General features: G+C 39.4%; 47 protein-coding genes (1 of these 47 running past the window's edge). 39 read left to right on the top strand and 8 right to left on the bottom strand.

Annotated elements, in window-relative coordinates; translation table 11 throughout:
* Positions 1-408, bottom strand: partial view of a DUF4124 domain-containing protein gene (locus ACJJVX_RS15255; protein ID WP_054203549.1) — the 5' portion only. It extends 240 nt beyond the left edge of the window; 408 of the gene's 648 nt are visible here — the first part of the coding sequence; the start codon lies at positions 406-408; the stop codon falls past the left edge of the window.
* 15 nt (positions 409-423) lie between these two features.
* Complete coding sequence (locus tag ACJJVX_RS15250) at positions 424-1,023, bottom strand: DUF4124 domain-containing protein (protein WP_054203550.1); 600 nt, start codon at positions 1,021-1,023, stop codon at positions 424-426.
* Positions 1,024-1,117: 94 nt separating this feature from the next.
* On the opposite strand from ACJJVX_RS15250, the gene ACJJVX_RS15245 reads away from it, so the two are divergent.
* Positions 1,118-1,483 carry a hypothetical protein gene (locus tag ACJJVX_RS15245; protein ID WP_054453408.1) on the top strand — a complete coding sequence of 122 codons (366 nt, stop codon included), beginning with the start codon at positions 1,118-1,120 and terminating at the stop codon, positions 1,481-1,483.
* Between the two features lie 468 nt (positions 1,484-1,951).
* Here the strand turns inward: ACJJVX_RS15245 and ACJJVX_RS15240 are convergent, their stop codons facing one another.
* Positions 1,952-4,018, bottom strand: a complete 2,067-nt coding sequence (locus ACJJVX_RS15240; RefSeq protein ID WP_054453410.1) for a hypothetical protein — start codon at positions 4,016-4,018, stop codon at positions 1,952-1,954.
* Between the two features lie 745 nt (positions 4,019-4,763).
* Positions 4,764-8,036 carry a ribonuclease E gene (rne, locus tag ACJJVX_RS15235; protein WP_405632223.1) on the bottom strand — a complete coding sequence of 1,091 codons (3,273 nt, stop codon included), beginning with the start codon at positions 8,034-8,036 and terminating at the stop codon, positions 4,764-4,766.
* 618 nt (positions 8,037-8,654) lie between these two features.
* On the opposite strand from rne, the gene rluC reads away from it, so the two are divergent.
* Both rluC and ACJJVX_RS15225 read left to right on the top strand, forming a co-directional pair.
* The gene (gene rluC / locus ACJJVX_RS15230; protein ID WP_054203554.1) at positions 8,655-9,614 is read left to right on the top strand and encodes a 23S rRNA pseudouridine(955/2504/2580) synthase RluC; all 960 of its coding nucleotides are present in this window, start codon (positions 8,655-8,657) and stop codon (positions 9,612-9,614) included.
* Entirely contained in the window at positions 9,611-10,261 is a 651-nt protein-coding gene (locus ACJJVX_RS15225; RefSeq protein WP_054453414.1) for an HAD-IA family hydrolase, read from the top strand. The genes rluC and ACJJVX_RS15225 overlap by 4 nt, the downstream gene beginning before the upstream one ends.
* On the opposite strand, the gene ACJJVX_RS15220 is transcribed toward ACJJVX_RS15225, so the two are convergent.
* The gene (locus ACJJVX_RS15220) at positions 10,258-10,851 is read right to left on the bottom strand and encodes a Maf family protein (protein ID WP_405632219.1); all 594 of its coding nucleotides are present in this window, start codon (positions 10,849-10,851) and stop codon (positions 10,258-10,260) included. The genes ACJJVX_RS15225 and ACJJVX_RS15220 overlap by 4 nt on opposite strands.
* A gap of 142 nt (positions 10,852-10,993) precedes the next feature.
* On the opposite strand from ACJJVX_RS15220, the gene yceD reads away from it, so the two are divergent.
* The 14 genes from yceD (at position 10,994) to ACJJVX_RS15150 (ending at position 22,752) form a co-directional block, all read left to right on the top strand.
* The gene (yceD, locus tag ACJJVX_RS15215; protein WP_054203557.1) at positions 10,994-11,518 is read left to right on the top strand and encodes a 23S rRNA accumulation protein YceD; all 525 of its coding nucleotides are present in this window, start codon (positions 10,994-10,996) and stop codon (positions 11,516-11,518) included.
* 9 nt (positions 11,519-11,527) lie between these two features.
* Positions 11,528-11,698 carry a 50S ribosomal protein L32 gene (gene rpmF, locus ACJJVX_RS15210; protein WP_002962381.1) on the top strand — a complete coding sequence of 57 codons (171 nt, stop codon included), beginning with the start codon at positions 11,528-11,530 and terminating at the stop codon, positions 11,696-11,698.
* Between the two features lie 12 nt (positions 11,699-11,710).
* Positions 11,711-12,739, top strand: a complete 1,029-nt coding sequence (plsX, locus tag ACJJVX_RS15205; protein WP_054203558.1) for a phosphate acyltransferase PlsX — start codon at positions 11,711-11,713, stop codon at positions 12,737-12,739.
* A 74-nt stretch (positions 12,740-12,813) separates the two neighbouring features.
* Positions 12,814-13,740 (top strand): ACP S-malonyltransferase, encoded by a 927-nt coding sequence (gene fabD, locus ACJJVX_RS15200; RefSeq protein WP_054203559.1) that lies wholly within the window; start codon positions 12,814-12,816, stop codon positions 13,738-13,740.
* Between the two features lie 13 nt (positions 13,741-13,753).
* Positions 13,754-14,500 carry a 3-oxoacyl-ACP reductase FabG gene (gene fabG, locus ACJJVX_RS15195; RefSeq protein WP_054453416.1) on the top strand — a complete coding sequence of 249 codons (747 nt, stop codon included), beginning with the start codon at positions 13,754-13,756 and terminating at the stop codon, positions 14,498-14,500.
* A 240-nt stretch (positions 14,501-14,740) separates the two neighbouring features.
* The gene (gene acpP / locus ACJJVX_RS15190; RefSeq protein WP_054203561.1) at positions 14,741-14,977 is read left to right on the top strand and encodes an acyl carrier protein; all 237 of its coding nucleotides are present in this window, start codon (positions 14,741-14,743) and stop codon (positions 14,975-14,977) included.
* Positions 14,978-15,063: 86 nt separating this feature from the next.
* Positions 15,064-16,302, top strand: a complete 1,239-nt coding sequence (gene fabF, locus ACJJVX_RS15185; RefSeq protein ID WP_054203562.1) for a beta-ketoacyl-ACP synthase II — start codon at positions 15,064-15,066, stop codon at positions 16,300-16,302.
* 63 nt (positions 16,303-16,365) lie between these two features.
* On the top strand, positions 16,366-17,190 hold the full coding sequence (gene pabC, locus ACJJVX_RS15180) for an aminodeoxychorismate lyase (protein ID WP_405632214.1): 825 nt from the start codon (positions 16,366-16,368) through the stop codon (positions 17,188-17,190).
* A complete protein-coding gene (gene mltG, locus ACJJVX_RS15175; RefSeq protein WP_054203563.1) occupies positions 17,184-18,179 on the top strand; it encodes an endolytic transglycosylase MltG in 996 nt (331 codons plus the stop codon). The genes pabC and mltG overlap by 7 nt, the downstream gene beginning before the upstream one ends.
* Before the next feature lie 59 nt (positions 18,180-18,238).
* Positions 18,239-18,868 carry a dTMP kinase gene (gene tmk, locus ACJJVX_RS15170; RefSeq protein ID WP_054203564.1) on the top strand — a complete coding sequence of 210 codons (630 nt, stop codon included), beginning with the start codon at positions 18,239-18,241 and terminating at the stop codon, positions 18,866-18,868.
* A 1-nt stretch (position 18,869) separates the two neighbouring features.
* Positions 18,870-19,766 (top strand): DNA polymerase III subunit delta', encoded by an 897-nt coding sequence (gene holB / locus ACJJVX_RS15165; RefSeq protein WP_054203565.1) that lies wholly within the window; start codon positions 18,870-18,872, stop codon positions 19,764-19,766.
* Positions 19,767-19,774: 8 nt separating this feature from the next.
* Positions 19,775-20,101 carry a PilZ domain-containing protein gene (locus tag ACJJVX_RS15160; protein WP_054203566.1) on the top strand — a complete coding sequence of 109 codons (327 nt, stop codon included), beginning with the start codon at positions 19,775-19,777 and terminating at the stop codon, positions 20,099-20,101.
* 11 nt (positions 20,102-20,112) lie between these two features.
* Positions 20,113-20,892: a TatD family hydrolase gene (locus ACJJVX_RS15155; RefSeq protein ID WP_054203567.1), complete on the top strand. Its 780-nt coding sequence runs from the start codon at positions 20,113-20,115 to the stop codon at positions 20,890-20,892.
* A 6-nt stretch (positions 20,893-20,898) separates the two neighbouring features.
* Positions 20,899-22,752, top strand: a complete 1,854-nt coding sequence (locus ACJJVX_RS15150; RefSeq protein WP_405632208.1) for a metallophosphatase — start codon at positions 20,899-20,901, stop codon at positions 22,750-22,752.
* On the opposite strand, the gene ACJJVX_RS15145 is transcribed toward ACJJVX_RS15150, so the two are convergent.
* Together ACJJVX_RS15145 and rsmF are read right to left on the bottom strand one after the other, a co-directional pair.
* Positions 22,749-23,573: a polysaccharide deacetylase family protein gene (locus ACJJVX_RS15145; RefSeq protein ID WP_054203569.1), complete on the bottom strand. Its 825-nt coding sequence runs from the start codon at positions 23,571-23,573 to the stop codon at positions 22,749-22,751. The genes ACJJVX_RS15150 and ACJJVX_RS15145 overlap by 4 nt on opposite strands.
* A 350-nt stretch (positions 23,574-23,923) precedes the next feature.
* On the bottom strand, positions 23,924-25,360 hold the full coding sequence (gene rsmF, locus ACJJVX_RS15140; protein ID WP_054203570.1) for a 16S rRNA (cytosine(1407)-C(5))-methyltransferase RsmF: 1,437 nt from the start codon (positions 25,358-25,360) through the stop codon (positions 23,924-23,926).
* Positions 25,361-25,625: 265 nt separating this feature from the next.
* On the opposite strand from rsmF, the gene ACJJVX_RS15135 reads away from it, so the two are divergent.
* The 22 genes from ACJJVX_RS15135 (at position 25,626) to ACJJVX_RS15030 (ending at position 57,014) form a co-directional block, all read left to right on the top strand.
* Positions 25,626-26,330, top strand: a complete 705-nt coding sequence (locus ACJJVX_RS15135; RefSeq protein WP_405632205.1) for a GntR family transcriptional regulator — start codon at positions 25,626-25,628, stop codon at positions 26,328-26,330.
* A 76-nt stretch (positions 26,331-26,406) separates the two neighbouring features.
* Positions 26,407-27,279 (top strand): methylisocitrate lyase, encoded by an 873-nt coding sequence (prpB, locus tag ACJJVX_RS15130; protein ID WP_405632202.1) that lies wholly within the window; start codon positions 26,407-26,409, stop codon positions 27,277-27,279.
* Between the two features lie 38 nt (positions 27,280-27,317).
* The gene (prpC, locus tag ACJJVX_RS15125; RefSeq protein WP_054203573.1) at positions 27,318-28,442 is read left to right on the top strand and encodes a 2-methylcitrate synthase; all 1,125 of its coding nucleotides are present in this window, start codon (positions 27,318-27,320) and stop codon (positions 28,440-28,442) included.
* A 145-nt stretch (positions 28,443-28,587) separates the two neighbouring features.
* Positions 28,588-31,194 carry a Fe/S-dependent 2-methylisocitrate dehydratase AcnD gene (gene acnD / locus ACJJVX_RS15120; RefSeq protein ID WP_405632199.1) on the top strand — a complete coding sequence of 869 codons (2,607 nt, stop codon included), beginning with the start codon at positions 28,588-28,590 and terminating at the stop codon, positions 31,192-31,194.
* A 9-nt stretch (positions 31,195-31,203) separates the two neighbouring features.
* The gene (gene prpF, locus ACJJVX_RS15115; protein WP_405632196.1) at positions 31,204-32,376 is read left to right on the top strand and encodes a 2-methylaconitate cis-trans isomerase PrpF; all 1,173 of its coding nucleotides are present in this window, start codon (positions 31,204-31,206) and stop codon (positions 32,374-32,376) included.
* A 174-nt stretch (positions 32,377-32,550) separates the two neighbouring features.
* Complete coding sequence (locus ACJJVX_RS15110; protein ID WP_054203576.1) at positions 32,551-34,146, top strand: hypothetical protein; 1,596 nt, start codon at positions 32,551-32,553, stop codon at positions 34,144-34,146.
* Positions 34,147-34,295: 149 nt separating this feature from the next.
* Positions 34,296-35,432, top strand: coding sequence for a CRISPR-associated ring nuclease Csm6 (csm6, locus tag ACJJVX_RS15105; RefSeq protein WP_405632194.1), 1,137 nt, complete (start codon positions 34,296-34,298; stop codon positions 35,430-35,432).
* A gap of 70 nt (positions 35,433-35,502) precedes the next feature.
* On the top strand, positions 35,503-38,946 hold the full coding sequence (locus ACJJVX_RS15100; protein ID WP_405632192.1) for a DEAD/DEAH box helicase family protein: 3,444 nt from the start codon (positions 35,503-35,505) through the stop codon (positions 38,944-38,946).
* Positions 38,947-39,930 carry a RhuM family protein gene (gene rhuM, locus ACJJVX_RS15095; RefSeq protein WP_405632190.1) on the top strand — a complete coding sequence of 328 codons (984 nt, stop codon included), beginning with the start codon at positions 38,947-38,949 and terminating at the stop codon, positions 39,928-39,930.
* Between the two features lie 54 nt (positions 39,931-39,984).
* Positions 39,985-41,565: an N-6 DNA methylase gene (locus ACJJVX_RS15090; protein ID WP_405632187.1), complete on the top strand. Its 1,581-nt coding sequence runs from the start codon at positions 39,985-39,987 to the stop codon at positions 41,563-41,565.
* On the top strand, positions 41,562-42,728 hold the full coding sequence (locus ACJJVX_RS15085; protein WP_405632184.1) for a restriction endonuclease subunit S: 1,167 nt from the start codon (positions 41,562-41,564) through the stop codon (positions 42,726-42,728). The genes ACJJVX_RS15090 and ACJJVX_RS15085 overlap by 4 nt, the downstream gene beginning before the upstream one ends.
* Positions 42,729-43,261: 533 nt before the next feature.
* Positions 43,262-43,762, top strand: coding sequence for an REP-associated tyrosine transposase (locus ACJJVX_RS15080; protein WP_405632181.1), 501 nt, complete (start codon positions 43,262-43,264; stop codon positions 43,760-43,762).
* 1 nt (position 43,763) lies between these two features.
* Positions 43,764-44,456, top strand: a complete 693-nt coding sequence (locus ACJJVX_RS15075; protein ID WP_405632179.1) for an amino acid adenylation — start codon at positions 43,764-43,766, stop codon at positions 44,454-44,456.
* A gap of 23 nt (positions 44,457-44,479) precedes the next feature.
* On the top strand, positions 44,480-45,808 hold the full coding sequence (locus tag ACJJVX_RS15070; protein ID WP_405632176.1) for a DUF262 domain-containing protein: 1,329 nt from the start codon (positions 44,480-44,482) through the stop codon (positions 45,806-45,808).
* Positions 45,798-47,846 (top strand): DUF262 domain-containing protein, encoded by a 2,049-nt coding sequence (locus ACJJVX_RS15065; RefSeq protein ID WP_405632175.1) that lies wholly within the window; start codon positions 45,798-45,800, stop codon positions 47,844-47,846. Before ACJJVX_RS15070 ends, ACJJVX_RS15065 begins: the two co-directional genes overlap by 11 nt.
* A 278-nt stretch (positions 47,847-48,124) precedes the next feature.
* Positions 48,125-48,322 (top strand): hypothetical protein, encoded by a 198-nt coding sequence (locus ACJJVX_RS15060; RefSeq protein WP_405632173.1) that lies wholly within the window; start codon positions 48,125-48,127, stop codon positions 48,320-48,322.
* Positions 48,323-48,487: 165 nt separating this feature from the next.
* Positions 48,488-51,298, top strand: coding sequence for a hypothetical protein (locus ACJJVX_RS15055; RefSeq protein ID WP_405632170.1), 2,811 nt, complete (start codon positions 48,488-48,490; stop codon positions 51,296-51,298).
* Between the two features lie 17 nt (positions 51,299-51,315).
* A complete protein-coding gene (locus tag ACJJVX_RS15050; RefSeq protein ID WP_405632169.1) occupies positions 51,316-51,948 on the top strand; it encodes a hypothetical protein in 633 nt (210 codons plus the stop codon).
* A 1-nt stretch (position 51,949) separates the two neighbouring features.
* On the top strand, positions 51,950-54,955 hold the full coding sequence (locus ACJJVX_RS15045; RefSeq protein WP_405632166.1) for a helicase HerA domain-containing protein: 3,006 nt from the start codon (positions 51,950-51,952) through the stop codon (positions 54,953-54,955).
* A 14-nt stretch (positions 54,956-54,969) separates the two neighbouring features.
* Entirely contained in the window at positions 54,970-55,620 is a 651-nt protein-coding gene (locus ACJJVX_RS15040; protein WP_405632163.1) for a hypothetical protein, read from the top strand.
* Positions 55,621-56,097 carry a hypothetical protein gene (locus ACJJVX_RS15035; protein ID WP_405632161.1) on the top strand — a complete coding sequence of 159 codons (477 nt, stop codon included), beginning with the start codon at positions 55,621-55,623 and terminating at the stop codon, positions 56,095-56,097.
* Entirely contained in the window at positions 56,097-57,014 is a 918-nt protein-coding gene (locus ACJJVX_RS15030) for a hypothetical protein (RefSeq protein ID WP_405632159.1), read from the top strand. Before ACJJVX_RS15035 ends, ACJJVX_RS15030 begins: the two co-directional genes overlap by 1 nt.
* Positions 57,015-57,237: 223 nt before the next feature.
* Here the strand turns inward: ACJJVX_RS15030 and ACJJVX_RS15025 are convergent.
* On the bottom strand, positions 57,238-57,671 hold a 434-nt coding region (locus ACJJVX_RS15025), incomplete at its 5' end, for a transposase (RefSeq protein WP_405632156.1).

Raw genomic sequence — 57,671 nt, 5'->3', positions numbered from 1 at the left:
TTTCCCTTGATAAACAATTTCACCCATGCCATTTATAAATCTTGCACTCACATTATGGATAGGAACATTTGAATATTGATATTTACTGGGGGCTAAAAAAGAGTACTCGTAATTAAAACTACCTTGCGGGATGATATATTGCTGCTCAATTAAATCTAAATTCAAAAGTACTAATTGGTTCAAGCCAATATAATTCAAAGCATCTTTGACAGTATTAATCTCTTTAGGGATCTCGTTAACTATTGGGCTTTGAGAAGCACTTTCATTTTTTTGGGCAACGGTTGATGCACTTTTCTTACAAGGAATGTCGGTATATGACACATTCCCTTGTTCATCTTCGCACATATACACTTTTGCTTGTGTGACAAAGCTTGATAAAAGTAGCATAGTGAGTATAAGTTTGGTCATATCATTCCTTGGTTTTTATAATGAATTTATTTTTTCTTGCGTGAGTTCCATATAACGTAAATGGACCTGTATTTCACAGTTGTTTTCAGCAATTTGGTCCATTGTATTTTCAATGGCATATTTTATCGAGTTACTTTTATTTTTATTATAATGAGCTTGTTGTTTTTCAAGATGAGCGTTTAACCTCTCGTTCTCTTTTTTTAATCTATCCTTACTATTTTCGTGCGTCTTTAAAACATTCATCGCATTTTTTTTTGTAGTGTACTGTTTATTCATCGTATAGGAAGAACTACCTTGATAATAATTACCATGATATGAGATAGACTTATTGCAACTGAGTATTGTGCCCGAGCCTTTTATGGGAACTTCCGCACCGGGGGTATACTCTTCATGTTCTTCTTCAGAGCCATGAGATTGGTTTTCATTTTTATTCTTTTTTGGAGTGGGGGTTGACTCAATACCCTCGACTACTTCCGCACTTTGACTCGTAGGAACATCAGAAAAATGACGAACACCATTCTTATCGACCCAGCTGTAAACTTGTTGTGCACAAACGGACACTGAAAATAATACAGCACCAATAAGCAACTTAAATTTTATCAGGTTATTACGCATAAAACCTCCTTGTGAATTGACTCGAATGAGTATTTTATTATAGTGATGTATTAGGCTAGAAAACCCATTATTCTGTCAAGGGGAAATTATTAATATGAAAGGGATTATTTATTTTTTACTGGCTATATTTGTGTTGTTGGTTTGTTATAACAAATTGGTTGAAAGAAAAGTAGTCGTTGATTATCACAAAATGAGTGAACAAATGCACAATGAAGCAAAACTTAAGCAGCAAATGGTTGCTCAAGATATCCAGCGTCAAATGCAATCTAGGGGAGGGCAAATTGATAAACATATCTTACTTCATAATATCGATCCAACGATTCCAAAGGTTGGAGAGTTAGAACAGCGATGCAAGGAGTTAACATTGAAATCTGATATGTCTCAATCTATTTATGATAAAAATATAGCAGAACTCGAATGTGAAAAATATGAGGCGTACAAATTAGCGAGTGAAAGCTAGGGCGTGTTGACCTTTCGTGATTGATTTTGCAGCAGACTGTTTGGTATTTAGGCAAGGCAGCGCCTATGTAGTGTGGTTGTTCCCCATAAATAGGCGATAACGCAGTATAAATGCCAAACATGCGCTGCCCAAAGGGTTTTTCCTAGGGGCGATTGACTCTTTGTTACCTACAGGGATGTAGGTAAGGGGCGTGAGCAGGACGCGGAAGCTTTGCTCGGTTTTTACTTAGCCCGCTAGGTTACAAACCTCGCGCAGCGATTAAATCGCCCCTAGGTTGAACAAATTTCAATCCACAAAGGTCAACGCGCCCTAGGGTGTGTTTATCTTTCTAGGTTAATTGTAAGCAGACTGTTTGGTTTTTAGGCAAAGGAGAGCCCGTTTAATTGGTTATCGCTATTTCATTATCGCCACTAGTAATAAAAAAGCCACGATAAACGCGGCTTTGACTCTGTTTTACTTAAAGATCGATCACGAACCGCCTGTTGTGCCAGTACCTGTAACTGGTTTTTCAGTTATGGTGCATTCAATGGGAAGATCAATAACCACTTCATTTGTCGCACTCGCGGCGAAATCAGGAGAAGTCACATAAGTTCGGCTGACTTGATCCCATACTCTTACTTTATAATTACCTTCAACAACGTTTGAAAAAGTTGCTGTGCCGTCATTTGCAGTATATGAATAGGTCACGTAGTTATTGCTTGAATCAATCAAATACGCGTAAGTTGAAGTTGCTGCCGGTGGGGCTTCAACATCACCTTCAGCGTTGTTACTACAAGCATATTGTGTTTTAATTTTTTGATCTACTCGCGCTGGAGCAGTATCAAGCGTTAGCACTAGTTTCTTCCCATCCAACTCACAAATGTCATTTAGTTTTAATCTAGATGCTGAAGCATCAACCGGATTATTAGCGTCACCTTCGATCCCATCAATAATATTAGTGCCATTATTTAATAGCGACATAAATACGGAAAATGACGGCGGGTTAGCTATCGTAGACTTATTGTAGTAACGGAATTCATACCCACGTTTAAGTTTACGGTAACCACCAGATTGAGATTCCACAAGCAGGTCAAATGCGGTTACATTATCAGTTGAGCCATCTGCATATTTGATGTCAAACTGAACTTTGCGATCATCACCGCATTGGCCAAAGTTAGGTTCGCGCCAGTTAAAGAAATCAAGATTCCAGTAAGATAAGTGAGTTACCTGAACTGCTACGTCAAAAACATCAGCGTTATCAGCATTTACTTGAGCAACACCATAGCTTTCAAAAGCCCATTGCGCTTCATCCGCATCGTAACTCCATACAGGGATTATATCACCTGCCTTGATTGGGCGTGTCGCAATTGCTGAGCCATCAGAGGAAACACAGGCGCCTTTACGAAAGTAAGCACTATCAGTTGATTTAGACGCATCAACAGCAAAAGCAGCCACTGTAGCTTGGTCTAGATTATCTAAATCAGCATAAGTCATTGGGCAGGCGTTTGATGTTTTAACTTCTACTTGCATTTTAACTTCAATTGAGTTTTTAGTGGCGTTGTCACCATCACCCGTTGAGCCAAACTCTTTCACTTTGTTACCAGCATCATCGGTCAATTCGATGGCAACAAAACCAGCGGTTGTAAATGAGCCTGTGGTTGTGACTTCAGTCGTTACATTATCTGCGGTAGGAACAGAAACGGCTAGGTCAAGACCACCAGGGAAGTAATCTAGTGCTGATTCAGGGCGACTCTCATTATTGTCGTTTGCAGCAGCACTGGAGCTGGCTTCATTGTTAAAATACGCAACAGCAAGGGAAGGGGCGCTTGTTAAAGGAACTAGCTCACCAGCTTCATTTTTAGCAAGCATTTTAGATCCACTGGGTATTGATATTTGAACCCCCCCTTTGTCGCTAGTGGCACTGCCATTGGTTTTAGTTACTGTTTTGGCAAGCTTTAATGCTGAGCCATCAGATGTTTCAAGTGATCCATCTTCTTTAAATGTAACCGTAGCGCCATTTTCGGCTAAATCATTCACTGATTTTTCTTCAGACACAATAGCAACATTATCAGCGTCAATACTACGAGAAACTAATGTTACAGTTTCTGCAACTTCAGAATCATCAACTGATAAAGTAATTACTTTACTGTTATTAAAATAGCCAGGAGCAGTAAAATTGACTGTTATTGATGTTTCAGCAGTGAGTTCTGATAATGACGCCGCAAATAAGCCTGCGCCATTGGTAATCGTTAAATCATCGGCTGTTAACGCTTCGCCTTTGGTTGAAACAACATTGGCTGAATTTTTGGTGATCTTTACTGTAATAGGTACATCAGCAGAGCCTAAGCTATTACCTTCGCTATCTTTTACAACTACAGTGAAAAAACCAGCTTGTTTTTCAGATGTGGTACCTGCAGGCAGTTCAACAACCTTTTGTGTTGGTGTCGGTTCTACCGGAGGAGGTGTTTTGTCATTGTCACTAGAACATGCAGCCAAAGTTGCTGTTAGACCTAATGCTATGGCGAGTTGTGTTAGTTTGAACTTATGAATTTCCATAATTTAACTTTCCTTTGAGAATTATATTAACTAAAAGTTGTCTCTAATTATCCGCAGAAATACTGCTTACCCGCATTAAATTAGCATGCAATAAAGTTGTATTAAAAATAAGCAAAGTGATAGTAGCAAATGGGTTTGTTAATATATAGTGTCAAGTGATGGTTTTTTGTTTTTTTTGTTTGTAGTAAGTAACTTTAATGTGTATGTAGTACTCGGGTCTGTTGAACTTTGATGATTAAAATTTGTTCAAACTCAGGCGGTTCAATCGCTGCGGGAGATTTGGAATCGAGTGGACTAAGTAAAATCGAGCAAAGCCTCCGCGCTCTGCTCATGCCCTTTATCTACATCCGTACAGGTAATAAACAGTTAGTCGCCCCTTGGGAGAACCCTTTGGGCAGCGCATGTTTGGCATTTATACTGCGTTATCGCCTATTTATGGGGAACAACCACACTACATCGGCGCTGCCTTGCCTAAATACCAAATAGACTGCTGTAAAATCAATCACGAAAGGTCAACACGCCCTAGTTATAGCGCAATTTTCTTGTCATTAAATAGACCCCATATCTAAGTAGATTGGTATAAGAGTTACCAAATAAAAAGTAGGGGATTACAGAGATAAAAACTTCAGTTGTTTGGGGCTTTATACTTTAGTGTCAATTTAGGTTTCAGCTATAAACGAAAAAGCCGTGTTAATTTTATTAACACGGCTTTTTTATTTAGTACTTAACTAAACAATGTGAGTTATTAAGCACTCAATGTTTTAGTCATTGCAGCACTAGCACGACCAGCTGGCTTTAATGAACCGGCACGCAAGCCACTATCTGGAATCGCTTCACGCTTATCATGTGCCATTGCCTTAGGCGTATGAACAACATCGCTATCAGCGACTGGTGTAGGTTGTGCCATTGGCGCACTTGCTTTTCCAGTTGTGATCACTGTTTTAGTGTTAGAAACAGTTTGTGTTGGTGCTTTTTCAACTACTGGAGTAGGCTCAGTAACAAAAGGTGTTTCTTCAACTACTACAGGAGTAGGCTCAGTAACAACAGGTGTTTCTTCAACTACAGCAGGAGTAGGCTCAGTAACAACAGGTGTTTCTTCAACTACTGCAGGAGCAGGCTCAGTAACAACTGGTGTTTCTTCAACTACTGCAGGAGTCGGCTCAGTAACCACAGATGTTTCTTCAACTACTGCAGGAGTAGGCTCAGTAACCACAGATGTTTCTTCAACTACAGCAGGAGTAGGCTCAGCAACCACAGGTGTTTCTTCAACTACTGCAGGAGTCGGCTCAGTAACTACAGGTGTTTCTTCAACCACTTCAGGAGTCGGCTCAGTAACCACAGGTGTTTCTTCAACTACTGCAGGAGTAGACTCAGCAACCACAGGTGTTTCTTCAACTACAGCAGAAGTAGGCTCAGCAACCACAGGTGTTTCATCAACAACTTCAGGAGTAGGCTCTGCGACAACAGGTGCTGCTTTAACTACTTCAGGAGCAGATTCATTCGCTTCAGTAATCGCATTTTCTTTTGCTTTTAACTCCGCTTCATATTCGGCTGCGGCTTGATCTGCAACTGGAATAAACGCTGGCGGTTGTGTACTTTGTGTTTGAGTAGCTTCTTCACCTTCAGGACGACGACGACGTTGGCCTGCGGCACGTAAATGGCGAGGTGAGCGGCGTGAACGTGTACGTGTTTGGCCTTGCTCTTCATCTGCAGAGGCAGCATCTTGTTCATTCACAACTACCTGTTCAATGTCTTGTGCAGGTGTTTCAACAACCGGTGCTTTTTCTACAACAACGTCTTCAGTTTTTGTCGGGGTCTGAGTCGGTTTTTCATCAGCAACAGCTTGCTGTTGATCATCAGTTGCAACAACTTGGCTATCTTCAGCTTGTAAGCGTACCTTTTTACGTATGTTACGACGTTGACGGCGAACTTTTGGTTTTTGTTCAGTAGTTTCAACTGTAACATCTTTGACTTCAGGTGTAGTTGCTGCTGCAACTGCCACTTCTTTTTTATCGTCATTACGAGTTTCATTACGTTTACGCGAGTTAGGATTGCGACGACGTTTATTACGATTATCGTTTCTTTCCTGCTGCTCAGTACTTGTTGATGCATTATCGTTTTTAACAACAACAGCTTCTTCTGTTGAACGCTCATTAACCGGCTTATTACGTGAGTTGTTGTTACGACGACGTTGATTGTTTCGACGACGAGTATCACCATCATTGTTACGATTGCGGTTATTGCGGTTACTCTGTGCAGTTTGCTGTTCTTGTTTCTTTACTTCTTCTTTCTTTTCAGATGAATCAGCGAATAACGATTTGAACCAGTTGCTAATAGTTGTCAGCAAGCTAACTTGCTCTGCAGCTGGCTGACTGGCTGTTTGCGTTGGAGCTGGCTTTTCAACAGCTTGCGGGGCCGGTGTCGAAGGCATTACTACACCTTTTAAAACTGGCTCCTCACGTACTACCGCTGTTGGTGTTTTTGATGTTTCAAATACTTCTTGCTCAGGAGCAATCACTTGCTCATAGCTTACAGTCTCGATGGTTTCGTCTTTACGTAAGCGCATAACTTCGTAATGAGGCGTTTCCATGTGTTGATTAGGAATAATCACAACATCGCAATTATGACGTTTTTCAATGCGATGTACGCTACGACGTTGCTCATTTAACAAATAAGCGGCAACAGCAACAGGCACTTGTGCGTTAACTTGTGACGTATTGTCTTTAATCGCTTCTTCTTCGATTAAACGTAGGATTGACAATGCAATCGACTCGTTTGAACGAATAGTACCTTGGCCACTACAGCGTGGGCATGGACCTTGGCTTGCTTCACCTAATGAAGGGCGCAAGCGCTGACGCGACATTTCTAGTAAGCCAAAACGTGAGATCTTACCAATTTGTACACGGGCACGATCTGGACGTACAGCATCTTTTAAGCGGTTTTCTACTTCACGTTGATGACGTGGTGGTGTCATGTCGATGAAATCGATAACGATTAAGCCACCTAAGTCACGTAAACGTAATTGGCGAGCAATTTCGTCAGCAGCTTCTAAGTTGGTGTTAAGCGCTGTTTCTTCGATATCACCGCCTTTAGTGGCTTTTGATGAATTGATATCGATAGAGGTAAGTGCTTCAGTTGGATCAATTACAATTGAACCGCCAGAAGGCAGGCGAACTTCACGTTGAAATGCTGACTCAATTTGGCTTTCGATTTGATAATGAGTAAACAGTGGGACTTCACCTTGATAAAGTTTTACACGGCTCATGAAGTCAGGGCGAAAACGCTCTATATGCGCTTTTGCTTCTTCAAATACTCGGGCTTTATCAATCAGTATTTCACCGATGTCACGACGTAAGTAATCGCGAATAGCACGGAAAATCACGTTGCTTTCTTGATGAATTAGGAACGGAGCTTTACCGCCATCAGACGCTTGTTGAATCGCATCCCAATGTACTAATAGCGCTTTTAAGTCGTAGTTAAGCTCTTCAAATGATTTGCCAACACCAGCAGTACGCACGATTAAACCCATACCTTTAGGCAGTTCTAAACGGCTTAATGCTTCTTTAAGTTCTGTACGCTCATCACCTTCGATACGACGAGAAATACCGCCAGCACGTGGGTTGTTTGGCATAAGCACTAAATAGCTACCAGCAACACTAATAAACGTAGTAAGAGCTGCGCCTTTTTGTCCGCGCTCTTCTTTATCTACTTGAACAATGACTTCTTGACCTTCTTTGATCACGTCACGTATGTTCGGACGACCGTGAAAGGTATAACCTGTCGGGAAGTAAGTGCGAGCAATTTCTTTTAAAGGAAGGAATCCGTGACGATCAGCGCCATACTCAACAAAAGCGGCTTCTAGTGACGGTTCTATACGTGTGATTTTGCCTTTATAAATATTGGCTTTTTTTTGTTCGTGACCCGGGCTTTCGATATCTAAATCATACAGGCGCTGGCCATCAACCAGTGCTACGCGCATTTCTTCTTGCTGCGTCGCATTGATTAGCATACGTTTCATATTGTTACTCTACTGTGTTATGTCTCTGACATGACGAAACTTTTCGCCTGTTCAGTTGCTCCCATCGCTTCTTTTTATACAATCTCACGACTGGATCTGTGGGGGAGCTTTGCTCTGTATCCGTTTAAGTATCTTTATGGTGCTGGCTGACAATAACGTGTTGTCACGTTATTAGATTCTAAATAGGGGGAAAACAAATGACTGTTTTTACAGTTATCTATTTGAGTTCTGCCCAGAGTCGACCATGTATTAAATTAACTTGTACGATTTACAATGCATCTGCTGAACGGCGTATCGTACGCCGTCACGATCAGACAAATTATTTGTTCATTGCTTTTTTTATCAACATTAAAAAACACATCGTGGTCAAACTTAACTAGCGATATATTACGCGCATCGGAGTTAATTGAACGCACGTGCAAACTAGGTATGTATAAAAGCTTTGGAAAACTTAACTCGGATCTGTATGATCAATTACCCAGAATGTGCATCACGAATGTATTAATGTGTTAAAAAGCACCGTTGTTATGTGCAAATTTATATTTGCGCTAGCGATTATCCCATTATTATAACCGTGTTAGCAACTAAATTATTTTTACTTAAATCAGTGATTAGGCAATGTCAGAAAAAACCGGCTTACAAGTATCTTTCGTCACGATTACCGAAGACCATTTAGGTCAACGGATTGATAACTTTCTTATTACCCACTTAAAAGGGGTGCCTAAAAGCGCTGTTTATCGAATTCTTCGAAAAGGTGAGGTACGTGTGAACAAAAAACGTATTAAACCTGTTTACAAACTTCAACTTGACGATATTGTGCGTATCCCGCCAATTAAAATCGCTGAGCGTGAAGAGTTTGTGCCAAAAAATTTAGATGTAGTAACTAAGCTTGAAGACGCTATTTTATTTGAAGACAAGTATCTTATTGTAATTAATAAACCTTCAGGCATGGCTGTGCACGGTGGCAGCGGTTTAAGTTATGGGCTTATTGAAGCGTTGCGTGTTCTACGCCCTGAAGAGCGAAGCTTAGAGCTTGTGCATCGGTTAGATCGGGATACATCAGGTTGCTTATTGATTTCAAAACGTCGCTCTGTCCTGACCAGTCTTCATGAACAGTTACGTGAAAAAACCATGGAAAAAAACTATTGGGCATTGGTTGATGGGCAATGGGATTCAAAAGATAAAAACGTTACCGAAGGGCTGTTGAAGAACACCTTGCAATCGGGTGAGCGTGTTGTTCGTGTTAATAACACCGAAGGTAAGCCATCTCATACACGCTTTAAAGTGTTAGAACGTTTTGATGAATGCTCACTGGTGCAGGCATCACCCGTTACTGGTCGTACGCACCAAATTCGTGTTCACACTCAGTGCCGTGGGCATGCTATTGCTTGCGATGACAAATACGGTAACCAAGCATTTGATGCAGCGATGCGTAAAATTGGTTTAGGGCGGTTATTTTTGCATGCACATGACTTGAGTTTTTATCACCCTAAAAACGAAACCACCATGCGTGTTGAAGCACCACTTGATAAAGCACTTGTTAATTGTATTAAAACATTACGTGCAGCCAAATCGTGAAATCCTATAAATTAGTGATATTTGATTGGGATGGCACAGTGATGGATTCAGTGACAAAAATAGTAAACTGCATGCATCAATCTGCGATATTATGTGGCTTAGTTGCTCCGAGTGACGAAGCAACCGCTAATATTATAGGCTTATCACTTGAACAGGCTGTGGCTACTTTATTTCCTAACGATGCAGATTTATATGCTGACTTGATCGCAGGCTATAAACATCAATATAAATATGTAGATGTAACGCCAACCCCTTTATTCGAAGGTGTTGAGCAAACTTTAGCTGCATTAAAAAATAGTGGTGTGTTGTTAGCTGTTGCAACCGGGAAAAGCCGTGCTGGGCTTGAGCGTTTACTCGATGAAACAAAGCTTAGGAATTATTTTGTTGCAACGCGCACCAGCGATGATGCATTGTCAAAACCAGCGCCTGATATGCTATTACAATTACTTGATGAGCTCAATATGAGTGCTCTTGATGCGTTAATGGTTGGTGACACTAAAATCGACATGGCCATGGCGAAAGCAGCCAATATTGACCGCCTAGGTGTGACGATGGGCGTACACAACGCCCAACAGCTGCAAGAGTTTGCGCCAATTGCTACGGTTGATTCGTATCAGCAATTAGGTGCGCTCTTACTTGATCGTTAGGCTTGATTACTTAATACATCAACCCCAAACTCAGTCAATAATTGGCTGAGTTTGATCAATGGTAACCCAATCAAACTGTTTGGATCATCGCCATTGAGTTTCTCAAATAAACAAATACCTAAGCCTTCACTTTTAAAGCTGCCAGCACAATTGTAAGGTTGTTCAGCATCGCAATAAGCGCTTATTTGCTCATGCGAAAGGCTTTTGAACGTGACATCAAAGGGTTCGACGCGTGTTTTTGTTGTGTTTGAAAGAATGTCGTATACGCACAAGCCAGTTAAAAAAGTGACTGTATTACCGCTAAATAGGCTCAGTTGCTTTATTGCGTTTTCTTTATTGTGGGGTTTACCCAAAATTTGCTGGTCAAATATTGCAACTTGATCAGAACCAATGACTAAACCCGCTTTAAAAAGGCCTGTTGCAGCGCGGGCTTTGAGCTCACTTAATCGAGAAACAAGCGCAATCGGTGTTTCGTTTACGTGAGGGGTTTCGTCAACATCAGGTGAAAAAGTATCAAATGGTAGATTAAATTTTTGCAATAAAGACTGACGAAAGGGTGAACTTGAGGCTAAAATGATAGGGTGCTTCATGGATTGTTTTCCTAATGAAAATCAGATTGAGTTAGGATAAATCAGATCCGTAAGTAAAACAAAGAAATGAATCACGAAAAACCAGTTAAAAATGGTTTTTTACTTTGACTAACCAAGTAACTATCTATATGATGCAGCCCCTATGCAAAAGGTGAAAATTCCCATCACTCTTCATCCAGGCAAAGCAGCTCAACACCGTTTAAAGTATGACGGCATTGTACCGCTTGAAAAACTTACCCGTTTACGGGAAGTTGTGCAGGAAGAAGTAGGTGAAATAGCGGTAAAAATTCATTGCAAAAACGACGATCAAGGTTTCGCTGTGATTAGAGGCAATTTGTCCACACACGTTACTGTCACTTGTCAACGTTGTAATGGTAATTTAGGGTTGGATTTGGTTCAAGACTTTGTTTATTCCCCAATTGGAGAGGATACAGAGTCAGATATTTTTCCAGAAGACTACGATGAAGTAGCGCTTGATGAAAATGGTGAAATTAACGTTTTTGAGTTAATCGAAGACGAACTAATTTTAGCAGTTCCATTAGTTGCTACCCACAACGAAGCTTCATGCAGTTATTCAGCAAAGCCTGCCAGCTTTGGTGTTTTAAAGGCGGAAGATGATAAACCTAATCCATTTGATATTTTGAAACAACTTAAGAAAGATTCTTAGGAGAAGACTATGGCTGTACAAAAAAGCAAAAAGTCTCGTGCAAGACGCGGCATGCGCCGTTCACACGATGCGATCAGTGGTCCAACTTTAACTGTAGACCAAACATCTGGTGAGACTCATCGTCGTCACCATGTGACTGCAGATGGTTACTACAAAGGCGTTCAAGTAATTTCTAAATAAGAGATTGCTTTTATGCTGACCAATCTAACCATTGCGTTAGATATGATGGGGGGCGATTATGGCCCCCGTTCATCTATCCCCGCAGCCGTTAACGCGGTAAATGCCAATGCCAACTTAAGTTTAATCTTATGTGGTAACGAACAAGTAATATCTAAAGAACTCGAATCGCTTGATTCTCTTTCCCATCCTCGTTTAATTATTCGTCATTGCACTGAAGTTGTCACCAATAGCTGTGAACCGTCTTCTGCTGTGCGAGCAAAAAAAGATTCCTCAATGCGCGTTGCCCTTGATTTAGTTAAATCAGGTGAAGCACAGGCGTGTGTGAGTGCCGGAAACACCGGTGCACTATTATTCATGGCTCACTATGTACTGAAAATGCTTCCAGGTGTAAAGCGCCCAGCATTAATTTCAGCAGTACCAACGGAGCGTAAAAACCCTGTTTACTTACTTGATTTAGGTGCCAATGTGCATTGTGATGCGCAAACCTTGTATCAGTTTGGCATTATGGGGTCGGTGGTCGCAGGGCAAGCGCTTGGTTGTGATAATCCTAAAGTCAGTTTATTAAATATTGGCTCTGAAGCGATTAAAGGCCATGAAGATATTAAGCAAGCTGCAGAGCTTATGCAGCAATGTAAGTATATAAATTATACCGGTTATAGCGAAGGCAGTGATATATTTACTGGTAAATCAGACGTTATAGTTTGCGAAGGTTTTGTGGGCAATGTCGCTTTAAAAACGTGCGAAGGGATTGCAAAACTCATTATGTTTAAGCTTACTAAAGCACTGCGCAAGCACTTTTTCTATAAATGCTTAGCCTTTTTACTACGCCCAGTAATAAAAAAACTCTATAAAAGGGTGAACCCCGACCAGTATAACGGCGCTTCTCTGGTAGGATTGCGCGGTATTGTCGTAAAAAGCCATGGAAATGCCTCCGCTAAAGCATTTCATGCTGCTATCGACGAAGCTGCTAAAGAAGTTGAGCGTCAACTTCCTGAAAAAATTGCAGCTATTTTCGAGCAAACACATTCAACTAAAAAGTAGCGACTGACGAGTAGATGTTGTTGTCAGGCGTTTACTTAAACAATTATTTATTTGTTTAATTTAAAGAGCAAAGTATGGCACAAAAAATTGCACTTGTTTTTCCAGGTCAAGGCTCACAATCAGTGGGTATGTTAAGTGAACTTTTAGAGCAATCGGATATAGTAAAAGCAACGTTTGCAGAAGCATCACACGCACTAGGTTATGATTTGGCTGCATTAGTACTTAATGGACCAGAACAAGAACTAAATCAAACCCATCGTACTCAACCTGCACTATTAACAGCCTCAGTGGCTATTTACCGTCAATGGTTATCAGCAAATTCAGATGCAGAAGTAACAATGGCTGGTCACAGCTTAGGTGAATATTCAGCATTGGTGTGTGCCGATGTATTAAGTTTAGGGGAAGCTGTAAAGCTCGTTGAAAACCGTGGTTTATACATGCAAGAAGCTGTGCCTGCAGGCGTCGGCTCTATGGCTGCAATCATTGGTTTAGGTGATGATGAAATCCAAACTGCGTGCGAAGCATCTGCACAAGGTGAGGTTGTATCGCCAGTAAATTATAATTCACCAGGTCAAGTTGTGATTGCAGGCCATAAAGCCGCAGTTGATAGAGCGTCACAGGCGTGTAAAGAAGCCGGTGCCAAACGTGCATTGCCTTTATCTGTAAGCGTGCCATCACATTGTGAACTGATGAAGCCTGCAGCAGAAAAATTAGCGACGGATTTAGCGGCTTTAACATTTAATACACCTAAGTGTGATGTAATTAATAACGTTGATGTAACCGCTGCAAGCGCAGCAGATGCGATTAAAGACGCATTGGTGCGTCAATTATACAGCCCAGTACGTTGGACTGAGACAGTACAAGCGTTAGTCGCGCAAGGTATTACCCAAAGTTACGAATTTGGTCCTGGTAAAGTATTAACAGGCCTTGCAAAGCGTATTGATAAAGCAATGGTATGTGGTTCGGTTAATAGCCAATCAGCCATTGACGAAGCAAAATAAGAGTAGGATAACAATGGCAAATTTATTTTCACTAGAGGGCAAAGTTGTCCTAGTTACTGGCGCAAGTCGTGGTATCGGTAAAGCAATAGCAACGACTTTAATTGCGCAAGGCGCTAAAGTAGCGGGTACTGCAACGAGTGAGTCGGGCGCTGCAAATATAAGCGAGTACTTAGGCGATAACGGTAAAGGTTATGCATTAAACGTAACTGATCCTGCATCGATTGAGGCGACACTTGCTGCGATAAAAGCGGATTTGGGTGATATTGATGTATTAGTTAATAATGCCGGTATTACTCGCGATAATTTGCTTATGCGCATGAAAGAGTCAGAGTGGGACGATATCATTGATACTAATCTAAGCTCTATCTTTCGCTTGTCAAAAGCGGTATTACGTCCGATGATGAAGAAAAAGAATGGTCGTATTATTAACATCGGCTCGGTAGTAGGTACGATGGGTAATGCAGGGCAAGCTAATTATGCCGCAGCAAAAGCGGGTGTAATTGGTTTTTCTAAGTCATTAGCGCGTGAAGTGGCCTCTCGTGGTATTACAGTTAACGTTGTTGCACCTGGTTTTATTCAAACTGATATGACAGACGAGCTTACAGATGAACAAAAAGCAGCTACGCTTGCTAATGTTCCAGCTGGACGATTAGGTCAACCAGATGAGATTGCAGCCGCAGTCTGTTATTTAGCATCTGATGCAGCTGCTTATGTTTCAGGCGAAACTTTGCATGTAAATGGTGCCATGTACATGGTATAAGGAACTTTGTTCCTATTTAGTTTTTGGTGAGTTTGTCGAAAAATGTTGAATTTTTTGTGAACTTGCTTTAAACATACTTGAATTCGTTGTGAAAATAAGCGATAAAAGAGCCAAATAACCTTCAAGAGGTTTGACCAGATAAATAATTATCAGCAAATCCTTGAATCACAGAATTATGCGCCGTAAACTACGCCGCAATCTGAAAATAACGCATTGGCGTTTTTAATAAAGGAAAGAAGAATGAGCGACATCCAAGAACGCGTAAAGAAAATCATCATTGAGCAACTAGGTGTTAAAGAAGAAGAAGTAAAGCACGAAGCTTCTTTCGTTGATGACTTAGGCGCAGATTCACTTGATACTGTTGAATTAGTAATGGCTCTTGAAGAAGAGTTTGACACTGAGATCCCAGACGAAGAAGCTGAAAAGATCACTACAGTACAATCTGCAATCGATTACGTTACAGCTCACGCTGAGTAATCAATCGCAAATTAAGGGTAGCATTCGCTACCCTTAATCTATTACACCCACCAGAAAAATAATAATTCCCATATTGGAGGCAAACCGTGGCTAAACGTCGAGTAGTCGTAACTGGCTTAGGAATGTTGACACCGCTAGGTAACGATGTTGAGTCAACGTGGCAAAACTTGTTAAACGGCAAAAGTGGTATTCAAACTATTACGCATTTTGATACTTCAAGTTTTGGCACCAAATTCGCAGGTTTGCTGAATAATTTTGATGCATCGGCTTACATGCCAAAGAAAGATGCTAAAAAAATGGATTTATTCATTCAGTACGGCATAGCGGCAGGTGTACAAGCAATACAAGATTCTGGCCTTGTGATCACAGAGCAGAACGCACCGCGCGTTGGTGTTGCTGTTGGTTCAGGCATTGGTGGTTTGACGCTGATTGAAGAGAACCACATAAAATTATTAAACAGTGGCCCACGTAAGCTTTCTCCTTTTTACGTACCATCGACCATCATCAATATGATCTCAGGTCATTTATCGATTATGCATGGTCTACGTGGTCCAAATATTTCAATTGTTACTGCCTGTACAACGGGTTTGCATAACATCGGTCACGCGGCGCGTATGATTGCCTACGGCGATGCAGATGCCATGGTAGCCGGTGGCGCTGAGAAGGCGTCAACACCAATTGGTATGGGTGGCTTTAATGCTGCACGCGCTTTATCTACCCGTAACGACGATCCGCAAGCGGCATCGCGCCCGTGGGATAAAGATCGTGATGGTTTTGTACTTTCCGATGGCGCAGGTGTGATCGTACTTGAAGAGTACGAACATGCAAAAGCGCGTGGTGCTAAAATCTACTCAGAGTTAGTTGGTTTTGGTATGAGCGGCGATGCATTCCATATGACATCACCACCAGAAGACGGTGCAGGTGCAGCTCTTGCGATGGAAAATGCGCTAAATGATGCGCAAATTAATGCTGACCAAGTGGGTTACATTAACGCACATGGCACATCGACTAATGCTGGCGACAAAGCTGAGACTTCAGCGGTTAAATCAATCTTCGGTAACGCAGCAAAAGATGTGATGGTGAGTTCATCTAAATCAATGATGGGCCATTTATTAGGTGCAGCAGGGTCTGTTGAGTCAATCATTACAATTTTGTCATTACAAGATCAAAAAGTAACACCAACAATTAACCTTGATAACCCTGATGAAGGATGTGATTTGGACTATGTTCCTCACACCGCTCGTGACGCGAAACTTGATTACGCGCTATGTAACTCATTTGGTTTTGGTGGTACTAATGGCTCGTTGCTATTTAAAAAGGTATAATCTTTTTTAACAACGATATCCAAGAAGAGCCCAGTTGTTACTGGGTTTTTTTATATGCAAAATATGCCTAAAAAAATAATTCAAATAATAAAAAAAGCCTCCAAAGAGCAATCAGCCACGATAAGCAGTCAAGACCGCGGCTTTAATTATGGGGATGGCTTTTTTACCACCGCTAAAGTGCAGGATGGTCAAGTGGTCCATTGGCCACTTCATCGAATGCGTTTAATTGAATGCGCAATGCGATTAGGCTTTAGCGAATTAGACTTTGTGCAGCTGGAATCAGAGATTACTGATTATATCGCCACAACAGCACTGGGCGTACTAAAAATTGTCGTAACGCGAGGCAGTGGTGGCCGAGGATATGGTTTACCTGAGTTACCACAGTCACTTATTATACTATCGCAGCTACCTTTTCCTGCCAGTTATCCTTTGCTTGCACAACAAGGCATTAAATTAGCTATCAGCACGGTGCAATTAGCATCGCAACCTTTATTTGCAGGTTTAAAAACCTTAAATCGCTTAGAGCAGGTGATGATAAAACAGGCCATGGCGCATCAAACATGTGATGATGTGATCGTGTTAGATTATAATAATTTTGTGATAGAAACCTCCGCAGCAAACATAGTTGCCATTAATAAAGGCTGCGTCTTTAGTCCTAATTTGAAAAACTGCGGTATTCGGGGGGTTTATCTGCAATCTCTGTGTGATAAATTACCCGTGCAATTTATTGATATGACACTTGAGGAATTACAGCAAATGGAAGCTGTTTTTATTTGTAATAGCCTAATGGGTATTGTGCCTGTGACAGCGATCAATAATATAAAATATGAATTATCCACCAGTGTAGCCTTACTGGAAGATTTATTACTCAAGGAGTCAGCGTGTTAAAAGTGATTATCACGGTCGTATTATTGGCATTATTTGTCACTGGTATTGGCTACCAACAGTTGCAAACGACAATTAATAGTCCATTAAAAACGCCTCAAAACACGCTATTTGAAGTGAAAAAAGGCACGGGTTTTAACCAACTATGTCAGCAATGGCAGGCCAAACAGTGGTTAAAAGATTGCTTTCGTTATCAAGTACTCGCTAAATTGGACCCAACATTAACTGATTTAAAAGCGGGCTTATATCAACTTGATACAGGCACCGTTTTAGATAATATTCGCCGTATTAACCAAGGTAAGCAGGCCAGCTTTAGTTTTACAATTATTGAAGGGCAATCATTGCGCGAAGTGTTAGCAGCAATTAGTCACGCAGAGTACCTTCGTAATGACTTAATACTTGATGAGCTATCTCAGCAAGTTTTAGGCTCAGATAAACATTTAGAAGGGTGGCTGTTTCCTGATACCTATCATTATCATGCTAATGATACTGCCAGCTCGGTGCTTAAGCGTGCGCATAAGATAATGCAAAGTGTGCTTGATGAAGCGTGGCAAAATAAAGCTCCTAACTTACCTTTAAAGTCTGCTTACGAAGTATTAATCATGGCGTCCATTATTGAAAAAGAAACAGGTCTTGCTAGCGAACGGCCATTAATCGCATCTGTGTTTACTAACCGATTAAACACAAAAATGCGCTTGCAAACGGACCCCACTGTGATTTATGGCATAGGCGCTGATTTTGATGGCGATATTAAACGCAAAGATTTAACGACTTATACGCCGTATAATACCTATAAAATAAATGGTTTACCGCCAACGCCTATTGCAATGCCATCAAAACCTGCAATTTTTGCTGCGGTTAATCCACCAAAATCTGAGTTTGTGTATTTTGTGGCAAAAGGTGATGGCAGCCACCAATTTTCAAAAACGCTAAAAGAGCATAATAAAGCGGTACAAGATTACTTGCGTTATCAAAAGCAGTTAAACAAATAGATTAAAAAATATAAAACGAGAAAGCCTACTAATGCTTTTTCAAACAAAAAAGAGAAACCATGACAGCAGCAAAATTTATTGTGATTGAAGGCTTAGAAGGCGCCGGAAAATCAACCGCTATAGCAATTTGCCAACAGTTTTTAGCGCAGCATGGCGTTGATTTTATCAATGTAAGAGAGCCCGGTGGTACCCCCATTGCTGAAGCACTGCGTAGTATCGTAAAAGACAATCACGACGAAGAGATTGCCAGCGAGACGGAGCTTTTGATCATGTATGCTGCTCGTTCTCAACTGTTGCACAATGTTATACGTCCAGCGATGGCAAAAGGACAATGGGTACTAGGTGATCGTCATGATTTATCATCGCAAGCGTATCAGGGCGGTGGGCGTGAAATTGCTTCAAACACTTTGGACTCCCTTGCTAGTATTGTATTAAAAGGTTTAAAACCTGATTTAACCATTTATTTGGATATTGACCCTGCTATTGGCCTTGCTCGTGCTAAAGGACGCGGTGAGCTTGATCGTATAGAACAACAAGCCTTAAGTTTTTTTGAACGTACACGCACACGCTATTTAGAATTAGCAAAGTGTGACGACAGCATTGAGACCGTAAATGCACAGCAAAGTATCGAACGAGTACATCAAGATATTATCACTGTGCTAGATCAGTTTATTAAAAGTAACCATTAAAATGATTTATCCTTGGCTTAGTCATGTTGAACAACAATTAGCAGCAAGTTTTAACGCAGGACGCTTTCATCATGGACAATTATTGAATGGCCAGCAAGGTGTGGGTAAGCGTGCCTTAGTTGAACAATTAGCGAATGCATTATTGTGTTCATCGGCTAATAACTTAGTGCCTTGTGGAAACTGCAAAAGCTGCCATCTCAATCAAGCTGTGACTCACCCGGACAAGTATGTAGTGCAAGCTGATGGGCAAAGTATTGGTGTAGATGATATTCGCAGTGTCAGTGATTTTATGAATCAGTCAGCGGCGCAAAATGCAAATAAAGTGGTTGTTATTAACGACTGTCATAAAATGACCACCGCAGCAGCAAATGCCCTGTTAAAAACCTTAGAAGAGCCAAGTCCGCGTCGGTTTTTATTATTGACCACGAGTGCGACAACACAACTGCCAGCGACTATTTTAAGCCGCTGTGCGCTAACGCAAGTAAAAGTTAGTGATGTAAATGCAGCAAAAATGTGGATTTCGCAGTTACAAATTCCTGCCTATGAATGGCTTTCTTTATTTACTCAACAGCCGTTACTCATTGAACGTTGGCAACAAGACGAACAGCTGGAAATGATTGATAAACTTTATAAGTTTGCAACTGAGCTTAAACAAGGCCATAATTTCACCGCGTTGGTTGATATCATTAGTAAAGATACAGAGCGTGTTCGGGTATTTTGTTTATTTTTAAGTGAACAATTAAAACAACAACTCATTGCTGGAATGGATTTTGACTCGTATCAAAATGCGCAGAGCGCATTAGCGGAGTTTGTCCAAAACAGCACACAGATACTTGGATTGAATTTGCCTTTGGCTGTTTCTCGATTAGCGTATCGTTTACGCCAAAGCTATAAATAGGATTGATTGTGCAAGAATTATTAGTCGATTTAGATGATCTAGATGAATTATACCGCTGCTATATGCCGTATTTAAAAACCGGCGGGCTATTTGTACGCACTAATATGCGTTATGAAATGGGCCATTCACTGGCATTAAAAGTGACCTTACCTGATGCATTAGAAGATGATGTCATTACGGGGAAAGTTGCGTGGATCACACCCCAAGGCGCGCAAAGTTCTAACCCACCAGGAATAGGGATTAGTTTTATCGATGATAAAACCAATCTTAATGCGAAGATCGAAAAACTACTAGGGACTATGTTAAACTCTGGTAATCCAACTTATACCATGTAGTAAGCAGTAACGTGATTGTAGATTCTCATTGCCATTTAGACCGTCTCGATTTTGATAAACTCGATTTAAACTTAGACCAAGTGCTTGATAGTGCAAGGGCTAAACAGGTAGAACACTTTTTGTGTGTCAGTGTAACGCTTGATCAATTTCCATCTATGTTGGAAAAAATTCAAGGTTACAGTGATGTATCAGCGTCTTGCGGTGTACACCCGCTAGATCAAAAAGATGCGTTAGATAAACAACGTTTAATAGATTTAGCGAGCCATGAAAAAGTAGTGGCTATTGGTGAAACCGGCCTTGATTATTATTACGCGAAAGATACGCATGCTGTACAACAAGCAAGTTTTGTCGGTCATATTGAAGTAGCGAATGAGCTGCAAAAACCGCTGATTATTCACACTCGTGATGCCCGAGAAGACACTATCAACCTGATGCGCGCACACAATGCAGAAAAATGTGGTGGCGTATTACACTGCTTTACAGAAGATTGGGATATGGCAAAAAAAGCCATTGATTTAGGTTTTTATATTTCTATCTCTGGCATTGTGACATTTAAAAATGCAGTAGAACTTAAAGACGTAGTTAAACAAATACCGTTAGATAGATTGTTGATTGAAACAGATTCGCCGTATTTAGCGCCAGTGCCTTATCGTGGCAAAACCAATCAGCCTGCTTATGTGCAAGATGTTGCTTATTACATTGCCGATTTAAAAGGTATTAGCTACAAAGAGTTAGCGACTGCCACTACAAATAATTTTTATTCATTATTTAATTTAGTGAACAAAGGATAATTAAGCATGAGTGATGCATCACTTCCTCTTTTATTAATGGGGCCGATGGTGCGCCGCGCAGATGCTGCTGAAGTTTGCATACAATTTGCCACATCTGTGGCATCACAGTATCGTATAGAGTTTGATAAAATAGACACCTTCAGCGAGCATCATAGCGTTGCTTTAGGTGCTCATCTTTATTTGCATTTTGTAATAATAAAGCCTGTGGTTGCCACACTCCCCATTGATAAATTGATAAGCTATCGCTTATTTAACGACTCTGCGGAGGTGGATTTAAGTGTTTTTTGCTACCAAGGTAAGGCAACCCCTGAGTTTGTAATTCCACATACACTCGAGCAGATATTACATGGTTCATGTCGTAATCCGCATCATCCAGCAAAAGACAGCTTAGTTGCAGCGAATGATTTTCAACAGCAAAATCGCAGTAATAGCAAAGCGGGGGCTGATATTTTATTACTATCAGGCGATCAGGTTTACGCAGATGACGTTGCCGGCGCCATGCTAATTGCGATATATAGGCTGATTGATTTACTCGGTATTTATAAAGAACAACCCCTTGATATAGCACTGCCTGAAAAATTAACCGACCAACTCTATCAGCGGCACCTATTTTTGCCTAAAGTGCCTTGGCAGCAACGCAGTAAAATAGGCGTAGGGTATTGGCTAAAAAAAGATGAGCCGCATTTTTCAAGTTTAAAAGCAGCCAATCACTTAATTGCGTTTGAAGAGTTTATAGCGCTGTACTTGCTTAATTTTAGTTCGATTGTATGGGCGCATATCAGTATAGATACCATTACTTATCGAGCATCAAGCAATAAATGCCAACAGATATTTGAAAGCGAAAAGCAGGCCTTAGTCGGCTTTAGTGAAGGTTTAAAAGATGTGCAGGTGTTATTTGCAAACGTATCCACTTTAATGATGTTTGATGATCACGACGTGACCGATGATTGGAATTTAACAGCAGGGTGGGAGCAGTTGATTTATCAACACCCAGTAAGTCGGCGTATTATTAATAATGGTTTGATCAGTTACTGGTTAATCCAAGGCTTTGGTAATGATGCAGGTAAGAAAACAGCTGTTTTACTCGATGAATTTAAAGCAAGTTTGACTGAGCAAAAACAGTGGCACTTTAAAGCATTTGATAAAACCATACTGGAATTTAACCATTGGCATTATGAGCTTAACACTGTACCAAAGGTGGTGGTGTTAGATACTCGTACTCATCGTTGGCGTAATGAACAAAACTTTAATGAACCCTCAGGCTTACTTGATTGGGAACGACTCATGGAGCTTGAAGCAAGCTTACTTACGCATGAGCAAGTGATTATCGTTTCACCTGCGCCGGTGTTTGGGGTTAAATCAATAGAGGCAATTCAAGCATTATTTAATATGTGTGGGCAGCCATTATTAGTTGATGTTGAAAACTGGATGGCCCATGAAGGCTCAGCTAAAAAATTACTCGATACCTTTCGCCGCGACGACACTCCAAAAGAAACGCTGATATTATCAGGCGATGTACATTATTCGTTTTGCTTTTCAGTGCAAAAACGCTTTGGCAAACATCCGAATCGGATCTGGCAACTTACCGCCAGTGGCATTAAAAATGAATTTCCGCGAAAATTAATTAATATACTCGATAAGCTCGATTCAATTTTATATTCACCGAAAAGCCCATTAAATTTCTTTACGAAACGTTGGCATATGGAAGTTGATAAACACCAAACAATAGGTGATGGACAAAAGTACCTTGTGAGCGACTCTGCTATTAGCTTAATTGATTTAAAGCAAGGGAAGTTGGCGCGTTATCAGTTACTTCATCCCGATAATCGCACCACAGAATTTGATTTAACGAATGATTAGTCGATTGATTTACGCTGTTTTTTTACATAATCGCCAACATTACTTACCGTATCGAGCCAGTAGCCATTTTTTGGGTCTTTAAAGTAGATAATAAGCTGCTCTAAAACTTTCGCATCCGTTGAATACTGGCTTTTTTCGCCAATATCGTGGCCTGCTAAAATTAACCACGCATTATTGTTACGTAATTGCTCAGTCATAGTAATGACTTCATCAAAGCTCATACCATCAATTCGCAGACCCGTTAGTTGTGCAAAGTCAGTAAAGTTAGGATTATTAGCAGACTCGTCTAACCAGGTTCGGCCACTATCAAAATGTTTGGCAATTAAAGGTACGTAGCTTTTGGTCTTTATGCCGCGACCAACAAAGGTGTTCCCGCAAGGGTAGGCAAATGCTCGCGGGGTAACGTCTAAATGCTTCGCGAGGTATTGTTGCGCACTTAGTATATCGTTTTCTAACCACTCAAGTGTCGTTTGTTCAAGTGATAAACCTTGTTTTCTAAGCCACTCAAAATTACCTGTGCAAACGTGGCTGCTAGTGTGATTAGCGATTTCATGGCCAGCTTTAGCTGCTTTTTGCCATTTCTTAAGGCGCTTTTCAACATTAAATGGGGATACGTAAAAAGTCGCTTTTACATTGTGCTTATTGAGTATGGTAGTGCCTACATCGACTTGACTTTCTCTTGCATCATCGAAGGTAATACTCACCGCATTTTGTGCTTTGTCTGGATAGGTAAAACCTAGGTATTTTGTTGAGTCTTGTGCAAAACAGGAGGCGCTTGTTAATAAATAAGCAATAGAGATGAAAGTGAATGGCTTAGGCATAGTAATTCCTTTGAGTTAGCTTTTTACCTATAAAAACAACAAAGCACACATAAGGCAATAGAAAACTACATGTTTAAAAAAGTTTTACGCTTTTATTGCTTTTAGATAAAAAATGCCCAGAACGAATCTGCATTGTTCTGGGCTTAGGGGTGGCTCTTGACGAGCCTGCGCTAACTTGGGAACACCTTCTAAATTCATTAAGGGAGAAGTAGAAAGTAATATTAAGTGTAGTTAACATATGTAAAAAGACACAATAAAATGAGTGATTTTTATACTGCTTTTAAAACAATGGTTTGTATTAAAATAAAGTAAAAAATAAAACTTTATGTTTTTGTTATTAACATTTCTTCTTACCAAACAATTAATTGCGTATTTTGCACTAAATCTCGTGGCAATGAATTTTTGATTTTATTTTTTTGCCATTTACCTAATCCTATTGGGCAGCCGCACAACGTTAGTATTACTTCTCCTAATGTACTCGTTGGTTCAGTTAAACGAATATCTTTACCTTGAAAGTAATCATTGGCTTGTTCGTTAGTTAGCGCATAGACGTTTTTTGAACATTGTCCGCCAAACACAGTGGCAAATTCATGATTAAGACGAACCCCATTTTTGTGGATCATGCCAAGGTGTATACCTAAGCGAGCGTATTTTATTTTATTTTCAATGGCATCAAATTCCTCAGGAAATAACCACAATTCTTTATCGCGTTGCATTAAGCTGCCAGAAAGAGGTTGCACAGCAAATTGTTTTTTAAGTTCGCTATTAAATGCCAAGGCTGCTTTTTTATCATAAGGTTGAAAAGGGAAAGCGCCTTTTTTAACTTTTTGATTAGGGTTATCGCAGCTACCCAGCTTTTTAAATTTGGCAATAAAAAAACCTTCGCTGTCGAAAGTTTGTGGCCAAACGTGTAAGTAACCCTCAGACGTTGTAGCGAGCTCTGCGCCGGTAAATAAATCATCTAATGGGTGTACTTCTAGCAGCTCTGGAAATTCGCTTAGCAAGTAGTCACACACTTGCTGATTTTCTAGCGGTGTTAAAGTACAGGTTGAGTACACTAAAGTGCCGCCGGGTTTTAACGCATAAAAGGCGCTTTTAATTAAGTTTTTTTGTACTTTAGCAATATCAATATTTGATTCAATGGACCAGTTTTTTAGTGCATCAGCATCTTTACGAACGGTACCTTCACCTGAGCAGGGAGCATCAAGCAAAATACTATCAAAGCACTCATACATGTAATCACCAAAAATAGCACCATCAAAATGTGAGAGTGCACAATTGCCCACCCCCATGCGTTTTAATGTCGCGCTGAGTACTTTTAAGCGAGATGACGACAATTCATTAGCAACCAAAACACCTTGGTTATTCATTAGTGCGGCAAGTTGTGAGGTTTTAGAGCCTGGGGCTGATGCCATATCAAGCACATGTGTTGCATCAATTAATGACTCTTTGAGTGCCATTGGTGGCAGCATTGAGCTGGCTTCTTGAACATACATGGCACCACTTAGGTGTAAGTCAGTGTTCCCTAAGGCTAATGCTTGCTCTTCTTTTTCAGGGCGTACTAACCAAAAACCTTCGCTACACCATGGGATCGCCGTTAATTGCCAGCCTTTTTCTTTGGCTGCCAGCTTAAAATCCTCAACTGACATTTTTAGAGTATTAACGCGTACAGATTTGCGCAGGGGTCTGCGACAGGCACTGAGAAAGTCATCGAGTGTTAGGTGCGCTGGTAAATAGGTGTTTACGTCATCTATAAAAGGCTGGGGGATATAGGTATTGGCGTCCAAGACTAAGCTCACAGAGAATTTTAAAGGTGTATTCTATCATTATTACTGGCACTGAGGGTCGCCTTAAATAAAATTTTATGGTTGTTATTCCTGTCGACATTTACTGGTTTTTTATTTGCATTTTGAGCTTTTAAATATAGTTATCTATTTTTATGTCGACAATAGTCGGTTTTAAACACTCTTTTTGGTGATTTAGGCTTGACACATTTTCAGCAAAAGACCATAGTGTAGTCATTAATTGTCGACAATCTTAGAGAAGTATTAAATGACGCAAGACGCTTTTAGCAAAACACCTATTACCACAGCTTCCGATCAAGTGTTTGTGGATATGCGTCGTGAAATTGTCGAAGGTACGATAGAGCAAGGCAGCAAAATCTCAGAGCCTGAACTGGCAAAGCGCTATGGGGTAAGTCGTGCGACATTACGCGAAGCATTAAACCGCCTTGAAAGTTGCTATTTAGTTGAGCGCAAAGCCAATGTGGGTTGTCGCGTGGTGGCCCTTACTGCAGAGCGTTTGATAGAAGTATACGAAGTGCGCAGTGCCCTTGAAGGCTTAGCTTGTCGATTAGCTGCCGACAATATGGCAGCAGATGAAGTGCAAAGCTTAAAACAATTACTTAATCAACATCTACACACTCAGCGAGTAAAAGAGGGCGAGTCGTACTATCAAGAAGCGGGTGATTTGGATTTTCATTATCGCATTATTAAAGGTAGTAAAAACGAGCATCTTATTCATCTACTGAGTAATGGGCTTTATCAGCTAATTCGTATGTATCGTGTGCAAATGGGCATGGTTGGCCCGCGAGTATCAAAAGCGTTTGATGAGCACTTAGCAATCATTAATGCGATTGAAAGCCACGATGGTGAATTAGCTGAGCTATTAATGAAACGCCACATCAGTGCATCGCAAGCAAATGTTCAAAACAAATTTGATTTATTGGCTGCACAAAAAAGTGCAGTCAATAAATAACTAATAGCAAAATTGTCATAGTTAAAATTTAAAAATAGAGTCTGCCTCGAGCAGCTACCGTTCAAAGGAGACAGCAATGTCAGCAGGATCAAAGTTTAAACAGGCGATAGCGAATAACCACCCACTGCAAGTGGTAGGAACTATTAACGCGTACACAGCAATGATGGCTGAAAAAATGGGCCACCAAGCAATTTACTTATCAGGTGCAGGTGTTGCCAATGCCTCATATGGTATGCCAGATTTAGGTATGACCAGCCTTGATAATGTACTTGAAGATATTCGTCGTATTACTGGTGCAAGCGATTTACCGCTACTTGTTGATGCTGATACCGGTTGGGGCGGGGCATTTAATATTGCACGCACAGTCAAAGAAATGACCAAAGCAGGTGCGGCAGGTTTTCATATTGAAGACCAAGTTGCGCAAAAGCGTTGCGGCCATCGCCCAAATAAAGAAATTGTTTCTCAAGGTGAAATGGTTGACCGTATTAAAGCGGCCGTTGATGCAAAAACTGACAGCAATTTTTACATTATGGCGCGCACCGATGCATTCCAAAAAGAAGGCTTAAATGCCGCAATTGACCGTGCAGCCGCCTGTGTTGAAGCGGGTGCTGATGCAATTTTTGCTGAAGCAGTCCACGACCTTGCTGATTATCAAGCATTTTCTAAAGCGATTAACGTACCCGTTTTGGCAAATATTACTGAATTTGGTCAAACGCCTATTTACACTAAAGAGCAGTTATCAGATGTTGGCGTTCAAATGGTGCTTTACCCACTAAGTGCATTTAGAGCGATGAATAAAGCGGCGCTTAATGTGTACTCTGCTATTTTAAATGAAGGCTCGCAACAAAGCCAAATTGAAAACATGCAAACCCGTGCTGAACTTTATGACTTTTTAGATTATCACACGTATGAAAATACCCTTGATAATCTTTTTTCAGCAAATAAATAATCCCAATTATAAGAACAACAAAATTTAGGAGAATACTCATGGTCGATAAAGCATTAGGTGGTGCAGGTTTACGTGGTCAAGTAGCAGGTCAAACAGCATTGTGCACAGTAGGACAAACAGGGTCAGGTTTAACGTATTGTGGTTACGATATCGCAGAGCTGGCTGAAAAAGCGCAATTTGAAGAAGTGTCGTTTTTACTTTCACGTGGCGAATTGCCAACGTCTTCAGAACTTGCTGAATATAAAGCTAAATTAAAAAGCTTACGTGGTTTGCCAGCGGCACTTAAAACCGTGCTTGAAAACATTCCAAAAGATGCTCACCCAATGGATGTAATGCGTACAGGTTGCTCTATGCTGGGTAATCTTGAAATGGAAAATGATTTTAGCGAAGCAAATGATGCAATTGATCGTATGGTTGCCGTATTCCCAAGTATTATTTGCTACTGGTATCGCTTTACCCATGATGGCGTTCGCATTGAAACACACACTGATGATGACTCAGTTGGCGCACATTTTTTAACACTACTACACGATAAAGCACCGTCAGAACTGTTTGCACAAGTGATGAATGTGTCACTGATTTTATATGCAGAGCATGAGTTTAATGCCTCAACCTTTACCGGTCGTGTGTGTGCATCAACACTATCTGATATTCATTCATGTGTAACTGGTGCAATTGGTACGTTACGCGGTCCATTACACGGCGGCGCAAATGAAGCGGCAATGGATTTAATTGAAGGCCTTACTGATGCCGATCACGCAGAGCAAGAAATTATGGGCATGCTTGCGCGTAAAGATAAAATCATGGGCTTTGGTCATGCCATTTATCGTGAGTCTGATCCACGTAATGTGATCATTAAAAAATGGTCTGAAAAACTAGCTGCTGAAGTCGGCGACAATGTACTTTATCCAGTATCAGTACGCTGTGAAGAAGTCATGTGGCGTGAGAAAAAGTTATTCTGTAACGCTGATTTTTTTCATGCATCGACCTATCACTTTATGGGTATTCCAACTAAGTTATTTACCCCTATTTTTGTGATGAGTCGTGTAACTGGTTGGACTGCTCATGTAAAAGAGCAACGTGCTAACAACCGTATTATCCGCCCAAGTGCCGATTACACTGGGCCAGATGCGCGCAGTTATACACCAATCGAATCACGTTAAGACCAAAAGGGTGGGCGTTCAAGCGCTCACCTTTTCTTTTTGCACATTTTAATTGTACATAGTTTTTAAGGCTTCTTCTTTTTCACACTTTCCTTAAACACACTATACGTGTGCAACCACCGTCACCTATTAGCGAACTTTTATTATGACCATTATTAATAACACCAAATATCGAAAACCGTTACCAAACAGTAATGTAGATTACTTTGATGTCGAAACCGCCGTTGATGACATTAAGCCAGGTGCATACGCTACCTTGCCTTACACATCACGCGTATTAGCAGAGAACTTAGTGCGCCGCTGTGATCCAGACATGCTAACCGCAGCATTGTCGCAGCTGATTGAGCGTAAACAAGATTTAGATTTTCCGTGGTACCCAGCACGCGTAGTATGTCACGATATTTTAGGGCAAACCGCATTGGTTGATTTAGCAGGCTTGCGTGATGCCATTGCAGCAAAAGGCGGCGATCCGGCGAAAGTAAATCCAGTCGTACCAACACAGTTAATTGTAGATCACTCATTGGCAGTGGAACACGCAGGTTTTGATCCTGATGCATTTGAAAAAAACCGCGCCATAGAAGACAGACGAAACGATGACCGTTTTCACTTTATTAACTGGACAAAAACGGCCTTTAAAAATATTGATGTGATCCCACCGGGTAACGGCATCATGCATCAAATCAACCTTGAAAAAATGTCGCCAGTGATCCAAAACCGCGATGGTATTGCTTTTCCAGATACCCTTGTTGGTACAGATAGCCACACACCACATGTCGATGCACTTGGCGTAATTGCAGTCGGTGTTGGTGGTCTCGAAGCTGAAAGTGTGATGCTTGGTCGCGCCTCTTATATGCGCCTGCCAGACATCGTAGGTGTTGAGCTCACTGGTAAGCGCCAACCGGGTATTACTGCAACGGATATCGTACTTGCTATCACCGAATTTTTACGCGAACAACGCGTTGTATCAACTTATTTAGAGTTTTATGGCGAAGGTGCTGACGCATTAACATTAGGCGATCGTGCAACCATTTCAAATATGACACCAGAATTTGGTGCCACTGCTGCGATGTTTTATATCGATCAAATGACCATTGATTATTTGCGCTTAACAGGGCGTGAAGAAGAGCAAATTGCGCTTGTTGAAAATTATGCTAAAACTACCGGGCTTTGGAGCGATAGTCTAAAAACAGCGCAGTACGAACGTGTACTAACCTTTGATTTATCAAGTGTAGGGCGTAATATTGCAGGTCCTTCAAATCCACATCGCCGTGTTTCTACCCGTGATTTGGCTGCAAAAGGTATTTCAGGTGTAGTCGAGAACGAAGTCGGTTTAATGCCCGATGGTGCCTGTATTATTGCAGCTATCACCAGTTGTACTAATACCAGTAATCCACGTAACGTGATTGCCGCAGGTTTAATTGCCCGTAACGCAAACGCGAAAGGTTTAAGTCGTAAACCGTGGGTTAAAACCTCACTCGCGCCGGGTTCAAAGGCGGTGCAATCATACCTTGAAGACGCCAAATTATTGTCAGAACTTGAGCAGCTTGGTTTTGGTATTGTTGGTTTTGCATGTACGACGTGTAATGGCATGAGTGGCGCGCTTGATCCGGTTATTCAACAAGAAGTGATTGACCGTGATTTATACGCCACGGCAGTACTTTCGGGTAATCGTAATTTTGATGGTCGTATTCATCCTTATGCAAAACAAGCGTTTTTAGCGTCTCCTCCGTTAGTGGTGGCCTATGCCATTGCTGGAACTATTCGTTTTGATATTGAAAAAGATGTACTTGGTCAAGATCAACAGGGTAATGACGTTACCCTTAAAGATATTTGGCCATCAGATGAAGAAATAGATGCCGTTATTAAGCAGAGTGTAAAACCAGAACAGTTTAAAAAAGTGTACGAGCCCATGTTTAATTTAACCGTTGATTACGGTGAAGATAACGACCCACTTTACGACTGGCGCGCACAAAGTACGTATATTCGCCGCCCACCTTATTGGGAAGGTGCATTAGCAGGTGAGCGGACTATGAAAGGGATGCGCGCTTTAGCAGTGCTTGGCGATAACATAACAACGGACCATTTATCACCATCAAATGCAATTATGGCCAGCAGCGCGGCGGGTGAATATCTCACTCATATGGGCGTACCAGAAGAAGATTTTAACTCGTACGCAACACACCGTGGCGATCACTTAACAGCGCAGCGCGCGACCTTTGCCAACCCTAAATTGCTTAACGAGATGGTGATTGAAAACGGTGAGATAAAGCAAGGCTCATTCGCTCGTGTTGAGCCAGAAGGCACGGTTACTCGTATGTGGGAAGCAATCGAAACGTACATGGCGCGTAAACAGCCGTTGATCATCGTTGCAGGTGCTGATTATGGTCAAGGTTCATCGCGTGATTGGGCAGCAAAAGGTGTACGCTTAGCGGGTGTTGAAGTCATAGCTGCAGAAGGCTTTGAGCGCATTCACCGTACTAACTTAATAGGGATGGGCGTATTACCACTTGAATTTAAAGCAGGCACGACTCGTAAAACCCTCAAACTTGATGGCAGTGAAAGTTATGATGTAACAGGTGAACTAACCCCTGGTGCAACGGTTAATTTAACCATAACTCGCACAGATGGCGAAGTGCTCAACGTGCCAACAAAATGCCGAATTGACACCCAAGAAGAGCTATCAATTTATGCCGCAGGGGGTGTGTTACAACGCTTTGCGCAAGATTTTTTAGAATCAACACAAAGCGCATAAGGAACAGTAATGACATTCAAACCACAAATTAAAGTGCCAGCTACCTATATGCGCGGTGGCACCAGTAAAGGTGTGTTTTTTAACCTTACAGACTTACCGGAGGCTGCCCAAGTGGCAGGCTCTGCGCGAGATGATTTATTACTGCGCGTTATCGGCAGTCCCGATCCCTATGCTAAGCAAACCGATGGTATGGGCGGGGCAACGTCAAGCACTAGTAAAACGGTAATTTTAAGCAAAAGTGAGCAGCCTGATCACGATGTTGATTACTTATTTGGCCAAGTAGCTATTGATAAGCCTTTTGTTGATTTCAGCGGCAATTGCGGTAATTTAACTTCAGCCGTAGGTGCATTTGCAATTAGTAATGGTCTTGTTGATAAAAGTCGTATTCCTGACAATGGCGTTGCCATAGTACGTGTTTGGCAAGCGAATATTAAAAAAACTATTTTAGTCCATGTGCCAATAACTAACAGTGAAGTACAAGAGACTGGCGATTTTGAACTTGATGGCGTGACGTTTCCTGCCGCAGAAGTAAAGCTAGAATTTATGGATCCTGCCGATGGTGACGGTGCGTTATTCCCAACGGGCAATGTGGTTGATGAGCTTGAAGTACCTGAATTTGGTGTACTTAAAGCGACTATGATCAACGCTGGCATCCCAACTATTTTTGTCAACGCAACAGATATCGGTTACACCGGCACCGAGCTGCAAGAGGATATTAACAATGATGACCAAGCACTGGCAAAGCTTGAATCCATTCGCGCTCATGGTGCAGTAAAAATGGGCTTGATCAGCCATATTAGTGAAGCGGCAGCACGTCAGCACACTCCAAAAGTGGCATTTGTAAATAAACCACTCACGTATATTGCATCAAGCAGCAAAGAAATTAACAGCAATGATATAGATTTATTAGTACGTGCTATGTCGATGGGTAAACTGCATCATGCCATGATGGGCACCGCAGCCGTAGCTATTGGCACAGCCGCCGCAATTAAAGGCACGTTAGTTAATATAGCCGCTGGTGGCGGACAATTAAGTGAAGTCAACTTTGGTCACCCTTCAGGCACCTTAAAAGTGGGCGCAAAAGCCACGCTCAATAATGGTAACTGGCAGGTTACTAAAGCCAGCATGAGCCGCAGCGCACGCGTATTAATGGAAGGCGTAGTGAGAGTGCCACACAGTTAAAATTTGTTATATTTTTAAAGGCTCTACAGGGCCTTTTTTAATACGTATAATACAGCATCTGAAATAATGATTAATAACCGACTTATTAACAACAAAATGATCACAAGCTTGTGATCCCCTTTTATTTTATTAAACCTTTTAATATTAAAGCCTAATAAATAATAAGGGTTAACAATGCTATCAGTTCAACAAACATTTCATACATCACATTTTCCTAATTTTGAATTTTTAACAAACACTTTTCCAGAGTTATTTCGTTTAGCAAGTGAAATGGAATACTACTACTCGCAAGATCATAGCTGTGCCTTGTTAAAAGCGCGGCTGTTTGCAGAGGTATGGTGCTATCGAGCTGCTGAATATGTAAACATTAAATTAACAGGAGATAGTGAGTTGTCTCATAAAATAACTCAACTAAAGCAATCATTATTACTCCCAGATTATATGATTGATGAACTTAATTTAATCCGTGAATATGCAAATCATGGCGTGCATGTTTCACAAGTACATCGTGGCGCTTTAAACTCTGTTGTGAGTGTAAGTAAAGCACAGGTTAAAATGGTGCATAAATCGGTCTTTGAATTAGCCCACTTTCTTAGTTTTCAATTAGCAAATGAAAAAAATGAACCTGTTATGTGGCAAGAACCTATTCTGGTTGACACTGTGTGTAATGTAAGTTTAGCTTTAAATGACAATCCAGACGCAAACCTTGCATTAGCGAAGCAAGCATATTTTCAATTAAGCTCGATAAAAAAAACGTCAAAAATCATACAGCAACCATCTAATAAAAAAGCATATAATCAATTGAGTAAAATTGATTTAGCCTACTGGATAGAGAGAGCGCATACCTTAAAAGCATTGGGTACATGGCAGCTTTATGCCCAAGCGTTTGAGCATAAATTTTTAGTTGAGTCTCAAACCATGAATGCACAATACTGCTATAAACAAGCAATAAAAGAATGCAGAACAGGTGAATCACATTTTTTATATGCAAACTTTTTAAGCGCAACAGGCGAAATGCAAAGAGCATGGACACTAGCTGAAGAATCCGCCAAGCGTGGCTATCATCAAGCCATTGTCGCCTTACAAAAAAAATATTACAAATCAGATATTAGTAAATATAATTATTGGGTTGAACAAGGTATAAAGTATAAAGAGATCAACTCATTTACTGTCTATGCTGCAAATAAACTCGAATTATGGCTAATAGATAAAGAAAACGATTTGGCAAAAAAACGAGCTCGTACGGCGTTAATTACAGCGCAAGCCACACAAGCTCCTGGTTCACACTACTTAAAAGCATTTTGTGATTATTTTGGTTATTGGGGGAAACAACCCAAAAAAGAATGTGTTAATGCATTAATTAAAGCGTACAAAAATTTACCGCTAACGATTCACTATCAAACACGTTTATTCAATATACTAAAAAACCATTCAAATCATCGAAAGTTAGCCATTGAAATGGGTTGTCTTGCTATAAAATTAGGGACATGTAAACAAAGTCAGCCTCAATTAAAATTTGATTTGGCTATGCAAATTAGAGACGAATTGGCAGGTAGTGGTCACGTAAAGAGTAGCTTTATGCTAAAAACGTTAATTAAAGAGTCAGCAAACCAAGGTTGTGAAAAAGCGATACAGTTTTTAAAATTGCCGATAGGAAAAGCTTTAATACGAGATAACTCAATCGTTGGTCATATAAGCACTTTTAAACAGCCCAATCGTAAAAAACAAAAAGTAGCAAAAAAACAAGCTAAAAAAGCTAGAAAGAAATAACGCTAATACACTACCTGAGGGTTAAGCAAAGCTGAATTTATATAATAACTAATACAAAACAACTAATTAAAAGTCAACTTAACTCATCTAGTTTTATTCATGTTGGCTTTTAGGGTAATATGCGTTTAACTCATACAAAAGGACAGTTGATGAAGCATATATTACTTATAGTTACGGGTGCTAGCCCCCAAGTTTTAACCGAAACACTCTTTGCGATTCACGAACATGGCAAACAATTGCCTGACGAAATTTTTGTTATTACAACAAAAAGCACCAAGGCTATGCTCACCGATGGATTATTTGAGCAAGGTTATTTAGCTAAACTAATTGCAGACTACCAACTTCCGAATATTAAACTCCCCGATGAAAACATATGGCTTATAGAAGACGATAAAGGCCAACCTATTAATGATGCTAAATCTGAAATAGAACAAACTTACATGGCCGACTTTATTACTCGTAAAGTGTTTGAACTCACCAATAAAAACGATGTTAGCATTCATGCATCTATAGCTGGTGGGCGTAAAACAATGGCGTTCTATTTAGGTTATGCCATGTCATTGTTAGGCCGTGAGCAAGATTCACTAAGCCATGTGTTTGTAAACGACGAGTTTGAATTTGTCAGAGATTTTTATTACCCAACACCTTATGACCATATTATTAATGGCAAAAATGGCACACAAGTTAACTGCATTAATGCAAAGGTTACACTTGCTGAAATCCCGTTTGTGCGCATGCGCCAATCAATTGACGAGACCCTCATTGCAAATATGCAAAGTGCGTCATTTAGTCAAACAGTAGCAAGCTTAAATTCAGCCCATAAAAAAGATTTAACTCTTGAAGTAAACGCAAAAGCAAAAACGCTCACCTTTGCGGGAATCGAAATTAAACTTACCGCAAAAGAAACCGCCTTTTATTTATGGTTACACCAATACAGCCAAAGTGAACATAAAAAGCTTATTGTGGGGCGAAAATTTGAAGAGTGTACAAAACACAGCATAGAGTACTTAACGCTATTACAACAAAACAGCAGTGATTTACGTATATTCCGTGATACGTTTGGCGTAGAGCCCGAAGATTTTAGAGACGGTTTACACAGTAATTTAAAGGTAATGGAAAAAACCTTTGTGCAGCAAACTTGCAGCCGCATAAAGAGTAAAATAAATAAGGTGTTACCAAACGAGCTTGCTAAAAAAATAGTGATTGACTCTAATAACCAAAGCTTTGAAACAAGCTACTGGTTAAGTGCAACAACACATAATATAAAAATAAATATAGCGGCTTAATATTCGCAAGCTTGCAAACGCATAAAAATAATAATGCATGGTAAATTAGTTGATAAGGAAGTAATCAGGAATGAAGCAATCAATGAACTTTGAACACATTCAATCTAAGTGGCCAGAGCTACACCAGTTAGCCGCTTTTGCAGAAGAGTATGCGATTAGCGATCCACAAAGCTCATTGGTCAAATTACGTTGCTTTGCCGAAAAAGTAGTAGGCTACTTATATAAAGAACTTAGTTTACCTGTTTTACCCACTTCTAATATTTTCGATAAACTTACCGCCGACGACTTTACCAGCGCAGTCCCGCGTTTAATTACCGATAAGCTCCATGCCATACGTAAAAGCGGCAACCAAGCAGCGCATGAAGGCAAAGTTGATCAACAACAAGCTATTTGGATATTAAAAGAAAGCTACTTTGTAGCCTCGTACTTATTTATGGCGTATGCCAATGGCACGCAACAAGAATGCCCAGAGTTTAAAGCGCCTGAGCAAACACAGCCTACAAATCAAAGTGATGCCCAGTTTGCAAAAAAGAACAAGCAACTCACCAAACAATTAGCCGAGAACCAAGCCCGTTTAAAGCGCGCACTTGACGAATTAGAAGCCGCAGAGCTTGCGCAAAAACAAGCGCAGCAGCAAGCAGCAAAACTAAAACAAACTATTGATTTAGAAAAGCTGACTCAGGTTAAAACCCGAAATGAGCAAATTGTTAACTCAAGTTTTAACTTTAACGAAGATGAAACCCGTAAACGCATTATCGACTTAGATTTACGTAATGCAGGTTGGCATGTAGCACTTGATGATGAATCAACAGATGACGTTGGCAAAGAAGTAAAAGTAACAGAACAACCTACAACTACAGGCGTAGGTTATGTTGATTACGTATTATGGGATGACGACGGCAAGCCACTTGCGGTAATAGAAGCCAAACGCACCCGCGAAAATATTGAAAAAGGCCGTCAGCAAGCAACGCTTTACGCTAACGCACTTGAAAAGCAATTTGGTCAACGCCCCGTTATTTTTTATTCAAACGGCTGGGATATAAAAATTCTTGATGATGCGCAAGGTTATAACAGCCGTGGTTTATACGGTTACTACTCAAAAGATTCCCTGCAGTACTTAATAAAGCAGCGCATGCTTAAAAAAGAGCTAAACACCACGCCAATAGATACCGCGGTAGCAGGGCGTTTGTATCAAATGGAAACCATAACTCGTGTATGTGAGCGTTTTAGCGATAAACACCGCAAAGCGCTTATTGTGCAAGCAACCGGCACAGGTAAAACACGCGTATCTATTGCCCTTGCCAAGCGGCTGCTTGATGCTGGTTGGGCTAAGCGCGTACTGTTTTTATGTGACCGAAAAGAGCTACGTAAACAAGCGGGTAACGCCTTTACCGAATTCACCAAAGAGCCAGTCCACATTGTAGGTAAAAGCGCTAAAAACACAGCTGCCAGTGCGCGGGTGTTTATAGCAACGTACCCAGGTATGCTACGCATAATGAACAAGTACGACGTAGGCTATTTTGACCTAATAGTAGCCGACGAATCGCACCGTTCAATTTACAATATTTATGGCGATATTTTTAAATACTTTGATGCATTAGAAGTGGGCTTAACTGCCACACCGGTAGAAATGGTATCGCGCTCAACGTGTGATTTGTTTGGTTGCGACTACAAACTACCCACAGCTAACTACCCACTTGAAGACGCGATAGAGCAAGGCAACTTAGTGCCTTACAAAATTGTAAGTTACACCACTCAGTTTTTGCGCGAAGGCATTAAAAAAGACAGCCTAACCGATGAGCAAATAGCCCAATTAGAAGAGCAAGGCATTGATCCGAACGAGCTTGACTTCGACGCAAAACAAATAGACGAAGCCATTAAAAATAAAGACACCAACAGGCTAATACTACGTAATTTAATGGAAAAAGGCCTGCGCGATAAAGACGGCCAGCTCCCAGGCAAAACTATTATATTTGCCCGTAACATAGCCCACGCCGAATTAATGGCGCAGTTATTTAGTGAGCTTTACCCGCAGCATGGTGCTAATTTTTGCCGCGTTATTCACTCAAAGTACGAACGGGCCGAAGAGTTAATAGACGACTTTAAATCAAGCGACGAAAACAGCATGCGTATAGCAGTGTCGGTCGATATGCTCGACACCGGCATAGACGTACCTGAATGCGTAAACCTGGTATTTGCAAAACCTATAAAATCAAAAGTAAAGTTTTGGCAAATGATTGGCCGTGGCACACGCTTATGCGAAAACCTATACGGCCCAGGGCAGCACAAAACTCACTTCTTAATATTCGATCACTGGGCAAACTTTGAATACTTTGACGAAAACCCAGAAGAAGATGATGTAAAACAAGCAAAATCGTTATTACAAAAGTTATTTGAAGCGCGGGTAACCCTTGCCCAAACGGCCCTCAAAAAAGCCAATTTGGATGTGTTTGATCAAACAATTAAATTAATTCACGACGATATTTGTTTATTGCCAATGGAATCAATATCGGTGCGCGACAACTGGCAAGTGGTCGAAACTTATAAAGACCTAAAACGTCTTAATCAATTTGCACCGCAAACGGTAAGCGACTTACTCGAAAAAGTAGCGCCACTTATGCAATGGCGTAACATAATGGGGCAAAGTGAAGCCTATAAATTTGATTCTGAGCTAACCACTATCCAAACACTAATATTTACCGATGCAAACCAAATTGATTTAGCTAAACAAAGTATAATGAACAAGGTTGAATCGCTTCAAATGCACCTAAACGAAGTGCGTAGCAAAGCACCCGCAATAGAAGAAATACAAACACAGCAGTATTGGCAGTATTTAACCCATGCAGCGCTTGAGCAAAGCCGTATAAATTTACGCAGTATTATTCACCTGCGTAATAAAAGCGTGAAGCCACCAACAAGTGATTTTGTGCTTGATATAAAAGAAGACACCAACCAAATACACGAAGCTGATAGGCTTACAAAAATAGTCTCTATTGATTATCAAATATACCGCCAAGAGGTTGAAAAAACACTCCCCCCGTTATTTGAAACCGACAGCGTGCTTAAAAAAATCCGCAACGGCGAACAAGTAACCGAAGCCGACTTAGCGCAATTAAGCTCGTTAGTGCATACGCAAAACCCAAGTGTTGATTTAAATACATTAAAAGAGTTTTTTCCCGAATCAACCGCTAGCTTAGACAAAATATTGCGTACCATAGTCGGCATGAACAAAAACGCCATAGAGCAGAGCTTTACTACCTTTGTGCAGCAAATACACACCCATGTAAATGCCAAGCAACAGCGCTTTATTGGTATGTTAAAAAACCACCTAATTCGCCATGGCTCTATTGAAATAGCCCAGCTTTACGATGCACCTTTTACACAAATACACGACATGGGGCTCGATGGCGTATTTAGCGAGCAACAAGCAGACGTAATAGAGCAATTTATTAAGCAGTTTGATGTACAATTGGGTGATAAAAACCAAACGGTAGATAAAGAAGTGAGGCTGTAAATGAGTAATGAGTTGGAGATTTACCAAAACGAAGATGGTAGTTTACAGCTAGCTGTTGCTTTACAACACGAGAGTCTTTGGTTATCTCAACTACAATTGGCCCAGTTATTTAATACGTCCACTGATAATATTAGTTTACACCTAAAAAACATATATCAATCAGGTGAACTTGATGAAAACGCAACTACCGAGGATTACTCGGTAGTTCGCCAAGAGGGTAAACGCCAAGTAAAACGTAAATTAAAACACTACAACCTTGATGCAATAATATCTGTGGGCTACCGCGTTAACTCAACCCAAGCAACACGCTTTCGCCAATGGGCGACTAAAACATTAAAGCAGCATTTATTAAAAGGCTACAGCTTAAACCAAGAGCGATTAGCACAAAACGCAACAGAGCTAGATAACGCATTACAACTCGTTAAACGTATTGCTGTTGTGCCACAAAACAGTGAGTTTGGTGCAGGGCTTGTAGATATAATTGCCAGTTACACGCAAACTTTTTTATGGCTACAAAAGTACGACGAGGGGTTACTTAATTCACCAAAAGGGGAGTTAGGCGGCGCACTTACACCACTTAATGATGCAAAAGCCGCGATTGCTCAGCTTAAGCAAAACCTTATAATCAAAGGTGAAGCCACCAAGCTATTTGCACAAGAGCGCGATGATGGTTTAGCAGCTATTTGGGGGGCGTTAGAGCAAACCGTATTCGGTGAACCCGCCTACCCAAGCATAGAAAGTAAAGCCGCGCATTTATTGTACTTTGTGGTGAAAAACCATCCGTTTAGTGATGGCAACAAACGCACCGCAGCGTTTTTGTTTGTCGATTTTTTAAATCGTAATCAACGCCTGCTAAACGAGTATTATCAACCAGTAATAAACGATACAGGGTTAGCGGCTATTACCTTATTAGTAGCAGAGTCAAACCCAAAAGAAAAAGACACCATTATTCGCTTAATCGAAAATTTATTAAGTACGGATTAATCAGCCCAACAATTTAGATGTAGGTCGGGCTTTAGCCCGTCAATAGGAAAAGAAATGATCACCGGACCTTTAAAAAGTAAAATCGACAAACTATGGGAAGAATTTTGGACAGGCGGCATCACTAACCCGCTAACCGTAGTAGAGCAAATTACTTTTTTAATGTACGCCCGTATGCTCGACATGAACGAGCAAGCCGACGAAAAACGCAGCGCACGCACTAAGCAGCCGTTTAACCGCCGCTTTAGCGACGCCGAGCAACACCTTCGTTGGCAAAACCTGCGCCATTTAGGGGCCGAAGAGTTATACAAACTGGTTAAAGATGAGCTGTTTCCGTTTTTTTCAAAAACCTCAGACGACGTATCGCCTGAAGGCGCGGTATTTAATGAGTTTATGAAAGACGCGCAATTAATGATTCAAAAGCAAAGCTTATTGGTAAAAGCCGTTGAAATGGTAAACGACCTACCGCTTGAAAACTCAGACACCAAAGGCGATTTGTACGAATACTTGCTTAGCAAACTTACTACCGCAGGCATTAACGGCCAATTTAGAACCCCGCGCCATATTATACGCGCCATGGTCGAAATGATGGATCCAGATGTAACCAGCCAAATATGCGACCCATCAACCGGCACTGGTGGCTTTTTGTCGGTAAGTTACGAATACCTATTACAAAAATACACATCAGCCGAGGGCATAGAGCGCGAACCTGTGCTTGACGTAAATGGCAATATACAGCTTGATGATAACGGTAAACCGCTTGAAAATTGTCTTTACTCAGGCGATTTAATAACCCCAGAGCAGCGCAGCCACATAGATGCTCACATGTTCAACGGCTTTGACTTTGACGCCACCATGCTACGCGTAGCCGCCATGAACCTAGTAATGCACGGCATTAAACAACCAGGCATTCATTATCAAGATACCCTAAGCCAAAACTTTAAAGAGCACTACCCGCAAAAAGCAAAAGAAGGCTTTGACATAATACTCGCCAACCCGCCATTTAAAGGCAGCCTAGACGAAGAAGACGTATGCCCCGAGTTATTACGCAAAGTAAAAACTAAAAAAACCGAGCTGCTATTTGTTGCCCTTATAGAGCGCATGTTAAAAATAGGCGGGCAATCTGCCACTATCGTGCCTGACGGCGTATTATTTGGCTCATCAAAAGCGCACGTACAACTGCGCCAAATGCTGGTGGATAACAATCAGCTAGAAGCCGTAATTTCACTACCAAGTGGTGTGTTTAAACCCTATGCTGGTGTTTCAACCGCCATACTGATATTCACCAAAGGTGGCAGCACTGATCATGTATGGTTTTACGACGTACAAGCCGACGGTTTTAGCCTAGATGACAAACGCACGCCAATAAAAGCCAACGATTTACCAAGCTTAATTAGCGAATTTAAAACCCGTGATAAAGCAACCGCGACAAGTGATAAAAATGACAAAACTCAGAAAGCCTTTTGGGTAAGTAAAGATGAAATAGCCAGCAATAAATACGACCTTTCAATCAACCGCTATAAAGAAGTGGTATACGAGGAAGAAAGCTACGATCCGCCAAAAGAAATACTTGGTAAGTTGGTGTCGTTGGAAAATGAAATATTGGCAGACCTAAAAGAGCTGGAGGCGATGCTGTGAGTTGGTCGTTGGTAAAACTAGGTGATATTTGTACAACTACTCAAGGAGTACAAATCACAAAAGCTAATACTAAAGCAGAACCTTACCAGGGGGGCTATAGGTATTTGTACATTGCTGATTTTATGAGTGAGAAAAAATTAAGTTTTGTAGATGATGAATTCGATCACAAGAAAGTAACTTCTAATGACTTAGTTATGGCAAATACTGGTAGTCCAGGCCGAGTATTTAAAGGAAAAGATGGAATATTAAGTAATAACCTTTTCAAAATTTCTTTTGATAATAACTCAGTTGATCGTGATTACTTGTACATGATGTTGTCATCAAATGTGTTTCAAAGTCTTTTGCAAAAACAGATGAAAGGTGGAATTCAAAAGCACTTAGGGCACCAAACTATTTCGAGGCAGGAAATCCCACTTCCCCCACTGGAAGAGCAAAAGCGTATTGCCGCGATTTTAGATAAAGCCGACACCATCCGCCGCAAACGCCAACAAGCCATCCAACTCGCCGACGAATTCCTACGCAGCGTATTCCTAGACATGTTCGGCGATCCTGTCACTAACCCAAAGGGATGGGAAGTTAATAAGCTTGGTGAACTCATAATCAAAGGCCCAACTAATGGGCTTTATAAACCTGCAAGCGACTATGGAAGTGGAGCGAGGATATTAAGAATTGATGGGTTTTATGATGGTGTACTTTCTGACCAATCAAAATTAAAGCGTGTAAAGGTTACTGATGCTGAAATGGATAAATTTGGTCTTTCAGAAAGAAGTATTGTCATTAACCGAGTAAATAGCAAAGAGTACTTAGGAAAGTGTGGCTTTGCTCAACATCTTGAAGAGTCAACCGTATTTGAATCTAATATGATGAACTTTAAAGTTGATGAAACAAAGCTAAATTCTAGATTCCTAGTGCAACAATTACAAATGCCAAATATTAAAATGCAAATTGCGACTTGTTCAAAAGATGCGGTGAATCAATCAAGTATCAATCAGAACGATGTAAAATCGTTTGAAATTATCGTTCCAACTATTGAACTTCAAAATGAATATGAGAATGTTTGTAAAAGGTATTTAGCCTCCAAATTAAATTATGATGATTCTTCCAATTTGAATAGCGAATTGTTTAACTCACTCAGCCAAAAAGCCTTTGCTGGTGAGCTATAGCTTCCATCTTAAAAGATGAACAACAAAAGGACGTTTTAATGAATGTAACGGCCGTACATCGTGTCAATGTTGGGTGGCGTGACTCCGTCACTTAACCAACCTACGTTTTTATCTCACTCATGTAGGTTGGATAAGCCGAAGGCGTCATCCGTCATTACTGGTTGAGCATTGTAAATGTATACGGCTTGGGATGTTGTTGGTTTGTTGGGTGGCGTGACTCCGTCACTTAACCAACCTACGTTTTTATCTCACTCATGTAGGTTGGATAAGCCGAAGGCGTCATCCGACATTACTGGTTGAGCATTGTAAATGTATACGGCTTGGGATGTTGTTGGTTTGTTGGGTGGCGTGACTTCGCCACTTAACCAACCTACGTATTTAACTCAATCACGTAGGTTGGATAAGCTGAAGGCGTCATCCGATATTATTGGTTGAGCATTGTAAATCTAATACGGCTTGGGATGTTGTTGTTGGTTTGTTGGGTGGCGTGGCTTCGCCACTTAACCAACCTACATTTTTTACATGGAGGTTTTATGAGGTATCGTCGAAATTATCAAGCTGGAGGGACGTATTTTTTCACAGTTAATTTGCTTGAGCGAAATAAATCATTACTGGTTGATCACATTGATTTACTACGTGAGTCGGTACGTTGGGTTAAACGACATAAACCTTTCCATATTGATGCGTGGGTTGTGTTACCCGATCATCTTCATGCGGTGCTAACCTTACCCGAAGAGGATTGTGACTACTCTGGCCGATGGCGTGAAATAAAAAAGCGCTTTTCTAAAGGGTTACCTAAAAGAGAATACCTATCTGAGGCACGTATGAATAAAAATGAACGAGGCATATGGCAACGTCGCTTTTGGGAGCATACCATTCGTGATGAGCAAGATTATTGGCATCATGTAAATTATGTACACTTTAACCCTCTTAAACATAGCTTAGTAAAAAGGGTGAGTGATTGGCCTTATTCAAGTTTTCACAAAGCGGTTGCATCAGGTATCTATAGCCGCAATTGGTGTGGGAAATTATAAGATGTTACTTTGTCTAAGCGCCTCGAACGCACTCAATAAATACCTAAAAGCTGATTTACCTCGCTTACCTCATGAGCCAGGAAAACAAGCGGGGCTAAATACACTCATAAGCGATAATAATAGCTTTAACTGGCAATTGCAGATAATTGATAACAGCTATAAATCCCGTGAAAAAACAATCATTGTTTGTGAGGCTAATAGCCGCTTTACGTTTTTTATACCGGTTAGTTTAAAGCTATCGCAAGAGGAGTTAACTCAGCGTTTGCAGTACGAATGGCAGTTAATGATGGCTGAAACGCTTGAGGTGTATCAGTTAATACCACGCAGCGATATTGCGGTGCTGTTAAGTGAGCTATCAAAAATAGAATTTACCCCGCACTGGGTTAAAAATACCGATTTAAGTATAAGCGGCCACATTAGCGATGCTGCACTTTGGGTTACTCAAACACTACAAGAAGAGGGGCTTTATGATTTACCTAAAGACCTTGCCATTGAGTTAGCTATTTATTTAAACACCCAACCTAAACGTATTACTAATAAAACAACTGGCCGCAAAGAGAAGTTTATACCCATAGAACGTTTATTACATTATTGCCAAACGTTGATCACCTCAGAGCAGCGAGGTAATAAAGCATCAACGGACATAGCTGGTAATAACAATATAATTAATTTTAGAGATTACCTGCACAGGTAAATATTAATGACAAGGAAGGTTAAATGAGTAGTACTATCTCTCCTGAAATTCAATCTATTGCAACATTATTTGCGAGTGATTTAGTTATTCCAGATTATCAGCGGCCATACCGTTGGAATGAACATAATGTGGCTCAATTAATAGTAGATATAAAAAGTAATTATTTAATTAGCGGTGCAGAGTATCGATTGGGTACAGTTGTTCTACATACTGCAACTAGTGGCAATAAACTTGAAATAGTTGATGGTCAGCAACGCACAATTACTTTGTGTATTCTGCTTACAGCTATAGCTACTAAATTAAATATAACGGATAAACCTGCACTTTTAACCACCATTGCCATTAATCATCCCGAGTCGCAACAACAAGTTCGGCACAACAGTGCATTTATTAACATGCAGCTTGAGCAAATGGATGAGCAAGAGTTAATTAATTTATATACTTTTATTTTATCGAACTGCTCGCTTGTTGTTATTAAACTGAGCGATATAAGTGAGGCGTTTCAATTTTTTGATAGCCAGAATGCACGAGGTAAAGCCCTTGAACCTCATGATCTTTTAAAAGCATATCACTTACGCGAAATGGGTCACGAAACTCAGCAAACAAAATTAAACACTATTAAGCATTGGGAACAAGAAGCCACAAGCTCGGGTAATTTAAAACCAATATTTGCTAATTATTTATACAGAATTAGACGATGGCTTAAAGGTGAACATGGGAGATATTTTACCAATAAACATATTGATGTTTTTAAAGGAGTAAACCTGACTAATAAAGAGGTACCGCATTACATTGAGACTGCTTTAAGAGCCCATATTTACACCACTCAATACAATCACTCTGTGGATCGAATAGTTGATAAAAACGAATTAAAGTACCCACATCAGATAGGTCAAATTATACTTAACGGCTCACGTTTTTTTGAATTTGTAGCTCATTATATTGAACAGCAAAAATACTTAGAAAAGCATACTGAGTTAGCACCTTATTTAAAAAGTTACAATGGCTCGCATAGGGCTGGTGATAATTATGCGCGTAATTTATTTTTAGCTGTTGTAATGCTTTACCATGATAAATTTAAAGAGCAGCATTTTAAGCAAGCTATCCGTTTATGCTTTTGTTGGGCTTATAAGCTAAGAGTGGAAAACTCGCGGGTATTAATGGCTAGTATTGATAATTATGCAAAAAATAGCAGTAGTTTATTAAATGTCATTGCGCATGCGTTAGATGCCAATGAAGTATTGCGCTATGTGGTAATTAAAAATGAAGAGGCTGTTAGCAGTAATAAAACCAAAGGGTTAGAAGCATTACACGGACTATATTTAGGTAAGGATACAAAGAATGAGCAATAATGACGTCAAAGCGCTGACTATCGAAGAGTTATTTTTTGGTAATGCTATTTATACCATTCCTAGCTATCAACGAAATTATGCTTGGGGGCAAGCACAAGTTGAACAACTTATTAATGACATTGATGATCAACGAAAAGAAGATGAAAACAAAAACTATTATGTTGGCTCATTAGTGGTAGATAGACGACAAGCGAATACAGAAATAACTGAATATGAAACCATTGATGGCCAACAACGACATACTACTTTGTGTATTATTTTGGCTGCGCTGAAACATTTAAATGTTGAAGTAGCTATTAAAACGCTTAATTTAAGCTTTGAATGCCGAGAAAGTTCAAAACGTACTCTTCTCTCTTTATTTGTTCATGGTGAACCGAAAGGTAAAACGTTACAAAACCTTGAACCAAGTATGGTGAATGCATTTAATGTGGCTTTAAAAATTTTTAAATCAAAATTCAATGCAAATGAATTAATTGAATTTAAAAAGTTTTTATTTGAAAAAGTAATTATTGTCCGAACATGTGTGCCTAAAGATACCGATCTTAATCATTACTTTGAAATAATGAATAATCGCGGTGAACAGCTCGAAAAGCACGAAGTTGTTAAAGCCCGCTTAATGAATCATTTACCTGAAAATGAGCAACCCGTGTTTGCTCAAATTTGGGATGCGTGCTCAGATATGGGGCACTATATTCCGTTTAGGTTTGATAGCAAGCTAAGAACAAAAATATTTGGTGATGATTTAAAGCAGTTATTAACTTTGAGTTATGGGGGGAATGGCTTATTTAATGCTGTGCTTGATAAAGTTAACAGTGAGCAGGCATTATCAAAGAATTCAGATACTTTGCAAGCTTCGATTTATCAGGAGTCTCAGAGTAAGGGGAATTTATTTAACTTATATTCAGAAGCTAAGTTTTATGAGAGAAAAAAAGATGATGAGCAAACGCAATTGGATGATCGCTTTCGATCGATAATAAACTTTCCTAACTTTTTGCTCCATGCTCTTACACTTTTTGTGGATGCTGATGAGTTGATTGAACAAAAGGTGTCGCTTGATGATAAAAAGCTTATTAAAGAGTTCGATACATACATTCTAGAGGGCCTAGCCGAAGATAAATGCGCTCAAAAGGTCAGGCGGTTTGCCGGTGTATTATTAAAAACACGGTATTTGTTTGATTGTTACATTATCAAGCGTGATTTAAGTAGCCCAGAAAAAAACTGGGGAGTGCGTACTTTAGTAAGAAAAACCTCAGAAAAAGCCAAGCATAATGTTTCAACTGTTAATACTTTTATAGAGAATAGCGAAAAGCTGGTTATGCTACAAAGTATGTTTAATGTGTCTTACCCGAGTAACAGTTATAAGCATTGGCTTGCAAATACGCTAAGGTATTTGTTTAATCAAGAACAAACAATCGACGTTAAGAATTTCATTGTTCAATTAGAAACAAGTGCTTTTAATCAATTATGTTCTATTGGAAATATAGATACTAAAAGTAGCATCCAATCTCAAAAAGAGCTTCTAAAACAAACTATTAATTGTGGCACTTCGGTACAAAATTATATTTTTAATTACCTCGACTACAAAATATGGCTTGAACTTAACAGAGGAGACTTTGATAAGGTTAAATTTAGTTTATTAGGTACGGATGATGAGATTCTTTTAGATACGCCCGTTGTTAATTCTATTAAAAAAGTAGCCACCGAGTTTAAATTTACAAACCGTAGCTCGGTTGAACATCACTATCCACAAACCTCTAAAACAGAGGCTATGGATAACAAGCTCATTGATACGTTTGCAAATTTATGTTTAGTAAGTAGCTCTACTAATTCAAGCCTAGGCAACGATTACCCTGAAGGTAAAAAGAAAACTGTGCTAGCTAAACAAGGCGATAAAGCTGAAAGTTTAAAGCAGCGACTGATGTTTAGTTACAAAGACTGGTACTTATCAAATGAAACAGCTTTAACTGAACAAGCAAGCGGTATTAAGCCGCATGGCGATGCAATGTTAGAATTACTGCTATTGCCTGTAATTACTTAGGGGAAGCTAATAGATTTGATGCTACTTTTAAACTCTTATCAAATAGCCATGTAGTATCTGCAACTACTGTAAATAATTTGCATGGCAGCTCCTGTACTATTTATAAAACATCACAGTAGCCAAAATATGAGTGGGCCGATACAAGCATTATTATTCAGAGGTTGTGTAAATAACCAAGCTGGAAAAATAGTTAAGCAATCTATATTAGTACTTTAGCTGCCAAATTATATGCTCATAAAAGCGGTTATCTATTGTGTTTTAGCAGAATAAGTTTGTTTATGAAATTTCAACTTTGCGCCTCAAACGCACTCAATAAATACCTAAAAGCTGATTTACCTCGCTTACCACATGAGCCAGGTAAACAAGCGGGGGTAAATACACTCATAAGCGATAGTAATTGTTTTAACTGGCAATTACAGCTAATTGATAATAGTAATATCATTAATTTTAGTGATTTTAAAAAGAGTAAGGAATAAATCAATGGAGTTTTCACAAGCTTGTGAAACTAAATGTCGTGTGAAATGAGATTATGATTAATGAGTTAATTAAATGTGACCTCTAAAAGCATACCTAATTTAAATCACTCTAAACGATTTTAACAAATTGATACAAAATAAATTTTGACATAAAAGATAGGAATAATGATGGATACAAAAATAGTTACGCAATGGACACTATCAAATCAAAATGCGCAACAAATAGGTGTTGATGCTTCATTCGATAAAATGCTGACAAATATAGAAGAAACGATTCAAAAAGAGATTATAGCTTTTGTAAATAATGTAACAGTTACAAATGAAGATAAGCCATTAGCCAATGCATTAAATGATTGTTTTGCTGAGGTGGAAAGTGAGTTTAATAGTGAGCGTTGGGTATCACTAACCGATGAAATTTATTTTGATAAAAAAGTAAACGGTTGTTGGGTTGTTAGAAAAAATGATGAAAATAACCTTTATCGACTTTTTAATAGAGGGACTCCAGCAGTTCAAGTTAATGATCATGTAAATAAAATATTGCAAGATCCAATTAATAAATGGGCGGTTCCTAGTAAAGAAACTCTTTTAAAAATGTTAAACTTAGGCAGTAATGCCCCATTTAAAATACATGGGTCATTTCGCTGCATTGACTATGATTATATAGATTCTTGGGATCAACTTTATGTTATTGGAGGAGATGTGTGTGGTAATCACATGCCAAATAAGTGCGATTTCCCACAATCAAGCGGCGTTAGCGTTCCTTTTTTAGATTTTAAAGATCCAATATCTAATTTAAAAGTATTGTTTTTGGAGTTTTTAAACAAAGGCTTAACACCATTACCTTTAAAAAATAGTCTGCAATACAAGTTATTGTTATCGATTGTTCATCGTAAACAGAAAGCACTATTTCCAGAATATAAGCTTGAAGGTAATCAGATAGTAAAAGAATTAATCACAAAAAAAATAACTAAAAGCTTACTGGTAGAAGACCACATTCGCGCCGATATAGCACCTTACCACTTAAAAATGATAGAAGATACCGAGCTAGGCCATTGGTCTTTATGGGCAGATGAGCTAGAAAACACGGATGAACAAAGTGTATCTTTACCCATCCCACTGGTTGCGCGAGACCCAAAATCGAGTATTAACGATGGGGTGGTCGCAATCGACTTTGGTACTAAAAGTACCGTTGTAGTGTATCAAAAAGATAACGTGAATATTCATCCTATGCGAGTTGGTACTGGGGATTTACGTACAGATATACAAGCTCATCATTATGAAAACCCAACAATTATGGAATTTAGAGATCTTGACGCGTTTATTAGTGCTTATAACGAAAAAGCCAATAAACCTTATACTCGTTGGCAAGATTTAACTATTTCCCATACTGCAAAAAATGCGATGGAAGGCACCGAGTCTAGCCAATTCAATACCTTTTTAGATGAGATAAAACAATGGGCGGGCGATAAAAACAGAAAGCTAAAAGTAGTTGGACAAAAAGGCAGAGTGATTGACCTGCCGCCATTTTTAGAGCTTGGCACTGATGACTTTAACCCCATTGAAATTTATGCATATTATTTAGGTTTATATATTAGTAACTTAAATAATGGCATTTTTATGGAATACATACTGTCATTTCCTGTGACTTACGAAATGCCAGTACGCGATAAAATAATAGAAAGCTTTGAAAAAGGGCTTAAAAAGTCACTTCCTGCTGAATTAGGGGGTGATACTATTGAGCAATTAACCGTTATAAAAGGCGCAAGTGAGCCAGCGGCTTATGCCCTAACGGCTTTTAAATCTCATGACTTTGACCCAGAAGGTGACGAACGCATTTTTTATGGCGTTTTTGATTTTGGCGGCGGTACAACCGATTTTGATTTTGGTATTTTTAGAGAAGCAAAAAATGGAAAAGAGCGCCGTTTTGACTATGTAATAGAGCACTTTGGTGCTGGTGGCGATCAATTTCTTGGTGGTGAAAACCTTTTAGAATTATTAGCGTTTGAAGTATTTAAGAAAAACAAAGTAGCACTTTTAAAAGCGGGAATACAATTTGAAAAACACCCTGAAAAAGATGAATTTGCAGGCAGCGAACAACTACTAAGTTATTCACAAGAAGCTAGAAATAACACTAAAAAATTATGTATTGCGCTGCGCCCATTTTGGGAAGAGCACGAAGGCTTTGCGATTGATGCTTCTGGAGAGCTGAGTATAACGCTCACAGATATTAATGGTATTCAACATTCTGCTTTTGCGCTTGATGTTGATGAGGATGAACTAACCCAGTTACTGTCTGATCGTATTGAGCGAGGCGTTGAAAACTTTTTTAATGCGCTGCGTTTGGCTTTTAGCAATATTCAAGAATCATTAAATGATATTGATGATGTAAAAATATTTTTAGCGGGTAATTCAAGCCAGTCTAGCTTTGTTAACACATTATTTGAAAAGCATATTAACTTACAAGATGAAGCGATTAGCAATATTAGTGGTGATAGCCATTTTAAATTATTTGCGCCACTGGGTGCCGATAAAACTGACCTTGAAAAACCAACAGGTAAAACAGGCGTTGCTTTTGGTTTAATTGAGTCGCGAGAAGGCGGCAACATAATGGTGATTGACCGTAATGTTGGCGATGATGATATTCGTTTTAAATATTACCTTGGTGAAAGCCGTAAGGGTAAGTTTAAACCAATAATAGACCGTGAAAGTAATTTTAATCAGTGGATAGAATTTATTGATGCGGGCTATCAAAAATTTGAATTGTTTTACACTGAACAACCAACGTCAAGCACAGGGAATGTATCTATTTCTGACAGTGGTATTAAAAAGAAAGCTATTAAGCTTGATATGACCGATGACGACGCTTTTGTTTATATCCGAATTACCTCGCCAACCCAAATTGAATACGTTATTGCAAATGAAAATGACATTGCTAACAACGTATATATTAATGAAATTCAAAGTTTAGAACTGTAATTATTTAAGGAAAATTTATGTTAGTACCAACAGTTATACCTTCAGCGATTACAGCTATTAGTAATCTAGCTATTCAGCTAGGTCCAATGATAGCTAAATATGCTCCTACTGTTATAAAAGTGGCGGGCGATAACCTACCAAGGTTAGTTAAAGTGCTTGAAGTAATAAGCATTGCGTCTGATGTACTTATGCCTAATGAAAAAGCTGATGAACTTGGTGCAAAAGCAATTGCAGCGGATAAAACACCAGAAGATTTTGACCAAATTAATGCTTATATTGAGTACTTAAGAAACGATGTGAAAGTGGATGAGGCAACGCTGAGTCAAGATCCAATTGACGTTTTAGTTCGTCAATCTGTTGGAGCGGTTGTTTTACTTAAGGGATTAAATAAAGAGCTCGGTAGTGATGTATCGTTACCATTTGTGAATAAATTGAGCGAGCTTGGTATAGGGGGAAAAGTAGTATTAGAGATTATTAAGACCTATTTAGGTAGCGAGCTCAATCAGGATGAGATTAAGGCTTATATTGATGGCGAATTAACACTCGATAAAACTAAGCAGCATAGCGATAATTTGTTAACTGCATATCAAACTGCCAATCCGTCAATGACCCAGCAAGAAGCTGAGCAAGCTGTAATGAAGGATTTCTAAGGTGCCAAAGACAAAAACATCGTTGATTGAATTATTAAAGGGTAGTGATACTGATGCTGGTATTCCATTACCCGTGATAGAAAAGCCATTTTTACTGGCTGATCATGAGTTTTCACTTTATCACATTAAAGAAGTGACATTTGATGAAGAACTACCACGAAAAGAAGCGTTTGAAAATGTATTAAATTCGTTAAATATAGATGGAATTATTTTTCTCTATTTACTAATTGGTGATGGAGAAAGCGTTAAGTTTTTATTTGGCATCGCAAAAGACAAGCGTTATGAAGGCACTTTATTGCTTGATGTCGATGACATAGGTGAAAGTATTTTAAAGCCTTCTTTACAAGGTAACTTTAGAGGAAGCGTAGTTGAGAAGCTAACTAAAGCTGAACGAAAGAGGGTTAAGGAAGAAGTTGGTTGTTTTTCTAAAGTGTCTAAGCTTGAAGGTGTGCCAAGTGTTCATGAAGATAACGAACAGTTTCAAGGAGTTGATAGATTAGTTGATATTATGAGTGGTGATGAGTTTTGTCTTGCTGTACTTGCTGATCCGCTTTCTTTATCTGAAGTGAATGAGCTTGAAGGTCAATTGCACGGAATTTACGATAAATTATTACCAATGTCTAAAAAAAGTATTCAAAGTGGGGATAATCGCTCAAAAACAACTGGGACATCAGAAGGGGCGAGCACAACAAAAACTACAGGCTTAAGTTATAGTACAGCCATTAGTAAAAATACGGGTAAGTCAGTAAGTATTACTAATGGGACATCTGACTCAGGTAGTAGTAAGCAAACGTCAAAAGGCTCTTCGGAAACTGATCATAATACCCACATTAGTGGTAATGAATCTACATCAAGTGGAACTTCAGAATCTGATTCTACAGCAAAAAATAAAGGTACCAATTCGTCAGAGCAAACAGGTAATTCGTCTACTGAATCTCGCGATTTTTCAGATAAAGCGGTACAAGATTGGGTTAGCTATATTGAGGACGTGTTATTAAAACGGATTCAAATAGGTAAAAATAGGGGGCTATATCTTTCTAATATTTATTTGTTATCAAATTCTGAAGCCAGTGTTTTAAAATTAGGAAATACGGCAAGGTCAATTTTTTCAGGTGAAGATGCAAATAAATCTCCGTTAGTACTTAAAAAAGTTATATCGAAAAATGAAATTACTACATTGGAAAACTTTCAATTTCCTGCATTGAAAACAGATAGAAATAACTCAGGAAATCTAAATAAGAATACACATCAATTAAATCTTTTATTATCTAAAAACCCGTTTAATAAATATTCGTGTAATTGGTTGTCGACTAATGAACTTAGTGTTGTGGCTGGTTTACCACAAAAAGAAGTGGTTGGATTAACACTTAAAGAAGAAGTTGAATTTGGCTTAAACATGACTAAAACGGTTACCGATGAGAATAAGCTATTTTTAGGTAACTTGATAAAAAGTGGATTACAGCAACAAACAGAAGTGTGTATTGATAAACGAGATCTTGATAAACATATATTTATTGCTGGTGTAACTGGCAGCGGTAAGACAACTACTTGCCATCGTTTATTAAATTCGGCTCAAATGCCTTTTTTGGTAATTGAACCTGCAAAAACAGAATATCGTGTACTCACTAAAAAACATAAAGATATTTTGATTTTTACACTAGGCAATGACAATGTTGCACCATTTAGGTTGAATCCGTTTGAATTTTTTCCTCATGAAAATATCACTTCAAGAGTGGATATGATTAAGGCTAGCATAGAGTCGGCTTTTGATATGGAAGCGGCTATTCCACAACTTATTGAAGCAGCCATTTATCGCTGTTATGAAGTAAAAGGTTGGAATATAGCTAACTCTAAAAATAGTTATTATGAAGACCCATTTGCTCCGGGGGTTTATGCTTTTCCTACATTAGCAGAATTAATTGCAATGACTGAGGTAATCGTTAAAGAGCAAGGTTTTGACGATAGATTAAAGCAAGATTATATAGGTTCAATTAAAGCACGCTTGCAAGGTTTGCTAATTGGCTCTAAAGGGCAAATGCTAAATACACCGCGCTCTATTAATTTTAAAGATTTAGCGCAGCGTAATGTTATTTTAGAGCTTGAAGAAATTCGTAATCCTAGTGAAAAATCCCTGATAATGGGGTTTGTTTTAGCTAATTTAAATGAAGCTGTGCGATCAAATCATGAAGAGTATAGAAGTCGCGGTGAAAAATTTAGACATATTACATTAATTGAAGAAGCACACAGGTTGTTGTCTAAATTTGAAGCCGGGGATAGCTCAAATAAAAAACAAGGAGTGGAAACTTTTTCTGATATGTTGGCTGAAGTACGCAAATATGGGGAGTCGTTGATTATTGTTGATCAAATTCCGAATAAACTAACGCCAGAAGTATTAAAAAATACGAGTACTAAAATTATTCATAAGCTTTTTGCACAAGATGATAAAGAGGCCGTTGGAAATACAATGGCACTATCGGATGAGCAAAAAGACTTTTTATCAAACCTTGAACCTGGTCGTGTTATTTTATCTACATCGGGGACGACAAAACCTCTTCAAGTTCAAATAAAAGAATTTGTTAGTACAACACAAGAAACGGATGTTGACCCTAAAGAAATTAGGAGCATAGCGCTTCAATATTATGCCGATAATTACAAGTTAGGGTTAATTCAGGGGTTAGAGCTTTTGGAAAGTAAACCTTCAGCAGATGTTATTCAGGATATATTACAGGGGAATCCAGTGCTTGCTTGGGTTAAGACTGTAAAGAATTATAAATCAAACATTGAGTTAAATAACTATATCAAAGTTTATGGTATTGATTTTATGCACCAATATATTCTTACTACATGTTATAAAACGCTTGCAGAAACAGATGAGAATGAAAAACAGCTAAATAGTCGAAGCGACTGTTTAGGGCTTTACCTATATGCAGTGCTCGAAAACTCTGAAGCAGCATTTAATATGGAGCAAAGAAATGCGCTTTGTACTAATAAAAAATTAAATTTTTAATTAAGGAGATCGCTATGGGATTTTGGAGTGGTTTGTGTAGTGCTGTGAGCAGTGCATGTAGCGTTATAAGTAGCGCAGTATCAAGTATTGGCAGTAGCATTGCAAGTGCAGCTACAAGCATTGCCAGCTTAGGGATAAGCCTTGCGGCAAAAGTTTCTGATGCCATTAAGTCGGTTGGCATTTCTTTAGGCATTATTAACCCAGAAGATACAATGGAAGAGCTGGGCGAGCGGGCTATGTTAAGTGATAAAAAGTCAGAAGATTTCGATTCAATTAACGACTATATTGATCACTTGAGAAACAACGTTGTCTTTGATAAAGAGAAGTTTGATAACCTTGATGAAAAAGATCTTTTAGCGCGTTCTTCTATTGGGGCATCTATTACTCTAAAGGGAATTAATGAAAAGTTAGATGCAACAGTAACCACTTCATTTATGGCGAAAGTGGTATCTCAAGAGCTAGAAACTGATGAGATTATTGGGACTATAAAGGCCTATAAAGAGAAGGAATTAAAGCTAGATAACTACGAGCTTTACCTTAATGATGAGCTCTCTCTTGATGAAACAACGAAGCATAGTAATGCCTTAGTTGATGCTTATCAAAAATTAGAGCCTGAATTATCTATTGAGCAGATTGAAAACAAAGTAATGGGGCTAAATAAGTAAATGGCTGATTTTTATATTCAAGTAAAAAGTAACATGGCTAAAACGAATCGAATTATTGATGGTGACTTAGAAGTTGTTCGCTTTGCCGGAGAAGAGTGGATTTCGGTTAATTTATACTGGCAACAATTTAAAAATAAAATTGAGTACATTGCTAATGAAAAGTTAGCTTTTGTTATTGATACTGATGATAGCTCTTTTAATGTTGATACGAGTATTTCAATCGCTGACAAGTTCATTACTAGTGAACAAGATCTTCAGTGGATTATTAATGGTATTGACACTGTTTGGTCTCAAGCTTTTCTTTATCCAGATATTTCAACAAGGCTTAACGTAAGCAGTGCGGTTAAAAATGATCAACTTGGTGTTGATAAAAAAACCGTTAAGCCAAGTGTTGAAGACGTAGATACTGCCAATAGTAATGTTTTACAGAATTATTACCGAAAGGCGACAAGGAATTTTAAAAGAGGCAATCAATAATGGATGAACAGCTAATTGGTGATCAAACTTTAAAGCAGAGTTTTTTATTACTTTTGGAGGACAGTGAAGTTCAAGGAAAAGTTCGTGAAATAATGTTGAAATCGATGGTTAACACGACTCTAGAAACAATAGTTGTTGAAGATTCAGTTATCAGTGACGATACTTCAATTCAAGAATTACAAGAAGAAGGCAATAATTTAGAAATTGAGGTAATAAAATTAAGAAGTGAGAATGAAGAAATGAAAGAAATAATTATAAAACTCAAGTCATTACTTGGATTGAAAGACTCTGCTTTAAATAAAAGCAACGAAGCTATCTCATCACTAAACCAAGATAAGTCAGGCTTAGAAGCTAACTTATCCACAGTCACTTTTGACCTTAATCAGAACAAACAGAGCTTGTCGGAGGTTTCTAGCAATTATAAACATTTAAAAACAGAATATGATTATATTAAAGCGAAATATGAAGAACAAGAAAAAAAAATAGCATACTACCGAGATAACTTTGAAGAAGATCTTCGAATTAAAGAAATCTATGATGCTCTTTCTACTCAAACCAAACTATCAACGGATAATATATTTACTGATTCTAGCGTAAAAGGGCTAGTTGCTTGTGGCATTCAAGAGAAATATATTTTTAACCTGTGGGATTATATTAAAGCGGAAGTGGTAAAAGGGAATAATCCAGACCAAGAACGTCTTATCCGATTGTTTGAATTGTTGTTTAAGCGCTTTAAGCTTGCTTATCCGATGTTTGAACTGCAACTAGTTAAAGCTGGGGATAAATTTGATACCCAATCTCATATTAAACACAATAAAAGTGACAATATGAGCGGTGGTATTCAAAGTGTTTTATTTCACGGTTGTATAAATACTAAAACGGGAAAAGTTCTTAAATCCTCTATTGTGGTTCTTTAAAAGTTGTTATTAGAATTAGCTGTTAAAAATTGATGGTATTAAAGCTGGTAGTTACTTAATTTTTAAAGAGGTACAGCTTTAATTAATCACTATACTCAGGGTAAGATCACGAACTTTACCTTGACTTAAAAGTATGATCTCACACTCCTTTTTTAAGGAGCATACCCATGCCTGATATTCAGCTATTTAAATATTTTGAATGTAAGCGTATAGCTAACGACACCTAGCCTTGCTTAATATTCCAAGGTAGCAGTGGCTCAAGGTTACTTGGCTGCTCTGCAATATGTTGCAAGCACGTTGAGATGTAGTCATGCACTACAAGATCATTTGCCTTTGCGGTTTCAACAAGACTATAGAGTATGGCGCTGGCATGCGCGCCATTGCAGGTATTTGAGAACAGCCAGTTTTTCCGCCCTATTACGAACGGTTTTATAGCTCGCTCTGCTCGGTTATTATCAATACTGAGCCTGCCATCATCGAGGTAACGCCTGAATTTCTCAAACTGATTTATCGCATAGGTAATTGCTTTCCCTAGCGCCATTTGGGGAGGGATTTTATCTTTGTGTTTGAGTAACCATTGATACAATTCATCAACGATTGGTTTGGCTTTTTGCTGCCTAACGGTGAATTTTTCACTGACCGATTTACCTTTGATGG

The organism is Pseudoalteromonas sp. Ld20 (genome assembly GCF_045064175.1).
GTDB classification, from domain to species: Bacteria; Pseudomonadota; Gammaproteobacteria; order Enterobacterales; family Alteromonadaceae; genus Pseudoalteromonas; species Pseudoalteromonas neustonica.
This window is presented reverse-complemented; position numbering and strand designations above follow the sequence as displayed.

What these genes read in the sequence shown, in the direction of transcription:
- ACJJVX_RS15030 (WP_405632159.1), top strand. Translation starts at nt 56,097, where the DNA reads ATGGATGAACAGCTAATTGGTGATCAAACTTTAAAGCAGAGTTTTTTA.
- rluC (WP_054203554.1), top strand. Translation starts at nt 8,655, where the DNA reads ATGTCAGAAAAAACCGGCTTACAAGTATCTTTCGTCACGATTACCGAA.
- prpB (WP_405632202.1), top strand. Translation starts at nt 26,407, where the DNA reads ATGTCAGCAGGATCAAAGTTTAAACAGGCGATAGCGAATAACCACCCA.
- fabG (WP_054453416.1), top strand. Translation starts at nt 13,754, where the DNA reads ATGGCAAATTTATTTTCACTAGAGGGCAAAGTTGTCCTAGTTACTGGC.
- tmk (WP_054203564.1), top strand. Translation starts at nt 18,239, where the DNA reads ATGACAGCAGCAAAATTTATTGTGATTGAAGGCTTAGAAGGCGCCGGA.
- yceD (WP_054203557.1), top strand. Translation starts at nt 10,994, where the DNA reads ATGCAAAAGGTGAAAATTCCCATCACTCTTCATCCAGGCAAAGCAGCT.
- ACJJVX_RS15220 (WP_405632219.1), bottom strand. Translation starts at nt 10,851, where the DNA reads ATGAAGCACCCTATCATTTTAGCCTCAAGTTCACCCTTTCGTCAGTCT.
- plsX (WP_054203558.1), top strand. Translation starts at nt 11,711, where the DNA reads ATGCTGACCAATCTAACCATTGCGTTAGATATGATGGGGGGCGATTAT.
- rpmF (WP_002962381.1), top strand. Translation starts at nt 11,528, where the DNA reads ATGGCTGTACAAAAAAGCAAAAAGTCTCGTGCAAGACGCGGCATGCGC.
- ACJJVX_RS15065 (WP_405632175.1), top strand. Translation starts at nt 45,798, where the DNA reads ATGAGCAATAATGACGTCAAAGCGCTGACTATCGAAGAGTTATTTTTT.
- ACJJVX_RS15055 (WP_405632170.1), top strand. Translation starts at nt 48,488, where the DNA reads ATGATGGATACAAAAATAGTTACGCAATGGACACTATCAAATCAAAAT.
- prpC (WP_054203573.1), top strand. Translation starts at nt 27,318, where the DNA reads ATGGTCGATAAAGCATTAGGTGGTGCAGGTTTACGTGGTCAAGTAGCA.
- ACJJVX_RS15150 (WP_405632208.1), top strand. Translation starts at nt 20,899, where the DNA reads ATGAGTGATGCATCACTTCCTCTTTTATTAATGGGGCCGATGGTGCGC.
- ACJJVX_RS15090 (WP_405632187.1), top strand. Translation starts at nt 39,985, where the DNA reads ATGATCACCGGACCTTTAAAAAGTAAAATCGACAAACTATGGGAAGAA.
- acnD (WP_405632199.1), top strand. Translation starts at nt 28,588, where the DNA reads ATGACCATTATTAATAACACCAAATATCGAAAACCGTTACCAAACAGT.
- ACJJVX_RS15050 (WP_405632169.1), top strand. Translation starts at nt 51,316, where the DNA reads ATGTTAGTACCAACAGTTATACCTTCAGCGATTACAGCTATTAGTAAT.
- csm6 (WP_405632194.1), top strand. Translation starts at nt 34,296, where the DNA reads ATGAAGCATATATTACTTATAGTTACGGGTGCTAGCCCCCAAGTTTTA.
- ACJJVX_RS15110 (WP_054203576.1), top strand. Translation starts at nt 32,551, where the DNA reads ATGCTATCAGTTCAACAAACATTTCATACATCACATTTTCCTAATTTT.
- ACJJVX_RS15075 (WP_405632179.1), top strand. Translation starts at nt 43,764, where the DNA reads ATGTTACTTTGTCTAAGCGCCTCGAACGCACTCAATAAATACCTAAAA.
- ACJJVX_RS15145 (WP_054203569.1), bottom strand. Translation starts at nt 23,573, where the DNA reads ATGCCTAAGCCATTCACTTTCATCTCTATTGCTTATTTATTAACAAGC.
- ACJJVX_RS15100 (WP_405632192.1), top strand. Translation starts at nt 35,503, where the DNA reads ATGAAGCAATCAATGAACTTTGAACACATTCAATCTAAGTGGCCAGAG.
- ACJJVX_RS15060 (WP_405632173.1), top strand. Translation starts at nt 48,125, where the DNA reads ATGAAATTTCAACTTTGCGCCTCAAACGCACTCAATAAATACCTAAAA.
- acpP (WP_054203561.1), top strand. Translation starts at nt 14,741, where the DNA reads ATGAGCGACATCCAAGAACGCGTAAAGAAAATCATCATTGAGCAACTA.
- ACJJVX_RS15040 (WP_405632163.1), top strand. Translation starts at nt 54,970, where the DNA reads ATGGGATTTTGGAGTGGTTTGTGTAGTGCTGTGAGCAGTGCATGTAGC.
- ACJJVX_RS15245 (WP_054453408.1), top strand. Translation starts at nt 1,118, where the DNA reads ATGAAAGGGATTATTTATTTTTTACTGGCTATATTTGTGTTGTTGGTT.
- ACJJVX_RS15035 (WP_405632161.1), top strand. Translation starts at nt 55,621, where the DNA reads ATGGCTGATTTTTATATTCAAGTAAAAAGTAACATGGCTAAAACGAAT.
- prpF (WP_405632196.1), top strand. Translation starts at nt 31,204, where the DNA reads ATGACATTCAAACCACAAATTAAAGTGCCAGCTACCTATATGCGCGGT.
- ACJJVX_RS15250 (WP_054203550.1), bottom strand. Translation starts at nt 1,023, where the DNA reads ATGCGTAATAACCTGATAAAATTTAAGTTGCTTATTGGTGCTGTATTA.
- fabD (WP_054203559.1), top strand. Translation starts at nt 12,814, where the DNA reads ATGGCACAAAAAATTGCACTTGTTTTTCCAGGTCAAGGCTCACAATCA.
- ACJJVX_RS15080 (WP_405632181.1), top strand. Translation starts at nt 43,262, where the DNA reads ATGAGGTATCGTCGAAATTATCAAGCTGGAGGGACGTATTTTTTCACA.
- ACJJVX_RS15240 (WP_054453410.1), bottom strand. Translation starts at nt 4,018, where the DNA reads ATGGAAATTCATAAGTTCAAACTAACACAACTCGCCATAGCATTAGGT.
- ACJJVX_RS15070 (WP_405632176.1), top strand. Translation starts at nt 44,480, where the DNA reads ATGAGTAGTACTATCTCTCCTGAAATTCAATCTATTGCAACATTATTT.
- holB (WP_054203565.1), top strand. Translation starts at nt 18,870, where the DNA reads ATGATTTATCCTTGGCTTAGTCATGTTGAACAACAATTAGCAGCAAGT.
- rne (WP_405632223.1), bottom strand. Translation starts at nt 8,036, where the DNA reads ATGAAACGTATGCTAATCAATGCGACGCAGCAAGAAGAAATGCGCGTA.
- ACJJVX_RS15135 (WP_405632205.1), top strand. Translation starts at nt 25,626, where the DNA reads ATGACGCAAGACGCTTTTAGCAAAACACCTATTACCACAGCTTCCGAT.
- pabC (WP_405632214.1), top strand. Translation starts at nt 16,366, where the DNA reads ATGCCTAAAAAAATAATTCAAATAATAAAAAAAGCCTCCAAAGAGCAA.
- rhuM (WP_405632190.1), top strand. Translation starts at nt 38,947, where the DNA reads ATGAGTAATGAGTTGGAGATTTACCAAAACGAAGATGGTAGTTTACAG.